63 protein-coding genes (2 of these 63 cut by a window edge) are annotated in these 55,131 nt (G+C 61.0%); 14 read left to right on the top strand and 49 right to left on the bottom strand.

Annotated elements, in window-relative coordinates; genetic code table 11:
* Window positions 1-273, bottom strand: partial view of a glycoside hydrolase family 19 protein gene (locus tag N4Q37_RS08010; protein ID WP_260956737.1) — the 5' portion only. 261 nt of this gene lie to the left of the window's left edge; 273 of the gene's 534 nt are visible here — the first part of the coding sequence; its start codon is at window positions 271-273; its stop codon lies off the left edge, out of view.
* Between the two features lie 145 nt (window positions 274-418).
* Here N4Q37_RS08010 and N4Q37_RS08005 point away from each other — a divergent pair, with 145 nt between their 5' ends.
* Window positions 419-1,528 carry an acyltransferase family protein gene (locus tag N4Q37_RS08005; RefSeq protein WP_260956735.1) on the top strand — a complete coding sequence of 370 codons (1,110 nt, stop codon included), beginning with the start codon at window positions 419-421 and terminating at the stop codon, window positions 1,526-1,528.
* Entirely contained in the window at window positions 1,525-2,349 is an 825-nt protein-coding gene (locus tag N4Q37_RS08000) for an alpha/beta hydrolase family protein (protein ID WP_260956734.1), read from the top strand. Before N4Q37_RS08005 ends, N4Q37_RS08000 begins: the two co-directional genes overlap by 4 nt.
* A 125-nt stretch (window positions 2,350-2,474) precedes the next feature.
* On the opposite strand, the gene N4Q37_RS07995 is transcribed toward N4Q37_RS08000, so the two are convergent.
* The 34 genes from N4Q37_RS07995 to N4Q37_RS07830 all read right to left on the bottom strand — a co-directional run bounded on the left by N4Q37_RS07995 (window position 2,475) and on the right by N4Q37_RS07830 (window position 29,007).
* Window positions 2,475-2,666: a hypothetical protein gene (locus tag N4Q37_RS07995; protein ID WP_260956732.1), complete on the bottom strand. Its 192-nt coding sequence runs from the start codon at window positions 2,664-2,666 to the stop codon at window positions 2,475-2,477.
* A complete protein-coding gene (locus tag N4Q37_RS27845) occupies window positions 2,663-3,454 on the bottom strand; it encodes a hypothetical protein (protein ID WP_390897911.1) in 792 nt (263 codons plus the stop codon). Before N4Q37_RS27845 ends, N4Q37_RS07995 begins: the two co-directional genes overlap by 4 nt.
* A gap of 10 nt (window positions 3,455-3,464) precedes the next feature.
* Complete coding sequence (locus N4Q37_RS07985) at window positions 3,465-4,064, bottom strand: YmfQ family protein (RefSeq protein WP_260956730.1); 600 nt, start codon at window positions 4,062-4,064, stop codon at window positions 3,465-3,467.
* Complete coding sequence (locus N4Q37_RS07980) at window positions 4,052-5,092, bottom strand: baseplate J/gp47 family protein (RefSeq protein WP_260956728.1); 1,041 nt, start codon at window positions 5,090-5,092, stop codon at window positions 4,052-4,054. The genes N4Q37_RS07985 and N4Q37_RS07980 overlap by 13 nt, the downstream gene beginning before the upstream one ends.
* A complete protein-coding gene (locus tag N4Q37_RS07975; protein WP_260957041.1) occupies window positions 5,082-5,480 on the bottom strand; it encodes a phage GP46 family protein in 399 nt (132 codons plus the stop codon). The genes N4Q37_RS07980 and N4Q37_RS07975 overlap by 11 nt, the downstream gene beginning before the upstream one ends.
* Window positions 5,480-5,989 (bottom strand): phage baseplate assembly protein V, encoded by a 510-nt coding sequence (locus N4Q37_RS07970; protein ID WP_260956726.1) that lies wholly within the window; start codon window positions 5,987-5,989, stop codon window positions 5,480-5,482. The genes N4Q37_RS07975 and N4Q37_RS07970 overlap by 1 nt, the downstream gene beginning before the upstream one ends.
* Before the next feature lie 113 nt (window positions 5,990-6,102).
* Window positions 6,103-7,143 carry a phage baseplate assembly protein gene (locus N4Q37_RS07965; RefSeq protein WP_260956724.1) on the bottom strand — a complete coding sequence of 347 codons (1,041 nt, stop codon included), beginning with the start codon at window positions 7,141-7,143 and terminating at the stop codon, window positions 6,103-6,105.
* Between the two features lie 3 nt (window positions 7,144-7,146).
* The gene (locus N4Q37_RS07960; RefSeq protein WP_260956722.1) at window positions 7,147-8,385 is read right to left on the bottom strand and encodes a DNA circularization protein; all 1,239 of its coding nucleotides are present in this window, start codon (window positions 8,383-8,385) and stop codon (window positions 7,147-7,149) included.
* Window positions 8,372-9,868, bottom strand: a complete 1,497-nt coding sequence (locus N4Q37_RS07955) for a phage tail protein (protein WP_260956720.1) — start codon at window positions 9,866-9,868, stop codon at window positions 8,372-8,374. Before N4Q37_RS07955 ends, N4Q37_RS07960 begins: the two co-directional genes overlap by 14 nt.
* A 130-nt stretch (window positions 9,869-9,998) precedes the next feature.
* The gene (locus N4Q37_RS07950) at window positions 9,999-10,295 is read right to left on the bottom strand and encodes a phage tail assembly protein (protein ID WP_260956718.1); all 297 of its coding nucleotides are present in this window, start codon (window positions 10,293-10,295) and stop codon (window positions 9,999-10,001) included.
* On the bottom strand, window positions 10,292-10,639 hold the full coding sequence (locus N4Q37_RS07945; protein WP_260956716.1) for a phage tail tube protein: 348 nt from the start codon (window positions 10,637-10,639) through the stop codon (window positions 10,292-10,294). Before N4Q37_RS07945 ends, N4Q37_RS07950 begins: the two co-directional genes overlap by 4 nt.
* Before the next feature lie 66 nt (window positions 10,640-10,705).
* The gene (locus tag N4Q37_RS07940) at window positions 10,706-12,202 is read right to left on the bottom strand and encodes a phage tail sheath subtilisin-like domain-containing protein (RefSeq protein ID WP_260956714.1); all 1,497 of its coding nucleotides are present in this window, start codon (window positions 12,200-12,202) and stop codon (window positions 10,706-10,708) included.
* Window positions 12,202-12,384, bottom strand: coding sequence for a DUF2635 domain-containing protein (locus N4Q37_RS07935; RefSeq protein WP_260956712.1), 183 nt, complete (start codon window positions 12,382-12,384; stop codon window positions 12,202-12,204). Before N4Q37_RS07935 ends, N4Q37_RS07940 begins: the two co-directional genes overlap by 1 nt.
* Window positions 12,381-12,965, bottom strand: coding sequence for a phage tail terminator protein (locus N4Q37_RS07930; protein ID WP_260956711.1), 585 nt, complete (start codon window positions 12,963-12,965; stop codon window positions 12,381-12,383). The genes N4Q37_RS07935 and N4Q37_RS07930 overlap by 4 nt, the downstream gene beginning before the upstream one ends.
* A 125-nt stretch (window positions 12,966-13,090) precedes the next feature.
* Window positions 13,091-14,107, bottom strand: coding sequence for a contractile injection system protein, VgrG/Pvc8 family (locus tag N4Q37_RS07925; RefSeq protein WP_260956709.1), 1,017 nt, complete (start codon window positions 14,105-14,107; stop codon window positions 13,091-13,093).
* A 9-nt stretch (window positions 14,108-14,116) separates the two neighbouring features.
* Window positions 14,117-14,329, bottom strand: coding sequence for a tail protein X (locus N4Q37_RS07920; RefSeq protein ID WP_260956707.1), 213 nt, complete (start codon window positions 14,327-14,329; stop codon window positions 14,117-14,119).
* Window positions 14,322-14,705 carry a phage tail protein gene (locus N4Q37_RS07915; RefSeq protein ID WP_260956705.1) on the bottom strand — a complete coding sequence of 128 codons (384 nt, stop codon included), beginning with the start codon at window positions 14,703-14,705 and terminating at the stop codon, window positions 14,322-14,324. Before N4Q37_RS07915 ends, N4Q37_RS07920 begins: the two co-directional genes overlap by 8 nt.
* Window positions 14,705-16,759, bottom strand: coding sequence for a phage tail tape measure protein (locus tag N4Q37_RS07910; RefSeq protein WP_260956703.1), 2,055 nt, complete (start codon window positions 16,757-16,759; stop codon window positions 14,705-14,707). The genes N4Q37_RS07915 and N4Q37_RS07910 overlap by 1 nt, the downstream gene beginning before the upstream one ends.
* Window positions 16,760-16,887: 128 nt before the next feature.
* Window positions 16,888-17,454, bottom strand: coding sequence for a phage tail assembly protein (locus N4Q37_RS07905; protein ID WP_260956701.1), 567 nt, complete (start codon window positions 17,452-17,454; stop codon window positions 16,888-16,890).
* A gap of 80 nt (window positions 17,455-17,534) precedes the next feature.
* Window positions 17,535-18,041: a phage major tail tube protein gene (locus N4Q37_RS07900; RefSeq protein ID WP_260956699.1), complete on the bottom strand. Its 507-nt coding sequence runs from the start codon at window positions 18,039-18,041 to the stop codon at window positions 17,535-17,537.
* Complete coding sequence (locus N4Q37_RS07895) at window positions 18,041-19,207, bottom strand: phage tail protein (protein WP_260956697.1); 1,167 nt, start codon at window positions 19,205-19,207, stop codon at window positions 18,041-18,043. Before N4Q37_RS07895 ends, N4Q37_RS07900 begins: the two co-directional genes overlap by 1 nt.
* A gap of 2 nt (window positions 19,208-19,209) precedes the next feature.
* On the bottom strand, window positions 19,210-19,419 hold the full coding sequence (locus N4Q37_RS07890; protein ID WP_260956695.1) for a hypothetical protein: 210 nt from the start codon (window positions 19,417-19,419) through the stop codon (window positions 19,210-19,212).
* Window positions 19,420-19,507: 88 nt separating this feature from the next.
* Window positions 19,508-19,930 (bottom strand): phage tail assembly chaperone, encoded by a 423-nt coding sequence (locus tag N4Q37_RS07885; protein WP_260956693.1) that lies wholly within the window; start codon window positions 19,928-19,930, stop codon window positions 19,508-19,510.
* Between the two features lie 2 nt (window positions 19,931-19,932).
* Window positions 19,933-21,825: a phage tail-collar fiber domain-containing protein gene (locus tag N4Q37_RS07880; protein WP_260956691.1), complete on the bottom strand. Its 1,893-nt coding sequence runs from the start codon at window positions 21,823-21,825 to the stop codon at window positions 19,933-19,935.
* A complete protein-coding gene (locus N4Q37_RS07875) occupies window positions 21,826-22,461 on the bottom strand; it encodes a phage tail protein I (protein ID WP_260956689.1) in 636 nt (211 codons plus the stop codon). It lies immediately after the preceding gene.
* On the bottom strand, window positions 22,458-23,453 hold the full coding sequence (locus N4Q37_RS07870) for a baseplate J/gp47 family protein (protein ID WP_260956687.1): 996 nt from the start codon (window positions 23,451-23,453) through the stop codon (window positions 22,458-22,460). Before N4Q37_RS07870 ends, N4Q37_RS07875 begins: the two co-directional genes overlap by 4 nt.
* Window positions 23,450-23,782: a phage baseplate protein gene (locus N4Q37_RS07865; protein WP_260956685.1), complete on the bottom strand. Its 333-nt coding sequence runs from the start codon at window positions 23,780-23,782 to the stop codon at window positions 23,450-23,452. Before N4Q37_RS07865 ends, N4Q37_RS07870 begins: the two co-directional genes overlap by 4 nt.
* Before the next feature lie 10 nt (window positions 23,783-23,792).
* Complete coding sequence (locus N4Q37_RS07860) at window positions 23,793-24,404, bottom strand: phage baseplate assembly protein V (protein ID WP_260956682.1); 612 nt, start codon at window positions 24,402-24,404, stop codon at window positions 23,793-23,795.
* Between the two features lie 3 nt (window positions 24,405-24,407).
* Complete coding sequence (locus N4Q37_RS07855; RefSeq protein WP_260956681.1) at window positions 24,408-24,920, bottom strand: hypothetical protein; 513 nt, start codon at window positions 24,918-24,920, stop codon at window positions 24,408-24,410.
* 37 nt (window positions 24,921-24,957) lie between these two features.
* A complete protein-coding gene (locus N4Q37_RS07850) occupies window positions 24,958-25,308 on the bottom strand; it encodes a phage holin family protein (protein WP_260956679.1) in 351 nt (116 codons plus the stop codon).
* Between the two features lie 41 nt (window positions 25,309-25,349).
* The gene (locus N4Q37_RS07845) at window positions 25,350-25,778 is read right to left on the bottom strand and encodes a hypothetical protein (RefSeq protein ID WP_260956677.1); all 429 of its coding nucleotides are present in this window, start codon (window positions 25,776-25,778) and stop codon (window positions 25,350-25,352) included.
* Between the two features lie 527 nt (window positions 25,779-26,305).
* Window positions 26,306-27,040 (bottom strand): LexA family transcriptional regulator, encoded by a 735-nt coding sequence (locus N4Q37_RS07840; protein ID WP_260957038.1) that lies wholly within the window; start codon window positions 27,038-27,040, stop codon window positions 26,306-26,308.
* Window positions 27,041-27,250: 210 nt separating this feature from the next.
* Window positions 27,251-28,150: a proline iminopeptidase-family hydrolase gene (locus N4Q37_RS07835; RefSeq protein ID WP_390897910.1), complete on the bottom strand. Its 900-nt coding sequence runs from the start codon at window positions 28,148-28,150 to the stop codon at window positions 27,251-27,253.
* Between the two features lie 95 nt (window positions 28,151-28,245).
* Window positions 28,246-29,007, bottom strand: a complete 762-nt coding sequence (locus tag N4Q37_RS07830) for a LuxR family transcriptional regulator (RefSeq protein WP_260956675.1) — start codon at window positions 29,005-29,007, stop codon at window positions 28,246-28,248.
* Between the two features lie 184 nt (window positions 29,008-29,191).
* Here N4Q37_RS07830 and N4Q37_RS07825 point away from each other — a divergent pair, with 184 nt between their 5' ends.
* The 11 genes from N4Q37_RS07825 to N4Q37_RS07775 all read left to right on the top strand — a co-directional run bounded on the left by N4Q37_RS07825 (window position 29,192) and on the right by N4Q37_RS07775 (window position 40,653).
* Window positions 29,192-30,082, top strand: a complete 891-nt coding sequence (locus N4Q37_RS07825; protein WP_260956673.1) for a proline iminopeptidase-family hydrolase — start codon at window positions 29,192-29,194, stop codon at window positions 30,080-30,082.
* Window positions 30,083-30,085: 3 nt separating this feature from the next.
* On the top strand, window positions 30,086-31,033 hold the full coding sequence (locus N4Q37_RS07820) for an ABC transporter permease (protein ID WP_260956671.1): 948 nt from the start codon (window positions 30,086-30,088) through the stop codon (window positions 31,031-31,033).
* The gene (locus N4Q37_RS07815; RefSeq protein WP_260956668.1) at window positions 31,030-31,884 is read left to right on the top strand and encodes an ABC transporter permease; all 855 of its coding nucleotides are present in this window, start codon (window positions 31,030-31,032) and stop codon (window positions 31,882-31,884) included. Before N4Q37_RS07820 ends, N4Q37_RS07815 begins: the two co-directional genes overlap by 4 nt.
* Window positions 31,881-32,867, top strand: a complete 987-nt coding sequence (locus N4Q37_RS07810; protein WP_260956666.1) for an ABC transporter ATP-binding protein — start codon at window positions 31,881-31,883, stop codon at window positions 32,865-32,867. The genes N4Q37_RS07815 and N4Q37_RS07810 overlap by 4 nt, the downstream gene beginning before the upstream one ends.
* The gene (locus N4Q37_RS07805; RefSeq protein WP_260956664.1) at window positions 32,864-33,838 is read left to right on the top strand and encodes an ABC transporter ATP-binding protein; all 975 of its coding nucleotides are present in this window, start codon (window positions 32,864-32,866) and stop codon (window positions 33,836-33,838) included. The genes N4Q37_RS07810 and N4Q37_RS07805 overlap by 4 nt, the downstream gene beginning before the upstream one ends.
* 35 nt (window positions 33,839-33,873) lie before the next feature.
* Entirely contained in the window at window positions 33,874-35,415 is a 1,542-nt protein-coding gene (locus N4Q37_RS07800) for an ABC transporter substrate-binding protein (protein WP_260956662.1), read from the top strand.
* 434 nt (window positions 35,416-35,849) lie between these two features.
* Window positions 35,850-36,203 (top strand): DUF6124 family protein, encoded by a 354-nt coding sequence (locus N4Q37_RS07795; RefSeq protein WP_260956661.1) that lies wholly within the window; start codon window positions 35,850-35,852, stop codon window positions 36,201-36,203.
* A 180-nt stretch (window positions 36,204-36,383) separates the two neighbouring features.
* Window positions 36,384-36,560, top strand: coding sequence for a hypothetical protein (locus tag N4Q37_RS07790; RefSeq protein ID WP_260956659.1), 177 nt, complete (start codon window positions 36,384-36,386; stop codon window positions 36,558-36,560).
* 194 nt (window positions 36,561-36,754) lie between these two features.
* Window positions 36,755-39,322, top strand: coding sequence for a DNA mismatch repair protein MutS (mutS, locus tag N4Q37_RS07785; RefSeq protein WP_260956657.1), 2,568 nt, complete (start codon window positions 36,755-36,757; stop codon window positions 39,320-39,322).
* A 142-nt stretch (window positions 39,323-39,464) separates the two neighbouring features.
* The gene (gene fdxA, locus N4Q37_RS07780; protein ID WP_003184854.1) at window positions 39,465-39,788 is read left to right on the top strand and encodes a ferredoxin FdxA; all 324 of its coding nucleotides are present in this window, start codon (window positions 39,465-39,467) and stop codon (window positions 39,786-39,788) included.
* 571 nt (window positions 39,789-40,359) lie between these two features.
* Entirely contained in the window at window positions 40,360-40,653 is a 294-nt protein-coding gene (locus N4Q37_RS07775) for a hypothetical protein (RefSeq protein WP_260956654.1), read from the top strand.
* Between the two features lie 68 nt (window positions 40,654-40,721).
* Here the strand turns inward: N4Q37_RS07775 and rpoS are convergent, their stop codons facing one another.
* The 8 genes from rpoS to N4Q37_RS07735 form a co-directional block, all read right to left on the bottom strand.
* Complete coding sequence (rpoS, locus tag N4Q37_RS07770) at window positions 40,722-41,729, bottom strand: RNA polymerase sigma factor RpoS (protein WP_260956652.1); 1,008 nt, start codon at window positions 41,727-41,729, stop codon at window positions 40,722-40,724.
* A gap of 106 nt (window positions 41,730-41,835) precedes the next feature.
* A complete protein-coding gene (locus tag N4Q37_RS07765) occupies window positions 41,836-42,681 on the bottom strand; it encodes a peptidoglycan DD-metalloendopeptidase family protein (RefSeq protein WP_260956650.1) in 846 nt (281 codons plus the stop codon).
* Between the two features lie 211 nt (window positions 42,682-42,892).
* On the bottom strand, window positions 42,893-43,528 hold the full coding sequence (locus N4Q37_RS07760) for a protein-L-isoaspartate(D-aspartate) O-methyltransferase (RefSeq protein ID WP_161796107.1): 636 nt from the start codon (window positions 43,526-43,528) through the stop codon (window positions 42,893-42,895).
* A 41-nt stretch (window positions 43,529-43,569) separates the two neighbouring features.
* The gene (surE, locus tag N4Q37_RS07755; RefSeq protein ID WP_260956648.1) at window positions 43,570-44,319 is read right to left on the bottom strand and encodes a 5'/3'-nucleotidase SurE; all 750 of its coding nucleotides are present in this window, start codon (window positions 44,317-44,319) and stop codon (window positions 43,570-43,572) included.
* Window positions 44,307-45,365 (bottom strand): tRNA pseudouridine(13) synthase TruD, encoded by a 1,059-nt coding sequence (gene truD, locus N4Q37_RS07750; RefSeq protein ID WP_260956646.1) that lies wholly within the window; start codon window positions 45,363-45,365, stop codon window positions 44,307-44,309. Before truD ends, surE begins: the two co-directional genes overlap by 13 nt.
* Entirely contained in the window at window positions 45,362-45,835 is a 474-nt protein-coding gene (ispF, locus tag N4Q37_RS07745; RefSeq protein WP_260956644.1) for a 2-C-methyl-D-erythritol 2,4-cyclodiphosphate synthase, read from the bottom strand. Before ispF ends, truD begins: the two co-directional genes overlap by 4 nt.
* A gap of 43 nt (window positions 45,836-45,878) precedes the next feature.
* Entirely contained in the window at window positions 45,879-46,724 is an 846-nt protein-coding gene (gene fghA / locus N4Q37_RS07740; RefSeq protein WP_260956642.1) for an S-formylglutathione hydrolase, read from the bottom strand.
* A gap of 93 nt (window positions 46,725-46,817) precedes the next feature.
* Complete coding sequence (locus N4Q37_RS07735; protein WP_260956640.1) at window positions 46,818-47,930, bottom strand: S-(hydroxymethyl)glutathione dehydrogenase/class III alcohol dehydrogenase; 1,113 nt, start codon at window positions 47,928-47,930, stop codon at window positions 46,818-46,820.
* A gap of 108 nt (window positions 47,931-48,038) precedes the next feature.
* Here N4Q37_RS07735 and N4Q37_RS07730 point away from each other — a divergent pair, with 108 nt between their 5' ends.
* Window positions 48,039-48,935, top strand: a complete 897-nt coding sequence (locus N4Q37_RS07730; protein WP_260956639.1) for a LysR substrate-binding domain-containing protein — start codon at window positions 48,039-48,041, stop codon at window positions 48,933-48,935.
* 77 nt (window positions 48,936-49,012) lie between these two features.
* Here the strand turns inward: N4Q37_RS07730 and ispD are convergent, their stop codons facing one another.
* From ispD to tilS, 6 genes are all read right to left on the bottom strand, one after another.
* Window positions 49,013-49,720 (bottom strand): 2-C-methyl-D-erythritol 4-phosphate cytidylyltransferase, encoded by a 708-nt coding sequence (ispD, locus tag N4Q37_RS07725; protein WP_260956636.1) that lies wholly within the window; start codon window positions 49,718-49,720, stop codon window positions 49,013-49,015.
* Entirely contained in the window at window positions 49,717-49,995 is a 279-nt protein-coding gene (ftsB, locus tag N4Q37_RS07720) for a cell division protein FtsB (RefSeq protein WP_003184873.1), read from the bottom strand. Before ftsB ends, ispD begins: the two co-directional genes overlap by 4 nt.
* Before the next feature lie 171 nt (window positions 49,996-50,166).
* A complete protein-coding gene (gene eno, locus N4Q37_RS07715; RefSeq protein WP_260956629.1) occupies window positions 50,167-51,456 on the bottom strand; it encodes a phosphopyruvate hydratase in 1,290 nt (429 codons plus the stop codon).
* A gap of 167 nt (window positions 51,457-51,623) precedes the next feature.
* Entirely contained in the window at window positions 51,624-52,469 is an 846-nt protein-coding gene (kdsA, locus tag N4Q37_RS07710; protein WP_260956627.1) for a 3-deoxy-8-phosphooctulonate synthase, read from the bottom strand.
* 4 nt (window positions 52,470-52,473) lie between these two features.
* The gene (locus N4Q37_RS07705) at window positions 52,474-54,105 is read right to left on the bottom strand and encodes a CTP synthase (RefSeq protein ID WP_260956624.1); all 1,632 of its coding nucleotides are present in this window, start codon (window positions 54,103-54,105) and stop codon (window positions 52,474-52,476) included.
* 274 nt (window positions 54,106-54,379) lie between these two features.
* A protein-coding gene (gene tilS, locus N4Q37_RS07700; RefSeq protein ID WP_260956622.1) for a tRNA lysidine(34) synthetase TilS crosses the window boundary here: on the bottom strand, window positions 54,380-55,131 show its 3' portion. The gene runs 574 nt beyond the window's last position; only the last 752 of its 1,326 coding nucleotides appear in the window; its start codon lies off the right edge, out of view — the gene reads right to left on this strand; its stop codon occupies window positions 54,380-54,382.

Genomic DNA, 55,131 nt, shown 5'->3' with positions numbered 1-55,131 from the left:
GCGGCCACGAAACCGAGATCCGTCGCCCGGCTCGGTGTTGCCTAGGTCTGCCCGGCCCTCGTACCGAGACTGCACTGGCGTAGGGCCCCACAGCTCTCGAACGTAGCGCAGTTGCCCGGACTCGTGGCCAACCTGAGCGATAAATGCTGCAACCCGTCGAACTCCCAGAATCTGGTATCGCCCCATGGCGGTGTTAAGAGCTGGTGTAAAAACGCCAGCATTGGCACCGGCGTTCGGAAGGATCCGCAGCAACTGTTGTGCCGAGATACGCATAACTTCTCTCCTATCGATAAAATCCTCGGAGGTCCGAGGTTCAAGCTTACTCAGCCTCATGCAGCACCGCAGTGGATACATCGATGTGCCATTACCTGCGTATGTTGTGAGACAATCCCGATACACCAAACGAACCGAGGTTCCCTTGTCTGCAATTACGCCCCACCAGGCCCGCCAGCTTGACTCTGTTCGTGGCCTTTCATCTTTAATCGTCCTAGTCGGTCATGCAAATCAGACATTTATCACTCCAATTGAAAGTGAGCACTCTGTCTTCGTGGGCTTTTTCACCCAATTTGCAGTGATGGTATTTTTTGCGTTAAGTGGCTTTTTAGTCGGAACGTCAATCTTCAGAAACATTGAAAGAAACCAACACTTCCTTATAGGCAAGTACGCATACGATAGAGCATTGAGGATCTACCCACCTCTTATCGCTGCAACTTTTCTGATGGTTTTAATATGGAAAATTTCCCCACATATATTCCCTTCCGGCACTTATTTATTCGCAGAAACCTCTAACCAACTTGCACGAACAGGCATAACTACCAATACAAAGGAAATATTTGGCTCACTGTTGTTTTTGAACGGCTTCAAAACAACAACTCCTGGACCTAACGGTCCTCTCTGGAGTCTTTCCTATGAAGTCTGGTACTACATTTTTGCGGGATTGTTATTCATGCTTCCCCGTCGGAAGCTCCTAGCCATCATTCTTTTGCTCACGGCCATATATCTGACGCGCAAGAACCAGCAGTTCATAATGTTCTCTACAGTGTGGGCCGCCGGTTTGGTTCTTGCAAAATACCACCACTCTGGGCGCCTTCCATCTGCGAAGAGAATGCAGATGGCGGCGACGAGCCTCACTGTCGCAACGATCCTAACGATGGTGTGTGTGCTGAAACTGAACCCGGGACATTCGGCCTGGCTCACTCCGTGGAACTATTTCATGGTTGTATCAGGCATTTGGTTTACAGTGATATTGGCGATGGTGATGCAGGGCGCAATCTCCTTGCCTACATGTTTTCACAAGTCTGCCACCTACTCGTACACCTTATATATTGTGCACTTTCCTATAATGCTGCTGGTTCTTGGAACATTCCAGACAACCATCCTTGACTCCATAGAAAACGCCGTCCTTGTTGCGACCACCACTGTATTATTCTGCGTGATTATTGCTGCAATAATGGCGAAATACGTTGAGAATAAAAAACTGCTCGAAACGCACTTCAAAACATTAAGCCTTCAGATGACTGACAAATGATAAACAAATTCTTCTGGACTCTGGCAGTAAGCGCTATCCTCACACAGCCTGCCTATGCCGCTGACTTCCAAACCTTATCAACCACCGACGGCGTCGAGTATGGCTATCAGCAAGGTCTCAAGGGCAAGCCCATCCTCGTTGTAATCACCACTGATATTGCCGAGTCTTTAAGCGACAAATATTCCGACACGAGCATTACGCTTCGAAACGCGGGCTACACACTAATTGCAATAGATGCAACTTGTCATGGAAAGGATACAAAAAATAAAGAACCTAGTGGTCTAGCGTGCTGGAACAAACGAGCTAACGATAGCGGAACGGATATTTTCTTACCTTACATTGCCAAGTTGCGAAGCGTGATAACCACCGTAAAGGATAAAGGGATCGCTGACGCTTCGACAATCGGCGTACTTGGCGTATCTCGCGGCGGCTATCTTGCAATGAGAGTCGCCTCTGAAATACCAGAGGTTACCACCGTAATTGCTTTGGCACCTGTCACGGACATATTCCGCTTAAGCGAATTTAGAGAATCGAAAGCGCCGAGAGAGCTGTACTCTCTCAAAGCCAATTACTCGACTCTGGCTAAGAAACATATCTTTATCCAGATAAACAATGATGACGACCGTGTCGGTACAGCGGAGGCCCTATCTCTTATCACTGGGGTAACAAAATCCGAAAACTCGGAATCTGTCGATCTAATGGCGGTATTGACACCAAGGAAAGGACACTCGACGAGCGAGCATCAAATGGCTGCGGCCTGGGCCTTGGATCGACAACGAGAGGCTGCTGGTGTAGGCACACAGATGTCCGCCCCCAAATAACAGCTATCGCGACCAAAAAGTGTTGGTCCGATAGCAAAGTCGCTTTTTGTTATTATCAAGAGACTGAACTCTCGCTAAAATCTTTTCGAGAACAACAGCAGAAATTTATATATTCTCTTAGCCGTTCATTCTATGCCACCGCCTGACTGCATCCATACTTCAAGAACAAAGTCCCAGTGATCACTCATGCTATTCGGAGCGGATTTGACCTCTACTCCCTCGGGAAAAGGATGCGGAGAACCCGGCAACAACTCGCCCCCCATAGCGCCCAAATAGGTGCCGTTAATATCTGAGAAAAATTTCAGCTGTTTGTTCATCCTATAACCCTCACAGTAAATCTCCAATTCGCCGCCGTGGCAGTAAATCTAAAGCCGTTGGTTTTAGTAGGCAGTAACATGACTACGGATCCGAGCCCTAGCGTAACTTGTGTGGAGGTCTCTCCGTACCAGTAGGTTCCGACCGAGATATCAGTGCCTGAGGAGTTCTGATACCAGTTACCGCGGTGAACAACATCGCCGACTGACCATCCACCTTCTGCCGCGATACACACAAAATTGAACTCGACCAAGAACGGTACTACACCCAGATTGTGATTAAATACGGCCTGAGCGCCAGGGGTAATTGGATATTGTCCCGATACCACCCCTGAAATTTTATTTTGAAGTCCGGCAGGGTGAACCGCGCGGACAGTATCTGATCCTGCTTGAGTTTCTACGCTCGTAGCCAGCTCAACGATACCAGCACGGGTTTCCGTAGCTGTGCGAGAAGCAAGTCCGGCCGGGGTGACCGCACGCAGGGCATCTATTCCTGTTTGGGTCTCAAAGTTCGTTGCCAACTCAACGAGGCCTTTCTCGGTCATCGAAGCATCTGGCGGAGATGCCGGGATCGCGCCAACAATTTTGGCATTGATCGCTGCAAGAAGCTGAGCATCATTATTTTCGTCAGGCGTGAGACCTGCAGAGATAATTACATTCAACAGCTCGTCTGTGACGGAGTTGCCCCATTGCGCCGGAATCAACGAACCGGGAGTACCTGCAATCTCATCCTCGTCCAAAAATTTCCCATCGACCAAACCAACGCTTGGTACGCTTTTCGGAAAGTCCATGTTTCATCCCTCATTTATAATTGATTTGCACAAAAGTGTTCGCGGGCGCAGCGCGCCGAATCTGACATTCGAGCGGATTTCCGGGATTCACTCCGAACCGCTCCCCCCAATAGCTTGCGCCGAAGCGCCTGCCCTGCCGCTGCCGGCTGCCCGTATTGACAGTCCACATAAACTGCGCATTCCAAGTACCGAAACGCGCCGCACCAAAACGAGAGCGCCCCATACGAGGCGCTCTGTGCTCGGAAATGAATGCATCGGGGTAGCCCTGACTAACCGCGATGTCGATGAAACGCGACATACTCAGGCCACCGACCTCAATCAACCGTCGACGTACCGCCAATCGCCTGTCTTCAAAGACAGGATTCAGGCCGAGACAAGGATCAGGCAGGCTCATGACCGCCTCCCAATCCGGCACCAGTTCACTCACCCCCGCCGGATCCATTTCATTGAGTAAATCAGCAGCACGCGCATCAACACGCGCCAGTTCCTGAGCGATGCCTTCCAGCACCTGTTCCAGTTCCGGTACCCGCTCCGGGTTCCACGCCAGGCCGCTAGGCAGCAGGCTGCGCAGTTGGGCCTGGTACTGCTCGGCGGTTCTTATTCCAGCCATACGCAGCCTCCAAACGTCAGCAACTGATTGCTCGCTGCTACCACGTTGGCGCTCGGCGCGGCGAGGGTGTGATCGGTTTCGCCGGTGGCGCTGCTGATGGCTTCGGCGATGTGAGTCAACAACAGGGGTTCGCCGAGGCCGGCTTCACGGTTGTGCAGGTCACGCAACTGGGCCTCGATGGCGGCGCGCACGGCGCTGGTGTCCGGGGTGATGTGCAGCCTGTAGGTCACAGGAACCTGCACCGGCGCCAGCACATGCACTTCGGCGGTAACCGGGCGCAGGGGCTCGATGTAGGCCCGGACCTCCTCCAGTTGCTCGGCACTGGGAATCGGTTGCGGATCGTCGTCACGCATGACGAACAGGCCGACGGTGCCGGGTCCCAGGTAGCTACCGCGGCACCAGGCGCGGGTAATGCCGGCGCATTCCAGAGCCCAGGTTTCATAGTCCTGGGCCGAGCCGCCATGGGGAACAATGCGGTAAGAACGGATCACCCTGGTCCGCAGGGACTCGAGGCTTTCCCGGGCGACGCCACCGGTCAACCCCGGTGCCAGCACGGTGAAGCTGCTGGAGATGCCAAGGATCGGCTGTATCGGCGTAAGGACCAGGCCAGCATCGGCGTTGCCCAGGCTGCCGGCCTCCAGCGCGGCGACGGTGGTGGTGTTGAGGCCGTTGCCGGTGGTGCGGGCGGTGGTCACTTTATAGGCGCGGCCGTCAGCGGATTGCAGCAGCGTGTCGACATCCAGCACCGCACCGGCGGTAGCGGTGAAACTGACTGTGCCGTTGGCCGCCTGGGCGGCTTTGCGCGCCTGGTTCAGCCGCAGGGCGGCGATGCGCTCCAGGGTCGATTCATCGGCCTTGTCCGGCAGGATCTGTTCGGCGATCCAGTCCAGGTAGCCGTACAGGCCATAGGCTGCGCCACCCAGGGTGCGGGCCAACACTTGAGCATCGGACTGGCGCAACGAATCGCTGGCCAGGTCGCTTTGGGCGCGCTTGATCAGCACCGGCAGCGAAGGGGTTTCAAACGGCATAGGTCACCTGCCAACTGTTATCGGGATTGATGTCCAGGCGCTGGCCGTCGGCCAGGGTCAGGACGGTGCGCAGGTTCAGGCGCTGGGCGTCGAGGCGTTCGCTGATGATGTCGATGGCGCTGCAATGACCGTCGTCGATCAACCACTGCAAGGCTTCGCGGGCATAGAACTCGGCGTCGAGCTGGGTCTGGCGGGTCAGCTTGACCCGGCGCAGCAGCCACAGCCGCGAGCCGATGCGGTCATCGGCGACCGTAGGAAAGGTGTCGCCCCACCAGCCGAAACGCTCCTCGTCATCGACGGCGTCATCGTCAGCGGCGCGGCGCCAGGTGAACAGGCTGATCAACACCGAGCGGATCAACGCGGCGTGCAGGTTCTGGCTGATGAACATCATTGCCCCCCCGCCGGCGCACCGGTCTGGCCGTTGCCGGCTTGTACGCCGACATGTACATGCTTGATCTGGCTGACGCCACCGGCGATCTGGTCGCCTTGGGAAACGATCTTGCCGGTGTGATTGATCACGGGGCTGTCGATGTTCACCGCGCTGCTGGCGCGGATGTTCAGGGTGGCGGTGTCGATGTCGATCACACGGCCGCGCTTGAAATGGATCCGGTCGCCTTCGTCGGTGTAGATCGCCACTTCGCCGGGGGCCAGGGCCTTGAGGCGGAAACGGCGGTCGGCGACCACCAGGACCACGGCGTGGGAGCGGTCACCGCCCAGGAACGTGGCAATGCCCTCCGCGCCAGCGAGGGGGTTGCTGGTGAAGCCGTAGGGTTCGAAGTGCTCCATGTCGTCGTTCACTTCACCGGCAGTGAGGCGCATCTGCAGCGACTGCAGTTTGGAAGCGGAATTGGCGAGCACGACAGTGCCGCGCGCCAGGAGGCGGGTCAGTAGGCTCATTTTGGTTCCTTCGGAAATCGGATTGTGGCCAGGCGGGGTGCCAGTCGAAGTTGGCGGTGGCTGTACCGCCGCTATTGCGAGCGAGCCCGCTCCCCAAGGCTTCGGCGCCCGGCTCAGGACTTGGGCTTGACCGGGCTTGCGTCGAACGTATGGGGCGGGGAGACTTGCAAGGTGGTGATCGAGCCTTGCGCGGACAGCGAATAGGTGACTTTGGAAATCAGCATGTCGCCATCGAAACCCAACACCGGGTCGATCACCCGCACCAGGGTGTTGTGCCGCCACAAGTCGCCATTAGCCTGGCGCCAGCCCTGTACACGGTAGGTCGTGGTGAGGGCACGGCCGGTGCGGATGGCGCTTTCCCAGTCGGCCCGTTGCTGGGCCAGTTCGAACGTCAACTGGGCGCTCTCGCTGATGACCGTCACCCGCTTGCGCTTGAAACTCAGGTCGGTGGCGGTGCCGGAGACTTCACTCACCGCCGCCCCGCTCTGCTGGTCGCTGCCCTTGTGCTGACCGATGACGCGGTATTCGGAGAACACCTGGCTGTAATCCATCGGCGCGTTGCCCGAAAGAATGTTCTTGCCCAGCTCCAGCACATCACTGGCCCGCCCACCGCTGCCGGGTTTGGCCAGCAGTACGCGACCTTCGGCGTCGTCGGTGGAAAACACCCGGAACAACGTCAACAGGCGGTCAATGGACTGGAAGACCGTTTCCCCCGGCACGATGCTGTGCTGACTCAACCGAGCGGTTTCCGGGATCTCGCTGAGCACCCCGACGCCGTATTGCGACGCCAGGGCCTGGACGATGCTCAGTACCGTCTGCCCGCGCCATTGGCTCGGACGATTGATCGCTGCGCAATCCACCAGGTCCTGGGTCCTGGAACCGCCTTCGATGCTCAGCGTGATCTGGCGCCCGTCATAGCTGACCGGGGCCTTGAACACGTAGCCGCTGAGCACCAGGTCGGCACCGATGCGCACCTGGCATTCATCACCGGGACGGATCGGCACTGCCTGGGTCTGCCCCGGCCATTGCCAGGTGATGTCGAGTTTGAAAGTGCGGAACTGACGCTCCAGGTCCGCACTGATTTCCACGCTTTTCCAGCCGCCGTAGTCCAGCCCGCCGACGGTGAGCGTGACGGTATTGTCGAGCTCGCTCATGGCTTACTCCCCCGAGACTTTCAGGTCATTGGGCGGCAGGAAACCCGGGTGGGCTACGCCGTTGCGCTGGATCACTTCGGTCACCCGGGTGGCATCGGCAAATTGCTGATAAGCCACCACCAGCGCCGGCAGGCTTTGCTTGAACGACAGGTTGATCAACCTGACACCCGACGACGCCACCGCCGTCAGGTGCGCAGCCATTTGCTGACGCAGGTGGTTCAACGCCTGATAGTGATCCGGATCGGCCTTGAGGGAGGCCTGCCAGATCGCTTCGTTGAGGGCATCGCGCAGGGCCAGCACATCGTCGGCCACCGGCACGTCCCGACGCCGGATCGGCTGCACGGCCTGCTGCGCCACTGAAGGCGTAGCGCCGAGCTTGACCACCGGCGCCGCCACGGGCATCGCCGCAATCCATTGCGCAGCCTGTACCAGCAGCGTGTCCTGGACCAGATCGGCCACGGCCTGGGCCGCCGCCGTGGTGTCCTTGCCGGTGGTGAGTTTGGGTGCGTCCGACCGGCGAATGGCTTCGACCTGTTGCGACACGCTGGCAATCACGCCGCGATAGCCGTCACGGGCAAAGTCCTTCAACTCCCGGATGTCCCCCACCAACCCCTTGAACTCGGCCGCCACTTCCTTGGGCAGCTCCTTTACCGCCTTGACCAGATCGCTGAGTTGCCCATAGACCTCGATCAACGGCTTCAGCTCCTGCTCGATAACGCCGTATACCTCCTTGAGACTGTTGCGCAAGTCAGCGATGCCGATCCGCGCGGCCTTGATCAAGGTCATCGCGTCTTCAAAACGCCGCACCGCCGCCCCCAGGAAGCTGTCAGCCGACACCAGCAACAGTTTCTGGCTATTGATCGCGGCCGAGGGGAATTGCAGCGGCTGGTCGGGATAGAACTTCAGGGCAAACGTGACCAGCCCGCCATCCTGGCGGGTCTGGGTCATGTCACACTCGCCGACCTTGACCTGCATCCGTCCCAGCCAAGGGTGCACCAGTTCGCCGCTGCCTTGCTCCAGCGCCTTGAGCAGCTTGTCGCGCTGCTCCAGGCAATCGGGGCCGACGATAAACGCGGTCAGTTCATGGATCTTCGCCTGCTGGCCCAGCCCTTCGAAAAACGGCTGGTCGCGCTGTGGGTACTCATGCAACTGGCCCTTGTGCCCCACCGGGGTTTTCGCCTGGTCGACCCAGAACCCGACGCCGCGAAACGACGCCGGCAACAAACGGTCACGCCAGCTCATTGGAACCTCCTGCGGACAGAGAGCGATAACCGATGCGCGAACTCACCGCCAGACCGGGTTGATTGGTTTGCGGAGGCTCGGCGCGCAAACCGGCCGGCGCGTTTTCGAAGCGCACGGTCAGGCCGCCTTCGAGTTGTGTGCGGTTGTTCGCAGCGCTTTGTTGCACCAACGCACTGGAGGTCTGCGGCAACGCACCGGCGCTACCAAAAAACGCCGGCGCCAGTTCACCCTTGCCTTCGGCATTGGTCTTCTGCTGCGCTTCGGCCAGTCCTTGGACCTCGCCGGTGAACGTGGTGATGACCTCGCCAAAACCACCGTTGAAGAACGCCTTGATCGGCGCGATCACACCCTGCAGCTGGTCCCACCACTGACTGAACCACTCACCCACCGGCCCCCACTGCTTTGTGAGGCCTTCGATGGGCGACCAGTCGAACAGCCCGCCAAACACCGCCAGCATGATTGACACCTGACTGCGCAGGCCTTCCCAGATCCCGGCGAATACCTCCACGAGGGAGCCCCAGTTGGCGATGATCAGGCCCAACGGCGTCCAGTTGAAAAGCCCTTGAAGCACGTCCATCACCGGCACGGTCAACGCCTTGAGCAGATCCCAGATGGCCGAGAACAACCCCGTCAGGGGGCCCCAGTTGTTGATGATCAAACCCAGGGGCGACCAGGCGAACAGCGTCTGCATGAAACCGATGACAGGCGTCGCTGCCGCCACGAGCACGTTCCACAACGCGCCAAAGAAACTGCTGATCGGCCCCCAGTTACTGATTACCTGCCCCATCGGGGTAAAGGCGAACACCGTCTTGAAGAACTCGGCCATCGGCAAAACGATGGGCGCAAGCCGTTGCCAGAGCCCGGCGAAGAACGCGGAGATCGGTTCCCAGTAGGCGATGATCATCCCTGCCGCCAAGGCGATGCCCATGGCGATCAGGCCAATGGGGTTCATCTTCAACGCCAGGCTGACCACTTCGAGGGCCTGGCTTGCACCGCTGACGGCGCTCTGGATCGCGCTGAATGCCACGGCACCCGCCGCCAGGCCCTGCACCAGTTGCGGATTGTCCTGCAGCACCTGGGCCACACCGCCGATCATCGGCTGTAGACCGACCGTGAGCGCATTGACCGCGGGCATCAGCGCCGAGCCGAACTGCAACGACACATTGCCGATGGAAGTCTTCAATCCATCCAGGTTCTGTGCCGCCACCAACGGCGCTGCCGGTGCCTGTACGGCGCCGGCCACCGCGTTCACCTCAGCGACTTCACCCTTGAACGCCACCGCCGACTTGAGCCCTTCCATGAACGGCTTGGCGATCCCCCCGTCCGGCAGCAGTCCGGAAATATCCAGATTGCCGAGACCGATCGCATCGAGGTTCTGCTTGAAGCCCTGGACCTTCGCCCGAAGGCCGGCGAGCTTGGGCGACAGCTCATCGATGCCGGTCAGCAGCACCGCTTTTTTCTCTACCTGTTGTGTATCTGCCATCACTGCACCTGCTGCATCGCATTGATCCGTTGCGCGTGCTCCAGGGATTCGCGGAGCACATCCAATGGCCTGGCCATCATCTGTTCGGGGTCAACCTTCCAGAACCAGGCCAGGTCATAGGCGGCTGCGATCAGGTCGCCGATGGCTGCGACGCCGCACTCATGAAAAAACTCGCGACCGCCCAGCTCAGCGCGTTGAGGTCGGCCAGGTCCAGCTGGTTGACCGACGATGGCGGGATGCCGGCGCAGACCGCGATGTATTTGGCCGCGACATCCATGTCCAGGCTCACCTCCTCGCTCTTGTCGATCTTGTACGGCAGCGCCTTGATCGCCCGGACTTCCTGCACCGTCGGACGGCGCAGGGTCAGTTCGTTCAACGGCTCGCCGTGGGCCTCGATGGACACGCGCAACGTCACCACATCGCTCATTGCCAGGTCCCCTTGATGCCTTCGAATTTCAGCTCGATGGTGGCGTCGTCACCCTTGGACACCGGCTCTTCCACCAGGTAGGCGCCGGCCAGCACGTAGACCTTGCCGTTGCTGAACTCGCAGGTGATGGTCATGTCGGTGCCGGAAACCAGCTGCTTGAGCGGGAAGTCCGCGGTATGCAGCGCCGTCACCTTGAAGGATGGGGCGATGTCCGTTTCCTTGTAGAAGCCCGGTACGACGGTTTCGCGTTTGGTGAACATCAATGGCGCTTCGCAGCCACCATTGATGGTCAGTTGGGCACCGTCCACTTTGACGTAGCAGGTACCTGCAATCAGTTGACCCATGGTGTTTCTCCTTCAAATAAAAAGCCCACGCACGGTGGGCTGCAATCATCCATTCAAACCAGACACTCAAGCGGCAGCGTCGTACTGCAGACGGAACTGATTGAGCAGCGCGAACACCCGCAGGCCATTGATGTAATCCGGCGGGAACAGCACATTGACCCGGCTCGGATCCTGGCTGTCGCGCTCGACGATCAGGTGCTCGGCGAACAGCTCGGCGTTTTCCACATGGCCTTCCAGCTCCAGCTTGGCGTACTGGGCGATCAGCTCGCCGCGAATGGTGCTCGGGGTCACGATGGGCTGGCCGGCGCCGAAACGGGTGCCATCGGAGGCCAGCTTGTGGCGGCCGTACTTGCTGGTGATCACGCTTTGCAGGCGACGCACGATGAACGCCGACTGGTGCAGGGTTTCGCTGTCCAGATAGGAGTTATCAGCCTGGCCGAAGGTATTTTTCTGATACGTGGTGATGGAGCGCTGGATACGCACGTAGCCGCCTTCGTAGTAGGCGGTCGCGATGCCGTAGTTGAGCAGCGACTGACGCTCGGTCAGGGTGAAACGTTCGCTGGCCGGTGCCGGGTCCAGACCTGGCAAACTGCCGCTCTGGGTCGGACGGCTGGCGTCGGCCGAGATGAACACGGCGGTACGGGCTGCCAGTGCGGCGGCCTGGACCCACGACGGTTGCGGCACGCCCGGTTCCAGGGCCTGGATGGTCATGTGCTGGTCGTTGCGCGCCTGGCCGGCCGCCACCAAGGTGCCGATGGTGCCGCGCTTGGCACTGTAGACATGGCCGAACAACTGCTTGGCCCAGGACCAGCGGCCGGTGCTGTCGTCCATGACCGCTTGCCAGGTGTTCAGGCTCGACAGGTCGGACCACGGCATGGCGATGAATTCGAATGGCTCGTCACCCAGTGCCGCGAGGGCGGCGGTCTGGTCCGGCACGCCAGCGCCGCCGGTCATGACGGCGACAGCGGTGGTCAGGCCAGCCGGGGTGTCTTCGCCGTTGCTCTTGCCCAGGCGATTGAACTGCAGGCTGATGTCGTTGCCACTGTCGCCGGTCCATTTGGCGCTGAGGGTCACGACACCCTCGACGGCCGCGGCACTCACCGGCAGGTCGGCCGTCGCGTTGACTTTCAAGGCCAGCGCCGTCGCAGCCTGGGCGGCGGTGGCACCGTTGACGATGGCCGCCTGGACACGCACACCGCCGACGTACAGGTTGAGCACACCGCTCTCGGTAGCGGTGCCGGTGAGGGTCAGCACGCCCTTGGCAATGGCGCCGTCGACGTTGTGCAGCGGCAGGCACCAGATTTCACCGAGCGGGTCGGTCTTACGCCAGGTCTCGTACATCGAGGCGAGCATCGAGCCCTGCCCGCCGATGCTTTTGGCCAGGGCGACGCTGGAGACCAGCACCAGCTTGCCGACTTCTGCCGGGGCAATGTTGTCGTTGACCTGGGCAACGATCAACCGGCGCATGGCCGACGACGCGCTATTGGCGGCCGAGTTGTCCATTTCGGCGTAGAACAGCGGAACACGAATGTCCGCGGGGATGTTGCTGAATCCGATCGCCATTATTTGGCTCCCTGTGGTTTGGCCGCTTTCACGGCTTTGGTAGTGATATCGCCATCGGCCAGACGTCGACGCCACCAGGCGTTGTCCGGCACTTCACGGCCCTCGGCGGGCAGCAGATCGCCCGCTTCCGGATCCGGTACGACACGGCCCGGGACCGGCAGTACGGTGATGCGTTTGCTCATGGGGTTACGTCTCCAGAGAAAGTCAGTTCCAGGCGCCCGTCGGGGCCAGGACGTTTCAGGTTGGGATCCGCCGGGTCGATTGCATCGACCCGCACGGTGACCCCGGTAAAGGACGACAAGCCGTCCAGTTCACGTTCGTGCCAGCTTTCGGCAGGCTGACTCGGCAGATTGCGACCCAGCTGGAACTCGGCGAAAAAGCGCAGCCGATACGACACATGGCTGTTATTGCTGGAAACCAATTCGCCGCCGTCGTACTCGATGCCGCTGTAGTCACCACCGGGCCTGAAGCCCACCAATGCCCGCCACAGTTCGGCGCGCAGGTCGTGCAACAGATCCAGTGCTTTTGTCGCGTCCGTGGCGTCGAGCACCAGCACGACATCGAAGCGGTCACGCACCGTTTGCAGCGTGACGTTTTGCGCGGTGTTCCTGCTGGTCATGTCGGTGGCCGGCAGCACGTAGGCGCAGGGGCTTGGTAACGAGGTGTTGGCCTGCAGGGCGGCAAGGTCAAACCCCGCAACCACCCGATTGGCGAGCGCGGGGCATTGCTCACGCAATTGCGTGAGGATCGAGGTGATCTTCATGGATGCTCCAATTATTGAAGGCCCTGCATGGAACGGGCGGACTTGCGATAGCAGAGGGTCAGGCGATGTGGATGGCTGTCCCGGCCCTATCGGGAACAGGCCCGATCACACAAAGGGTGTGGTATTCAGGTCCGAGCATCCAGGCAGGTTGCGTCGATTTCGCAGCGGTAGCTTTTTTCCCGGTCGCCGCTGGCGGTGACTTTGTCGATCGACCAGCGTCCGCGCATGAAGTCCGGCCAGGACGGGTCCAGCAGCACCACGCCTTCGGCGGCCAGCGCTGGGTTGCCGGGGCAGGCGATTTTCACCTTGAGGGCTTCGCGCAGCATTCGCCGCACCTCGCCCTCGCCGGCGGCGCGGGCGTCGTCTGCGCTTTGGAAACGCTGGCGCAAGGTCTTGAATGGCGCAATACCCGACTCTTCGACACGCAGTTGCCCAGCCGCCGCATCCCACCAACCAGTCTTGCAACCCTGGTATTTCGCCCGGGCGTTTTCATCGAGGACGGCGGAGATGAAGGCCTGGTCGCCCGGTCGATTGTTGGTGGTCACCGACAGTTTCATCTCGGGCAGGACCTTGCCCGACAGTGATTTCACCTGACCACGCCGCGCCAGCACATATAACTCGTTGACCGGTTTGGCGACGGCGTCATACCGATGGGCCAGGCGCGTCAGGAAGCCCATATCGGTTTCGTTGGACTGGTCGATGTGCTCGATTTTTATCAACGACAGGTCCGGCGCCACCCGAGGGGAAAACCCGTGCCGGGAGGTCAGTTGGCGAAACAGCGCCCCCAGGGTCGTCGGGCCATGGCTGACGGATCGACGCTGTTTGAAACCGGTCTGGTCCGCCGCACTGAACGGCGCCGCCGTGGCCACCAGGGTCAGGCGCAAAGGAAACAACGTTGGCGTGCGCCGGGTGACGACGAATTCGCCCTTATCCACCAACCCGGACTCCAGGTAACCGACCCGCAGACCGATTTTCCCACCCAGGCTGGGCAACCCTTCCAGCCCGTCCAGGCTGATGGTCAGCGTCAGTTGATCGGACTCGATCCCCGCCGCGTCGATGTGCGTCCAGCTGAGCAACCGTTGGTTGAGCAGTGCGGCGTTCGCGCCATAAATTTCCACCGCTGGCGTGAAACCCAATGACATGTCGCCTCCTTAATCCCAGGCCGAGACCGGCGTGACTGCCGCGGGTTTGGAGTCCACTTCCGGCAAGACCACCCAAACCCCCGCCGGCAATACCGGGCCCCATTCCGCCAGCGTCGGATTGAGCAGCCAGAGCGCTTGCTCAACGGCATCGTCACAACGCCCAAGTTCGCGGTACAACAACAGATTCACCGAATCACCGGCGATGCTTCGAACCCTACGCATTGGCGAACTCCGTCAATTCGATCACCCAGCCGACCACCATCGCGGTGCCGTCGTCGATGACTTCGGTCTGGGTTTCCGAGACCTTGTTGATCTGCCACAGGCCCCAGTTGCGACCAATTCCATCGACCAACGGCACGGGGACGCGTTGCGCCTGCAGCGCCCGCAATTCGTCGAGCCGATCCATGGCGGTCGCGTACATCGACTTGCCGGTGATGGTCAGCCCTTGCAGGCCTTGGCCGACCTGGCTGGACTTGGGTTTGCTGGTGAGAATGTCGATGCTCTTCCAGCCACCGTCAGAGGTGCGTATCAGCGAGTGATACGCGAAGTTTCGCGACAGTCCGAAGATGAAACTGCCGAGTGCCATTTGCTGACGCATCACGTCACTCCGTCGGTCAGGGCCGCGTCACTGCGCATAGCCAGTGCGTTGGGCGGGGTGGTCAGTCCGAATTGGACCGAGATCTGCTGCACGACCAGGTTAGCCAGTTGACTGGCACTGGCCTGGTCCTGGCCGTTGATGTAAATGTTGGCGGTCATGGTGTTCTGCTGGCCGGTAGTCTGGATGTGGGTCAGGTCTTTGCTGACCTGCTCTGGCGCTGCGAGCTTGTCGGCGGGCGCGGCGAGTTTTTCGCCGAGCCAGGAACCCGATTCCCCACCCAGCCAGCTTCCAGCCAGCCCGCCCACGACCGCTCCGAGCGCGCCGCCAATGGCCGTACCGAGCGGACCGAAAAAAGTACCGACAGTGGCTCCGGCGGTAGCACCTACCGAAGCACCGGCCCAGCCACCGCCAGCCGCGCCCAGGCCAGCTCCGACCTTGCGGGCGTCATCGCTCAGCGCGCCGTCAACCACCTCGGGTACAGCGCTCAACGCGAATGCGCCGGGGGTGAAACGGGTCATCGAGCGCAATGAAGCACTCATGCCAGGCAGGGATCGGCTGGAACTCAGCCCGACCTCGGCTTTCACAGCGCCGACAGGTTCCAAGACTCGCTTGGCCGCTCGAGTGCCAAGTTCATCCACGATGGCTTTGAGCAGTGCACTGGCCAGCGGTTTGATCGCGGCGGCAACCAGCACAATCGCAGCGGTGGTTTTAGGCGAGGACTCAGCCAACTCGCTCATGCCATCGACCAACGAACCCAGCGCCTGAAGCGAGCTGTCCGTCACGGGAGCCAGGGCATTGCCCGTGGATACCGACAGACGCTCATTGCGCGCATTCAGGATGTTCCACTGGCCTTGCCGGGTTTGCGACAGCGCCCATGCGTCTTGCCTCACCGAACCCTGGTTGCCCAACTGCGACGTGGCGTACTGGGTAGGGTCCTTCACCTGCAAGAAGGCTTCATTCACATCGGACAGTTTCTGCGCCATGCGCAGCACCGCCTCATCTCCGGCGCTGAATAGCGTGGTGGCAAGGGCCGGGCGTTTGTCCGCCGGTTGCGCGTTCAAGGCCGCGAGCACCGACATCACCGTGCCAGGCGCGGTGTCCTTGTCGCGCAGGCCGCTCGCCACCGTTTTGGGCTCCAGCCCCAATTGCTTCCATGCCGCTTGCTCGGTTGCGGAGACCTGATCCCCCTTGCCGATGGCCGTCGCGAAGCTGTCCAGCGCTACGCCGGCCTCAGCTTGTTTCGTACCGGTATTGAGCAATGCCGCCGTCAGCGCTGCGGCTTGCGCCGGGGCCAGGCCTGCGGTCGTCGCAGCCGCACCGTCACGTTGCAACACCGCGCCAATCTCAGCGGGTTTCGCACCGTTGGCTAGCTTGCCCAACTGGTGGGTGGCGTCCGCCAAGTCGAAGGCTTGAGCGCCGTTGAGCTTCATGGAGGTGCGCCAGCCAGCCATCATCTCGGCGACTTCCAGCGCCGGCCTCTTGAACGCCGATGCGGCGACGCCGACATCACTGGCAAAGCGCAGCAACTCGAACTGTCGGTCCGAGGCATTGGGCAGCTCACTGCCGATGCCTGCCCGGGCCGCCAGGCTTTCAATCCTCACCAGATCAACCGCCCCGGTGCCCCCGGCCGCCACCAGCGGCGCGATGGCGATCCGCTGGGTGGGTTCGGCCATCTGCTCGATCTGGCGCGGGGTAAATCGAGTAGCCAGCTTCAGATCGGCCATGGCCGAATCCATCGCTATCGCGGGCTTAAGCAACGCGGGCGGCTCGATACCGCCACTCGACTGGCCTTTCGACTCACTGCCCAAATCCCCCTTGGCCCCGGCGTTCATCGTTTGAAACGACAACCGTTGCGACGAGAACTTTGCCGTCAGCGCTTCAATCGCCGTCGTCAGCAGCCCGAGCTTGAGTCCGAGGGTTTCCATCGCCAGACCGAGCCCCGAGAACGTGGCCGTGCCTTGTGTTGAAACACCGCTTGCGATGCTGCTACCACCGAACGCCAGCCCGCTCTCATTGACGGCTGCGTATTTGAGCGAATATTTATCGTCCGCCATCCCGCTCTACTCCTGTTTCACGCCAAGGCGAGTGATCGCAATGTCGTAGCGGCGCAAGGCCTTGCCGGCGTCCCACTCGAGGATTTCCGCCTCACTTACCGGGTAAATGAGCGGCACCACATCGAGGATCACTTCGATGTCGCGCTCCGAAAGAAGTCCGCCGGTTTGTTTAAAAAATCGTCGATGCGTACCTGAAGCTGAGTCCAGTCGGGCACGGTCAACAGGTCCAGGTCGGGAATCATCAACCCGGTGCAATGGGCGGTGATGAACTCGGCGCGCTCCTTGGCCGTCTTCAGTTTCTTCATCGCCTTGGTCGCCCGCAGCACGGGCATCTCCAGGGTCAGCGAGGTCCGGCTGCGGCCCGCCACATCGAGGGGTTGCAGCAGTTGCACCTGGTCGGGATCGACTGGTGGCTCATCCAGGAAGTACGCCGCCGGACGGGTCGACATGTCGTGCACGTATTGGGCGATGCTCACGTAGTCCGGGCGCTTGAGTTGGTCGAGTTCCTTGACCGACAGGCCGGTGGCCAGCCTGGCGAGTTCGAAGAACTGATCGTCCTCGTCATCACCAGCACGGGCCAGGGCCTCTTTTTGTGCGGCATAGCGCAATGGTTTGAGTTGGATCTGCTCGATCTGCGACTCGTCATCACCGGTGATCGGCGACAGCAAGACGTGAACAGGAGGTGTCCAGGACATGAAATGGAATCCTTGGTGAATCGGGGGACGACCTGTGGGAGCAAGCAGGCGTGCTCCCACAGGGGCTGGCATCAGCCTTATTAAGGCAACAACACCGCACGGCGCGCATCGCCGAGGATATCGACGCCGTTGAGCACGAACTTCTGGGTGCGCACGTCGATGTCGATCACCGGGATGCCGTTCTCCAGGCGGTTGTAGGTACGGCAGGACAGCTCAAGGGTGGTGGTGGGTTTGTCGCCCATCTTCAACTTGGCCTCGCTCAGGGATTTGAGCTTGCCGCCAACGGTGTGGTAGGTGAACCAGGTGTTGCCATCCTGATCCTGTCCAGCCTCGCGGACGTTCAGCAGGATGTCGTCACCCAGTTGCACGCCCAGGGCCAGCAGCACTTCCGGCCCGGCGCCCTGGAGGATAAGGCTGGCATTCAGCACCTTGCCGCTCTTGGCCATTTCCTCGGCGATAAAGCGCCCGCCCGCCATCGTCTCCATGTCGAACTCGATCTTCGGCGGGGTGAACTCTTCCACGGTCGCCGACAACGGCAGGCCTTGCAGGGTAGCCGCGATGGCCTGTCTTACGCGGTTGGTAAACATTAGAGAACATCCTCCAGGAACTGCTCGATGATTTCATCGCGGGCGTTGAGTTGATAAACCATGTGTTCGTTGGGTGCGTAGCGGCCGTAGTCGATCACCACGTACCAGGTGCCGTTCTTGTACTTCTCGACGCTGTTGAGTTCCGGGTGCAGGTACACGCTGCCACCGGGGATGGTTTCGTCGGCCACCAGGGTTTGCAGCCAGTCGTTGATGCGCTTGACCTCCTGGTCCATGAACGACTTGGTCAGGTTCTTCGCCATGGCCTTCTGGCCGGCTTTTACCAGCTTGCGGCTGATGGCATCTTCCAGGCCGACGTAGCTGATGAACTTGCCGGTGATGGAGCGGTTGCCCAGCAGCGAGATGCCGCCGAGGATAGTCCGGGCGTAGTAGCTGACGCCGTAGCGGTTGAGCAGATCGCCTTCGGTGGAGGTGTCGAGGATGTTGTATTCGACGGTGCGCGAGACGTCTTCGGCGTAGGTCACCTGGTTACCCGGGCTTTCCCATTGCTTGACCTTTGCCAGCGCGGCAATCGCCAGGCTGGAAGGCGCCAGGAAGACGTTTTTCTTCGCCGCTTTCGAATAAACGGCCGGCATGTTGTGCACCACCAGGCAACGGTCGAAACCGAGATCGGCGCCGCCCAGTTCCTGGCTGTAGGTCACCTGATCGGCGACCGCGGCGTCCTTGCCGTCGAGCACCACGCGAGCCTTGATGCGTTTGCCGAACGAGGCGAACTCGCTGGCCACGGCCTTGGTGCCGGTGAAGCCCGGCGCGCCGATGATGGTCAGGTCCTCGGCCACGCCACTCAAGGCCGCTAGGCCCAGCTTGCGACCGGTCTGCGCTTCGATGCCGCCAATGACGTTGTTCTGCGTATCGGCGGGGGTGGCGCCCTCTTCGACGATCACCACGTATACCGGCACCTTGACCACTTTGAGGATCTGGAACACCGCGTGATACAGCGTACCGGCTTCGGTGCCGGTCGGATCGAGCAATGCCTGGGTGGTGAAGCTGTTGATGCGAAACGGCGCATTGCGCGGAATCAGCGGATCGGCCTTCGGCGCGGTGCCGACCAGCCCGATGACGTTGTCTCCCAGGCCACCCATGGCCTCGGGAGATTCAGTGGCATTGACGGTGATGCCGTTGTGTTCGAAGTTCAGAACTTCAGCCATGGTTATTCAGCCTTTTTGGCAGCGGCCTTCTGGGCCTTGGTGGGTGTGGAAGCCGGTTCAACGGCCTCGGTTTTTTTCAGCTCCAGGCGACCGGCGCTGCGTAGGGCGCTGGCTTCGACGTCGAGTAGATCGAGCTCCTGGCCGACGCTCGACCAATGGCCGCCGCCGGTGGGGAATGGAACGAGTACGGTGTAGGTTTGGCGTAGTGCCATTGGGTTTCTCCAGATACGAAAAAGCCCCTTCGGGAAGGGGCTTTCAGGGTTTTGACGGGAAAGAAAACGCCCCGTCGGTGCGGGGCGTTTATTGGGGTTGTTGGTTGATCCATTCTGGCTTCGCCGGCCGATAATCTATGGCCGGAAATCTCCCAGCGGCAGGCCAGTCGCGCAGCAACTGACGCCAGGTCAGCAGCTCGCTGTATTGCTCGGCAATCAAACTAGTAGGCAGTCCAATGTCAATCTCATCACGATGGCGGGAGATCAGCCATTCCGTTCGGCTCAGCTCACTATCACGCCAGGCCCGCTCGCTGGCCTCCAATTGCTCCAGAGTAAGCGGCACGACAGAGGCCAATACAGGCCGCCCATCGCTCTCTACTGCCAAGGCATGACCAGCAAGTGCACGATATTCGCTTTCGCTCAACTCAATGCAAGTTTTCCCAATGGCGTTGCCATAAAGGGCACCCGGGTAAAGCCCTAGTGTTTCAGGGCAAAAGAAAAATTTACTCATAGTCAATTTCCCAATGCGAAATAGAAGACGTCACGGGTACCGGAGCCTTCATTGCCGGATGCCGAGTCAATACTGATAACGGCTTGGGCCAGTCCAGACGGTACCGCTTGATAGGTTTCTCCTCCATTGAGAAAGACCGTATTGCGCCTGATTGCCAGAACACCGAAAGATGCATTTGGGAAAGCCATCGGCAGCGTAACTGTGGCGGTCCCACCACCGGTACCGTTTGTGGTTATTTGGGTAGTAGCCCATTGGATGATCAGACCGCCAAGCCAGGAAGGGAGGGCTAGATAACCGTTCGGCCCGACGAGGAACGAAACGCCCCAGCGAAGTTTTTTCGGCGTCACAATGGTGGTGTCATCGACACCCGCATTGGTAAGCATCTGTGTTGCAATCTTCGCGGTGCCTCGATTAGTTTCAGTCGCCTGCGCCGCCAGTGCCTGTAGCGCAGCGATATCGATGTTTCCCTGATTAATCGGTGCATTCCAAGCCTTGATGCACCACATGACCGATAAGTTGCGAGGCCGAGCCTCCCCCCCTCCAGAGCTGTTGAATCCTGGACCAAAGTTGAGGGTTACGGCCGTGTTGCCGTTGTCCACGACCACCGCGCTCGGATTACTCCCTGACGCACTACCGAAGGCCTGCATCCGAGTAACAGTATGGGAATGAGCCTTGTTGTCGTCGGCCTGCCAACTGCCGATTGCACGACCAGCATCAACACCGCGCCCATGATCCCAACCTCGCAGGAATTCGCCTCGCGATTCAGGCAAGCGGAAGTTACCAGCCCCCTCATCCCCTTTGTTGAAAGTCGTGCCGAGGAACGCAGCGAGATCCGGATAGACCGCAATGCTCTTCACACTGCCATCTATTTCAAGAAACCCCGGCGGGTTCTTATCCAAAGGAAACGCGACCATCGCACCGACCGGTAGCGCCGAAGCTTGAGCAATCATCGACTCGATTTCTGGCTTCGTGTAGGTGTCCTTGATACCGAAACCTGCCAACGTTTCAGGGTTAGACCCGCCCGTCGCACGACCATATTTATCGACTGTCAGACTTCTATAAGTGCCTGCCAAAATGCCTGTTCGACCAGCGAGCATTTCAAAACTCAGCGCGGTCGTGCCCAGCGTAATCGGACCATTAGTAACCAGATGCCATAGCGAATCGCCGTTCGCGATGCCCTCCTCGACCATCACCATCAGACCTGGTGTTACCTTCGCGCTGGTGTTGGAATCAACCGAGCGGGCCCACACCCCACTGGCCGCAACATAAATGCCGTTTTCCTTAGCAGTTGTTTGGGCCGTCACCAGCACCCGCTGACCGGCTACTACGGCAATACCATCGATTTGCTGCACACCGCTCAAAACGATATTTCCCGTGGTGGCCACGCGAACAGATTGCTTACCATCGAGTTTCGCCAACTCGTCAGCGAGATACCCCATTACCCAAGCCCGCGTCGCCTTAACCACCGTATCGTCAATCAGCAACGTCACCAACGCCGCATTACTGGTCTCGAAAATCGAACGAATATAAAACTCTTTCCCCGACCCTGAAGTCGCCAACACCGGCTTGAACGACTCCGGATATTTGACGATTGCGTACAGGACGCCCGTGTCAGTCCAGATCCCCGCCTCACGCACATACCAGCCGCCCACTTCAGACGGGATGGTCACTTCAGCCAGCAACCAGCTCGGATTTTGCTCATCCTGGAACAACGCATTGAGTGGCCCGCGCCAGACTTCGCGCTTGAGCGCGGTAGCGGTTGCCGCCGGGTTGTAGACCGCGCCACCGCCGTCACCAACGGAAATCTGCGACAGCTTGATCGGTGTGCCCGCCGCCTTGCAGGCGGTTTCGTAGGCGATGCCTGCATCGGTGAGCAGGGTGTAATAGTCAGCCATTCAGGCCCCCTGTGGATAAATGGTGGAAGTTTCGACGGCGTAGAGCCCGGCAGCCATGAAGGCCTGGCCCGAGGCTTCAAGCCCTTCGATGACAATTGGATAAACCGTGGTCAGTTCGCCGCACAAGGTGGCGGCACCGATGACGTGGCGGCCGGATGCGCTCAAACCGACCGAAACCATCAAGGTGTCTCGTTCGCTTTTGGCATCGGCCAGGCGGCGGTCGAGACGGGCGTCGATTTCTTCGCTGTAAGGCTGTTCGGTAAAAGCCCTGACGGAAAAGCTGTAGGGCGCACCAATGGGTGTTTGCTCATGCCAGGCGCGAACCTCGGGCATCAATTGCAACCCCTTGGCTGCGTTTTCCAGTGCCTTGCGTGTTCCGGCCTGGCGTGCAGTGGGCCATGCGAGCCCAACGGTCAGACGCTTTTCAGCCTCGGGCGCCACGGAGCTCCACTCGTTGACCCCACGATCCGCCGCGAGATACGGCAGGAATGCCGTAGGCGTGGCAGCCGGGTTCATCAACTCGGGGAACGGTGGATCGATACGTTCGAGCAGCCGTGCAAAGCCGAGATCCAGGGCCCTTTCCAGCGCTGAGCTGTTGACCGGCTGCAGGCTTGGGGCCGGGGTGACATCACTCATAACGTATCCACCTCAACCTCGACACCCGTGCAATACGGCGCCTGGAAAGCCGTGGTCACGATCGGCGCCAACGGCTCGAGAATCTCGAGCCGAACCGCACCGGCGCTGTGCAAGGTGTAGTCGATCCAGCTTGGGTCCACCCGGCCCTCCAGGCGATGGCACGCCTCGGCGTATTCCTGCAATTGCCGTTGCGCAGCCGCTTGGGTCAAGCCCGAGTCAGGACCGGGATTGATCTTCGCCACGACGCGGATCTTGTAGGGTTTGATCTGCGCGGCCTGGACGATGACCAGGTCCGTTTCCGGGCGCACATCGGGCCTGGCGAAATGCTCGCGGACCCTGTCGAGCAACGCCTGGGATGGCGTGCCGTCGCCCTCACGGGACAGCACCGTCACCGTGACTTCACCCGGCGCTGTCCGGCGTCCATTGCCGTCCTTGACCTGGGCTGCGAGCCCATCCGGGTCGAAGGTGTACGTCACCGTCACGACACCCGCCGCACTGCTGTCCACCTTCACTGCGGGCCGTTCACCGAGGGTGAAAATCTCCCGCCGATACTGCATGCGCGAACCGGCTGCCGGGGCGTGGGGTGCCAGGTAGTAGCGCAACCGGGCGTCATCGTCGCTCTCGTAGACCGGGGCGATGGGTGGGAAAGCCGCCGGATCGCCCGGATCGAGCAACTGGCGTTCAAGCCCCATGTCCGCCAGGCGTGCATCGAGGTTGGTTCCCGTGGCCCACCACGCCAGCATCTGCTTGATGCGGGCGTTGTACTTGCGTTCGTGGGTTTGCAGCCGCACGCAAAAGGCCTCGAGGGCCAGGGTCAGCAGTTCGCTTTCGTTTTCCAGGCTGACCAACAGCTTGGCCGCACTCTCGGGGGAACGCGCACCGACGTACTCGACCACGAAAGTCTTGAATTCGGCGAGCAAGTCCTCGAACGCCTCGACCGTGACGATGGCCGGTTCGGCCAATTGGTTCTGGCCGGGTATCAACATGCTCATGTCACCACCTCGAAGGTTTGTTTGCGGTTTTTCCAGGTGCCGGCAAAGCGCAACAACAGTCCGGCACCGTGTCGGTTGGCGACGATGACCTCCGGTTCGAAGTCGCCGATGCCGTTGTGGGGGTTGTAGAACGCTTGGGCCGCGTGGCTCTGGGCCAGGATCAGCAGGTCGTCACCGAGGTTTTGCCCCAGCAGTTCGGTGATCGCGCAGCCGTAGAGCGGACGTTTCTGGCGGGTGCCCAAGGGCGTAGTGAGGGCGCGGGTGGCGCGTTGCACGAACTGCAACCAGTCGTCGACCGTCGCCCCGGTGTTTCGATCGATTCCAATCATGGGAAATCTCTTATGCGGTACTGATGACGCGGCCCTGGTGATCCACCACCGGGCCGCTCAGGTGCACGCCGGAAGCGTCGAGCCGAATGCCGACGGCGCCCAGTTGCAACTCGATGATTTCAGGCGTCATCGCCAGCCGCGCCGGGCCGATGTTCAACGCCAGGGTTTCGCGGGAACCGCTGAACGCGGCCGGGCCGTTTTTCCAATGCAGGACATGGCTGGCATCGTCGTAGCCGTGTTCCGTGCCATCCCGATAGAGCCGACGCGTCAGCGAGGCCTGGGTCGAGACGGGCGGAAACTGACCACCATTGAGGCCGAACAACGCCACCGATTGCCCACCGCCGTCACCGCCACCGTGGTTCAGCAGCAGGCATTGCTCGCCCACGGAAGGAATCCGCGACTCGCTCTGCGCACCGGCGCTGGGGTTGAAAAAGCGGATGGCCGGCGTCAGCAGCCCACCATGACTGACCTTGCAGGTGTTGCTGGCTGCATCGACTTCCTGGCACACACCGATGCGACAGAAACTCTCCGCACGCCGATGCAGGTCTTCGAGCTCGGTTTCCATTTGCGCCAGACGCTCGATGATCGGCCCCAAATGCAGGCGTAAAAGCGCATCGAACATGGTTCAGCCCTCGAGTGCGGTGTATTGGTCTGGGTCGTCGATGTTCGACACTTCCCAGGTACGGGCGAATTTCGGGATACCCAGCGGGTCTTCCAGCAGCGTCGGACCGAGGTACAGGGTCTGGGCAAATGAAACGGTCCAGGCGCTGTACGGCCTGGTGCCGCCGTTGAACACGGACGCAACGCCCTCGATATCCGTGGGCCGGCTGCATTGCTCTGCCGACAGATGCCAGCGGTTATCGACGATCACGCGCTTCAACTCACAGGCCAGATCGCAGGTCGCCAAACCCGTGCCGGGCGAGACGACCTGCATGGAAAGCGTCAAAACGTGAGCGATACGCCCGTCGTTGGCACGGTTGCCTGACGCATCACGCTCAATGGCAACCAACACCCAAGGCTGATCGCCCGTGTCGTCAAAGTCCTGGTAACTCCCAACTCTCAGGCCGGGAAGGGTGGTACGCAGCATCTCGGCAATGGCGGAAAACAGCTGCGAGGGTTTTTCTATGAGTGTGGGCATTGGATTGCCTCTTTCCTGTGGATCGGCGGCATCGGGCTCACTGTTGGTCGGAACGGGAATCCGGCGGTGACACTTCGTAGAGACCAATCCGCTTGGCGACCCAGCGTTCGTAGAGACCGATGGCCACATCGGCCCCGGCCATGGCGGTCAGGCAACCCAGGGCACAGGCACTCCAGATCGACATGCCGAGGGCATACAGCAGCATCGTCGCCGAGACGCCGCAGACCACGCAGGCGCCGGAGCGCAAGGCCAGACGCCGCAACAGCGACCAGCCTCGGGCGCCCTCCTTGTCGGCGCGCCACATCTCGCCGGACACCCCGCCCACCAGGGCGAGCACGATGACCAGCCAGATCGGCATGTCCAGCAACGCTTGTTGCTCGTTTGTCATTCACGCCTCCTGGGGGTGATGGGGATTGGGCTGGATTAGGCTTACTTCGGAGCAGCGCAGGTCGCGCCTTTGTAAGTCATGGTGTAGGTGTAGTGCCGGTCCCACGACAGCGGTAGCGTGCTGGGGGCAGCCCATTCCGCGTAGTTGCCCGACATCGAGCCAACAGCAATGAACTTACCCATTGCAATGGTCGCAAGGTTGTTGGCGCTCCCTGCCCCGCTCATCGGCACACTTCCGTTCCATTGGAGATCGTCCCCGTTCTGGAACCACGCACCCTTCCAGCCCGCCTGTGAACTGGAATACCAGGTGTTGTCCGCTTTGAAACAGATCGTTTGGTTGGCATAAAAACCACCGCCCGGAACATGGTAGGAAGCGAATTGCCAAGAACCGACCGGCGAGTTTTCAGCAAACGCATGGAGGGTGTGGGTAGCCAGGACTGCTGCAATCAGCACGCTGAACATTTTTTTCATTAGTTAAATCCCTCTAAATAAATAGGTTTTTCGGTAAACGTTGATGCCACTTTTTAATCTGGACACCTCCTTAACTTTCAAACGGATTATTTGAAGCACCTCACGGCGCAGGCATTCCAAAAAGCCCGGTCGCCCAGGCTTTTCAGTAATGCGCTTGATCTTTCGGCGCGACTGGCGCGGTACGGATCCATTCAAATTGTTCCTCCGACCGCGGCCCCTGCCCGCCGGATAACTGTTTCTGGTGCTTTACGCTGCACACCCGGGCCAGTTGCCAACCCTCTGAACCGTTGAGGCCGGTTCATCGCTGCCTGTTGGTGAAACTAAAGAGCGGTTGTTGCCAGCCACTTTGTCGAGCGGCTTGGACACAGAATATGCATGCATGCATATCCAGTCAATGCGCAAATGCATTTATTTATGCGCAACGAATGCACTGATGCATCAAGACTCAGTAAATACGGGGGGTTGATAGCTTTTTGAGGGCGAAAAAAAACCCACGCGAGGGTGGGTTTTATCTGACAGCGGAGGGGCTAGCGGGCGTACATGCCCCACCAGAAGACATGGCCGAGGATGACGATCTGCTCATCCTGCATTTCCTGGAAGCTGTAGTCTTCGTCCGGATGTTCATCGCGGTTGAAGCTGCGCAAGCGAATGCCGGTGGGCAGGCGGTAGAGCTGCTTCACCCGCAGTTGGCCGTTGTGATTGATGGCATAGAGGTCGCCATCAATGATGTCACCGATCCCGCATTTACCGGCATTCACCCCGACCGTGGCCCCATCGCGCAGCACCGGCAACATACTGTTGCCGCGTACCGTCACGCATTTGGCCTGGTCGAATTGCACGCCGTTGTGACGCAGGCTGCGCTTGCCAAAGCGCAGGCTGGAGCGCTCGCTCTCTTCGATGACGAATCTTCCTGATCCAGCAGCCAATTCAACCTCACGCAGAAAAGGGACCGACACCTCGTCTTCTTCGACAGGCGTATCGTCGTCCCACAGGCTAATGTCCTTGAGTTCGGAATGCGGCTCGTCGCGGCGGGCATTGGCAGCGGGGGCAATGTCCGCGCGCCCGCGCAACTGGTCAGTGCTCACGGCAAAGTATTCGGCGAGCTTCGAGATGTGTTTATCCGAAGGATCGACGATCTTGCCGCTGAGAATCCGCGAGAGGGTGGATTGAGGCACGCCGGTACGCCGGTGAAGCTCCGTGGGGGAGATTCCGTGCTGATTGAGCAATGCTCTTAATACGGTAGAAACGTTGCGTTTTTGCATAACGCGCATAGTGCTTGTTCTTTGCGCAGAAGACAAATGCTGTTTTGCATAAATATGCATGAGCGGTGGCGCATTCGATATCACTGCACGCTGCACCACCGCCATCGCGAGACCGAACACAGCAAGCCCCATGACGAAGGGGCCTGCTTCGCCCGAGACGTCGGACCGGGCCAGCGGGAGCAAGCTCCCTCGCCACGGGGATTGGGAGCGCTACAGGTTCTCGTCGAGGAATTGGACCACCGTCCCCATGCAGGCCACCCGCTCCTCCACATGGGGCATGTGGCTGGAGTTCTCGAACAATGCCCAGCGGATGCCCGGAATCAGGTCCAGGTACGGCTTGACCACCAGCGGCGTGGCTTCGTCGTAACGGCCAGAGATCAACAGGCTAGGCACGTTGATCTGCGGCAGGCGGTCGACGATGGTCCAGTCTTTGGTGCTGCCAACGATATGAAACTCGTTGGGTCCGGTCATGGCGTGGTACACGGTCGGGTCGGCATCGACCTGGGCAAAGGTACGGGCCACCTCGTCCGGCCAGGGATTGAGGCGACACACGTGACGATCGTAGAACACCCGGGTGGCGGCAATGTAGTCGGCGGCGGTGTAGTCGCCCACGGCTTCATGGCGCAGCAAGGTGGCCTGCACGTCCTTGGGCAGTTCCTCGCGCAGGCGGTTGGCCTCCCTGACCCAGGTGCGCATGTCGGCCGGCGAGTTGGCGATCACCAGGCAACGCAGGCCCGCCGGACGCAGCACCGCGTGCTCGCTGGCCAGCATGCCGCCCCAGGACTGGCCCAGCAGGGCGTAGCGGTCGCTGATACCCAGATGTTCGAGCAGGTTGTCGAGTTCTTCCAGGAACAGCTTCACCGTCCAGAACGAGGAAGGCATCTGTGGCAGATGGGTCGAACGGCCATTACCCAGTTGGTCATAGTGGATGACCGGGTAGCCACCGGCCGCGACATCCTTGTAGGCATCGACATAATCGTAAGTGCAGCCCGGCCCGCCATGCAGGATAACCAGCGGAGTGCGACCCGAATCCAGGTCACCCGTGACGCGATACCAGGTCAGGTAGTCGCCGAACGGGGCAAAACCTTCATGCGATTTGATGAGTTCCATTCCATCCGGCTCCGTGCGAATCATGGAGCACACCATAGCCCGACGCGCGACGGGGCATAACTAGAGAGTTCTCTAGGTTTTCGGACTATTTACGTTCAATTGTCGAGCAAACGGTAATGCACCGCCCGGGCGACCGCCTGCACACGGTTCTTCGCCCCCAACTTGTGCATGGCCGAGGTCAGGTGCAGGGAAACCGTGGCCAGCGAGCGGTTCAGTCGCTCGGCGATCTGCGCCGCAGTCAGGCCCTCGGCCGCCCAGCGCAGGCACTCGAGCTCGCGGGGGGTCAGGCGAATGGCGCGATTGGCAGCCTCTTTGCCCAGCAAGGGATAGGCCACCTCCTGCAAGGCATGGGCGATCAGGCTGAAGCCGGCGAGGTTGGCCCGGGCATCGTCCAGGTCTCGCTGGCTGGCCTGGGAACGCAGGCCGGTCAGGGTCGCCAGCCCACCGCGGGGCAGATGGAGGGGCACGGTGACGCCGCAGGCCAACTGCGCATCGAGCAGGTAGCCGACCACCGGCGCATGGCGGTGATCGATCAGGCGCTGCAGGACGGTCTCGCCCTTGGGTACGTACGACCAGGCGAACGCCGCGACGGAGGAAACGGCCAATTGCTGCACCGGGTCGATCTGGTAGAAGCCTTCGGTGCACCACAAGTCCTGCCAATCCCCCGGCGTCTGGCGCAACTTGAGCACGGAAGGGGTGATCAGTTCGCCGAGGTGATCCAGCGGCACCGGACTGTAGTCGTACACCAGGGCATCGAAGCCCAATTGCGCCACCAGGTCGGCGGCGCTGTCCATTTGTTCGTCCAGGCTGCCGCCCGACGACAGACGGCCATGGAGTTCCGCCAGCTTGGCCTGCATTCCTTGCGCTCCCTTGTATGTCCCCTGTATCCCCTGGCGGATTTCCATCTTGAAATCCGGCGCGTAGAATGCCATGGCTCGGCGCGGGACTGCCAGACAAAACCTATAGGAAATACTAGCTTGTAGGCAGCTCACTCTCCTGTGCACGGTATAGCGCTAAGCCATGGCCAACAGGAGAGTAGCAATGTGGCGTGAGATACAACCTGACCAGCAGTTCAACGTATCGGTCGATGGCCACAATCTCGTGGTGTACAGCTTTGGCGAAGGGGACGAGGTGCTGCTGTGCCTCAACGGCGGGCCAGGCCTGCCCTGCGACTACCTTCGCGACGCCCATGGCTGGCTCAAGGACAAGGGCCTGCGCGTGGTCGCCTTCGACCAGTTGGGCACCGGCGCCTCCGACCGTCCCGACGACGACAGCCTGTGGAACATCACCCGCTATGTGGCCGAAGTCGAGCAGGTCCGCCAGGCCCTGGACCTCGGCCGTGTGCACATGCTCGGACACTCCTGGGGCGGCTGGCTGGCGATCGAATACGCCATCCACCATCCGCAGTCGCTCAAGAGCCTCATCCTGGAAAACACCGTCGGCGACATCCCGCACCTGAGCGGCGAGCTGGAGCGTTTGCGCGGTGCCCTGGGCAGCGAAACCGTGGCGATGATGCAGCGCTACGAGGCCCAGGGAAACTTCGACCATCCCCAGTACCAGGCCGCCATCACCTTGCTCAACTACCGCCACGTGTGCCGCCTCGACGAATGGCCGGCGCCAGTCAAACGCTCGCTGGACGACTGGAACATGGGTCCCTATGCCACCATGCAGGGCCCCAACGAGTTCCTCTATATCGGCAACCTCAAGGACTGGAACCGCCTGGAGCAGATGAGCGACTTCCGCATGCCGGTCCTGATCACCACCGGCCAGCACGACGAACTGACCCCCGCCTGCGCCCTGCGCATGAAACGGGCACTGCGTGACCGGGCCGAGCTGCACGTGTTCCCCAACAGCAGCCACATGCCGTTCTATGAGGAGCCGCAGGCGTACTTCCCGGTATTGCTGGACTTCCTGCAACGCAACCGGGACTGATCGATGAACCTGGCTCGCTACCGGTTCGTCCTGATCCGTCCGTTGCAACTGCTGCCGGTGCTGCTGGGGATCAGCCTCATCACCTTCGTACTGATCCGTTCGATCCCGGGCGATCCGGCGCGGGTGCTGCTGGGGACACGCAGTACGCCGGATGCGATCCAGAAGATCCGCGCCCAGTTCGGCCTGGACGAGCCGATCTGGGTGCAATACCTGTACTTCCTGAAGAACCTGCTCAACGGCGACCTGGGCAAATCGCTGCTGTACAAGATCGACGCCCTGCCCCTGATCGCCAGCCGCATCGAGCCCACCCTGATGCTGGTGCTAGGCAGCGTGCTGCTGGCGCTGCTCATCGCCGTGCCGCTGGCCGTGCTGGCCGCGCGCCACAAGGGCGGCTGGACCGACAACCTGATCCGCCTGTTCACCACCGCTGGCCTGGGCCTGCCGGCCTTCTGGCTGGGCCTGATGCTGATCCTGCTGTTCAGCGTCTACTGGGGACTGTTCCCGGTGTCCGGTTATGGCCAGACCTGGCCCGACAAGTTGCATCACCTGGTGCTGCCCTGCCTGACCATCGCCCTGGCGCTCTCGGCGGTGCTGGTGCGCAACCTGCGCGCCAGCATCCTCTTGGAAATGCAGGCCGACCACGTCACTGCCGCCCGTGCCCGTGGCCTGGGCGAAGGCGCGCTGCTGCGGCGTCATATTCTGCCCAACTCCATGGTACCGACCATCAACCTGCTGGCGGTCAACATCGGCTGGCTGATCAGCGGCACCGTGGTCATCGAAAGCCTGTTCTCCCTACCCGGCATCGGCCAGTTACTGGTGCGCGGCATCTTCACCCGCGACTACATGGTGGTCCAGGGCGTGGCCATGGTGCTGGCCTGTGCCACGGTGGCGGTGAACTTCCTGGCCGACGTGCTGACCACCGCCCTCGATCCCCGGGTGAAGATCCAATGAGCCACAGCCCTGCTCTTGCCGTGCGCTGGCGCCTGGGCTGGAACCTGGGCAACGGTCGCCTGACCTTGTATTGCGGCGCGGCCATCGTCCTCGGTTGGTGCCTGCTGGCATTGTTCGCGCCGTGGATCGCCCCATTCGACCCGCTGTTGCAGAACGGCGAACTGCGCCTGGTCGCCCCCAGCCTCGCGCACCCCTTCGGCACCGACAATTTCGGCCGCGACGTGCTGTCGCGGGTGATCTGGGGCGCGCGCATCGACTTGCAGATGGCCCTGATCGGGGTGATCTTCCCATTCCTGCTGGGCACCTGCCTCGGCGCCATTTCCGGCTACGTCGGTGGAGTGCTGGACAACACCTGCATGCGCCTGATCGACATTGTCCTGGCGTTCCCCTTCCTGGTGCTGATGCTGGCGATCATGGCCATTCTCGGCCCGGGCCTTGGCAGTTTCTATATCGCCATGGCATTGGTCGGCTGGGTGTCCTATGCACGGCTGATCCGCTCGCAGATCCTCGTGCTCAAGGAAAGCGACTTCGCCCTGGCCGCCAGGAGCCTGGGCTTCAGCCACCGACGCACGCTGTTCGGCCACCTGTTGCCCAATGCCTTGTTCGGCTCGGTTGTATTCTGCATGTCGGACGCAGTGCTGGTGCTGCTCAATGGCGCCGCCGTCAGCTACCTGGGCCTGGGCGTGCAGCCACCGACCCCGGAGTGGGGCTCGATGGCGGCCGAGGGCCAGAGTTTCATCACCAGCGCCTGGTGGATCTGCACCTTCCCCGGCCTGGCCGTGGTGACCCTGGCCATGGGCTTCAGCCTGCTGGCCGATGGCGTCGCCGAACGCCTGGGAGAGCGCTCATGAGTACCCCGCTGCTGCAAGTCCGGGAGCTGAGCGTGATCGCCCGCAACGATCGGCGCGAGATCACCCTGGTCGAGCGCCTGTCGTTCGACCTTGGCGAGGGCGAGATCCTTGGCCTGGTGGGCGAAAGCGGTTCGGGCAAGACCCTGGCCTGCCGCGCCCTCATGCGCCTGCTGCCGGCGCCGAACCTGCGCATCGAGGGCAAGGCCGTGCACCTGGCGGGCCACGACCTGCTGCAACTGGACGAAGCCGGCATGCGCCGCCTGCGCGGACGTGAGCTGGGCATGATCTTCCAGAATCCCAGCAGCCACCTGGACCCGCTGATGCGCATCGGTGAACAGATCGCCGAAGGCATCCGCCTGCACCAGGGCACCTCGCGTCGCGAGGCCCGCGCCGAGGCCATCGAAGTGCTGCGCCAGGTCGGTATTCCCGATCCGAAATCCCGGGTGGACAACTACCCCCACGAGTTCTCCGGCGGCATGCGCCAGCGGGCGATGATCGCCGTGGCGTTGGGCTGCAACCCGAAAGTGCTGATCGCCGACGAGCCGACCACAGCCCTGGACGTCACCGTGCAGGCACAGATCCTGCGCCTGCTGCTGGAACTGCGCGACCGTCGCGGCTTGTCGATGATCCTGATCAGCCACGACCTCGGGGTGGTGGCGCAGACCTGCGACAGCATCGCCGTGATGTACGCCGGACGCCTCTGCGAGCACGGCGACAAGCACCAATTGCTGGCCCATCCACGCCATCCGTACAGTGCCGGGCTGCTGGCCTGCCACCCCGCGGCGCAACGCCAGGCGCCGCTGATGAACACTATTGCCGGCCAACCGCCCCTGCTCGATACCCTGCCCATGGGCTGTCGCTTCGAACCGCGCTGCACCCAGGCCCTGCCGCTGTGCCGGGAGCAACTGCCGGAGCTGCTTGAAAGCCGCCCCGGGCACCGCCTGGCCTGCCACACGCCGTTGCTGGCCGGAGACCTGTCATGACCCCGCTGTTGCAAGTCAAAGACCTGCATGTGCAATTTTCCGCCGCCGGAAGCGGCTTGTTCGGCCTGCGCCCGCGCAAGGTCAACGCGGTCAACGGGGCCTCGCTGACCCTCGCCGCCGGCCAGACCCTCGGCCTGGTGGGCGAATCGGGCTGCGGCAAGAGCACCCTGGCCCGGGCCATCCTGCAACTGAACCCGGTCACCGCCGGACAGGTGATGTTCGACGGCATCGACATGACCCAGGGCCGCAAGATCGATATCGCCCGCCTGCGCCGCGAGACCGCGATGATCTTCCAGGACCCGTACAGCGCGCTCAATCCCGGCCAGCGCATCGGCCAGATCCTCGCCGAAGTCCTCCAGGTGCAGCGCAAGGTGCCCACCGAGCGGATCCCGGCGCGGGTCGACGAACTGCTCGAACTGGTGGGCCTGCGCGCCGAGCTGGCCGACCGCAAGCCCGGCTCGCTCAGCGGCGGGCAGTGCCAACGGGTCGGCATCGCCCGGGCCCTGGCCGTCGAACCCCGGCTGATCGTCGCCGACGAATGCGTCGCCGCCCTCGACGTGTCGATCCAAGGCCAGATCATCAACCTGCTGCTGACGCTGCGCGAGCGCATGGGCCTGGCGCTGCTGTTCATCACCCACGACCTGGGCGTGGTGCGCCGGTTGTGCGACCGGGTGGCGGTGATGTACCTGGGACAGATCGTCGAGGAAGGCCCCGTGGACGAGGTGTTCGACACGCCCCGCCACCCCTACACCGCCGCGCTGATTCAGTCGATCGCCGACATCGACCCGGCCCGCCGCCTGCCAGAACACCCCCTGGACGGCGAACCCCCAAGCCCGCTGCACCTGCCGTCGGGTTGCGCCTTCCACCCACGCTGCCCGCAGGCGCTGCCCACCTGCCGCGAAACCGCGCCGCCCAGCCACACACAGGGTGCCCGGCGCCATGCCTGCATCCATCCGCAACCGCCTTACTGACACAACACCCCATGACCATCAAACGGAGCTTGAGCATGAAACCCGCAACATTGAAATTACTCACCGCCGCCCTCCTGGCCGCCAGCACCCTGGCCACCGGCGCCGCCCAGGCCGCCGGCGTGCTCACCATCGGCTGCCGTGAGGAGAGCACCACCTTCGACCCGATCAAGAGCGCGCAGAACCGCGACAGTTGGGTCTTCGCCAACGTCTACGACGTGCTGGTCCGGGTCGACAACAGCGGCACCCGGCTGGTCCCGGGCCTGGCCGAAAGCTGGAAGGTCTCCGAGGACGGCCTGACCTATACCTTCAAGATCCGCGCGGCCAAGTTCTCCGACGGCACGCCACTGAGCGCCAGCGATGCGGCGTTCTCCCTGCTGCGCATCCGCGACAACCCCGGCTCGCTGTGGGCCGACTCCTACAAGATCATCGACACTGCCAAAGCCCCGGACGACCGCACGCTGGTGGTGACCCTCAAGAACAAATCGGTGCCGTTCCTCGCGCAACTGGCCACCGCCAACGTCGCGGTCCTGTCGAAGAAGGCCATGGACAAGATCGGCGAGGACGCCTACGCCCAGGAGCCGGTGACTTCCGGGGCCTTCAAGGTCAAGCAATGGCTGCGCGGTGACCGGGTGATCCTGGAAAAGAACCCCTACTTCTGGGAGGCCGACAAGGTCAGCCTGGATGGCGTGGAATGGATCTCCATCCCCGACGACAACACCCGCATGCTCAAGGTCCAGGCCGGTGAGCTGGACTCGGCGATCTTCGTGCCCTTCTCCCGCGTCGATACCCTGAGCAAAGACCCGAACCTGGCCATTCACATCGACCCTTCGACCCGTGAAGACCACCTGCTCATCAACCATGACAAAGGCTTGCTGGGCAAGGTCGAAGTGCGCGAGGCGATCGACCTGGCGATCGACAAGAAGGCGCTGGTAGACACCGTGACCTTCGGCCACGGCGAAGTCGCCTACTCCTACATTCCCAAGGGCGCGCTCTACCACAACGCCAACAACCTGCAACGTCCCTTCGACCCGGCCAAGGCCCGCGAACTGCTGAAAAAGGCCGGCGCCGAAGGGCTGAAGGTCAACTACGTGGTCAACGCCGGCAACGAGGCCGACGAACAGATCGCCGTGCTGGTGCAAAAGCAGTTGGCCGATGTCGGCATCACCGCCAACCTGCAGAAAGTCGACCCGACCCAGAGCTGGCAGATGCTGGTCGATGGCGACTACGACCTGTCGGTGATGTACTGGACCAACGACGTGCTGGACCCGGACCAGAAGACCACCTTCGTACTCGGTCACGACACCAACATGAACTACATGACCCGCTACCGTAACGACAAGGTCAAGGAAATGGTGGCCGCGGCCCGAGTCGAGATCGACCCGACCAAACGCAAGCAGATTTACGAAGAACTGCAGAAACAGGCCAAACAGGACGTCAACTGGGTAGACCTGTACTACAGCCCCTACATCAATATTTCACGCAGCAATATCCAGAACTTCCAGCAAAACCCGCTGGGACGCTTCACCCTGGAAGAGACGGTGAAACTGGAAGCCGGTGAAAAAACCGCGAAGAACTGAAGCGTGTGGGAGCGGGCTTGCTCGCTCCCATTTCATCCAGCCCCCCCCGTTCCCCCTCCAGCACTTTGGAAATTTCCCCTACAACCTCGTGGGAAAAAGCCCGTGCCGCGTCCCACAAATTTGCTACGCAAGGCTACATCGCCTTGCGCCGATGCCTACACCTACGCCAGAATCCGCCGGCTTGTGCGTCTTGGACCTCATCGGTACTTTTGATCCTGTCACTGCCCATCAGTGATCGGGTTTAGTCGCTCGGTACTCCAAGGTGCTCACAGCTCCATCAGTCAGGCATTCCCATTCCTGCACTTGACGGCGGCTGTGCGCAGGGCGCCCTCGGGCGCGCCGGTTCCTTGGATCCCCGGTCGACTAACCTGCGTACAGCTGCCACCCTCGTTTAGTCGCGAGTGAGTGGTGGCTCAACCTCAAGGATCCATAAAATGCCGAAGAACACACCCAATCCCCCAGACGATCACGTCTCCCGCAGCCAATCGGCCAACGCCAGGAAACTCGACGACGCGGCCAACCGCGCCTTGGACTACTACCTCAAGCCGAAAGCCGACAAAGAAACAGCCGAAACACTCGACACCCTCTACCTCATCGCCCCCAACATCGACGCCGAATGCCTGCTCGCCAACCTCAGCGAAACCCTGGCCTCGGCCAACGCCATGGTCAGCGACCTGGCGTTCGACCTGGAAGGCTCGCGACGACACATCGCAATGGGCGTCCAGCAAATGATCGAACTGGGTCAGTTGCTGGCGAATCGGGCGTTGGATGTGGTTGAGCCGAGATAACCCAAAGCCCAGCCCGCCGCCCCCCCCTGTGCAAGCTTGCTCGTGATGGCGGTCTATCGTTCACCTCGACACTCAAGCCTCACCCCCACTGTGGCGAGGAAGCTTGCTCCCACTGGCCTGCCGGTCTTTTTTTGAGCGTTTCGCAATGAAGCGCCTATGAACAATCATTAGGAGCGCGCTGTGATCACGAAGACAGGTTTGTCCAAAGGAGCCAAAAGCACCTTTGCCGATTTTATTCGTAGCGCAAAATCGAAGGAAAAAAAGCGCGTTTATCGCAAGATTCTGGCAGAGGCTACTAAGCAGCAAAGTCTGGTAATGATGCAAGCCGAGGTAAACGCACCTAGCGTTCAGCTTTAAAAAGAAGCCCGACCAAGTGTCGGGCTTTTATTGCCTAGCCCATGCTTCGCAAAACAGTTTCAACACACACTCACGCCTGGGTCCCCCCGCCCGCCCATGTTAACCTTGCGCCCATCGCGAAAAACCCGGGCCACCGCCCCTCCTTTTGCCCAAACCTTTCAACGAGCTTGCCTGACACCCCAATGAATACAGCCGTGAACGACCTGTCCTCCCACACGCCGATGATGCAGCAATACTGGCGCCTGAAGAACCAGCACCCCGATCAGCTGATGTTCTACCGCATGGGCGACTTCTACGAGATCTTCTACGAAGACGCGAAAAAGGCCGCCAAGTTACTGGACATCACCCTGACGGCGCGTGGGCAATCGGCGGGCATGGCGATTCCGATGTGTGGGATTCCTTACCACGCGGCGGAAGGTTACCTGGCGAAACTGGTCAAGCTCGGCGAGTCGGTGGTGATCTGCGAGCAGGTCGGCGACCCGGCCACCAGCAAGGGCCCGGTGGAACGCCAGGTGGTGCGGATCATCACCCCCGGCACGGTCAGTGACGAAGCGTTGCTGGATGAGCGCCGGGACAACCTGATCGCCGCCGTGCTGGGCGATGAACGGCTGTTCGGCATGGCGGTGCTGGACATCACCAGCGGCAACTTCTCGGTCCAGGAAATCAAGGGCTGGGAAAACCTGCTGGCGGAACTGGAGCGGGTCAACCCGGTGGAATTGCTGATCCCCGACGACTGGCCGAAAGACCTGCCGGCGGAAAAGCGCCGTGGCGTACGTCGTAGGGCGCCGTGGGATTTTGAGCGTGACTCGGCGTTGAAAAGTCTCTGCCAACAATTCTCCACCCAGGACCTCAAAGGCTTCGGTTGCGAAAACCTGACCCTGGCCATTGGTGCCGCCGGTTGCCTCTTGGCCTATGCCAAGGAAACCCAGCGCACCGCCCTGCCCCATTTGCGCAGCCTGCGTCACGAGCGCCTGGACGACACGGTGGTGCTGGACGGTGCGAGCCGTCGCAACCTGGAACTGGACACCAACCTGGCCGGCGGGCGCGACAATACCCTGCAATCGGTGGTCGACCGCTGCCAAACCGCCATGGGCAGCCGCCTGCTGACCCGTTGGCTGAATCGCCCGCTGCGCGACCTGACCGTGCTGCTGGCGCGCCAGTCGTCCATCAGCTGTCTGCTGGACCGTTACCGCTTCGAACAATTGCAACCGCAGCTCAAGGAAATCGGGGACATCGAGCGGATCCTCGCGCGGATCGGCCTGCGCAATGCCCGTCCTCGGGACCTGGCGCGCCTGCGTGACGCCCTCGGCGCCCTACCCGAACTGCAAATCGCGATGAGCGACCTCGAAGCGCCGCACCTGCAACAACTGGCGCGCACCACCAGCACCTACCCGAACCTGGCCGCGCTGCTGGAAAAAGCCATCATCGACAACCCACCAGCGGTGATCCGTGACGGCGGCGTGCTGAAGACCGGCTACGACGCCGAACTCGACGAGTTGCAATCGCTGAGCGAAAACGCCGGCCAGTTCCTGATCGACCTCGAAGCCCGGGAAAAAGCCCGCACCGGCCTGGCCAACCTCAAGGTCGGCTACAACCGCATCCACGGTTACTTCATCGAGTTGCCGAGCAAGCAGGCCGAGCAGGCCCCGGCCGACTACATCCGCCGCCAGACCCTCAAGGGCGCCGAGCGTTTCATCACCCCGGAACTCAAGGCATTCGAAGACAAGGCGCTGTCGGCCAAGAGCCGCGCCCTGGCCCGGGAAAAAATGCTCTACGAAGCGCTGCTCGAAGATTTGATCAGCCAACTGCCGCCGTTGCAGGACACCGCCGCCGCCCTGGCGGAACTGGACGTATTGAGCAACCTGGCCGAACGCGCCCTGAACCTGGACCTCAACTGCCCGCGTTTCGTCAGCGAGCCGTGCATGCGCATCAGTCAGGGCCGTCACCCAGTGGTCGAGCAAGTGCTGACCACACCGTTCGTGGCCAACGACCTGAGCCTGGACGACAACACCCGCATGCTGGTGATCACCGGTCCGAACATGGGCGGTAAATCCACCTACATGCGCCAGACCGCACTGATCGTGCTGCTGGCCCACATCGGCAGTTTCGTGCCGGCGGCCAGTTGCGAATTGTCCCTGGTGGACCGGATCTTCACCCGGATCGGCTCCAGCGATGACCTGGCCGGTGGCCGCTCGACCTTCATGGTGGAAATGAGCGAAACCGCGAATATCCTGCACAACGCCACCGAACGCAGCCTGGTGCTGATGGACGAAGTCGGTCGCGGCACCAGTACCTTCGACGGTTTGTCGCTGGCCTGGGCAGCGGCCGAACGCCTGGCGCACCTGCGGGCGTACACGCTGTTCGCCACCCATTATTTCGAACTGACGGTATTGCCGGAAAGCCAACCGCTGGTGGCTAACGTTCACCTCAACGCCACCGAACACAACGAACGCATCGTGTTCCTGCACCATGTGCTGCCCGGTCCGGCCAGCCAGAGCTACGGCCTGGCAGTGGCGCAACTGGCCGGTGTGCCAAGCGAAGTGATCAGCCGTGCCCGCGAGCATCTGAGCCGCCTGGAAACCACCAGCCTGCCCCACGAAACGCCACGCCCGAGCAAAGGCAAAGCGGTCGCGCCACAGCAAAGCGACCTGTTCGCCAGCCTGCCACATCCGGTACTCGATGAACTGGCCAAGCTCGACCTGGACGACCTGACCCCTCGTCGGGCACTGGATTTACTCTATACATTGAAGACACGGATCTAACGCACAGGCTTTCAAGCTGGTAGAATCTCGCGCGGTTTGGGATGCTGCGGACTATTAGCCTGGTTCGCAGACTATCGCTCCTGAACCTGGCGACCCCATCGTGAAGGGGCATCGCTGCCGCCGCCTGAGGAGAAAATTAGAAATGACCTTCGTCGTCACCGACAACTGCATCAAGTGCAAGTACACCGACTGCGTAGAAGTGTGTCCGGTGGACTGCTTTTACGAAGGGCCAAACTTCCTGGTCATTCACCCGGATGAGTGCATCGACTGCGCCCTGTGTGAACCGGAATGCCCGGCAAACGCCATTTTTTCGGAAGACGAAGTGCCAGCCGGCATGGAGAACTTCATCGAGCTGAACGCCGAACTGGCGGACATCTGGCCGAACATCACCGAGAAGAAAGACGCCCTGCCGGACGCCGAAGAATGGGACGGCAAGCCAGGCAAGATCGCAGACCTGGAACGCTGATTTCCTCTGCATTCATCGAAAAGGCCCTTTGCGGGCCTTTTTGCTTTCCTGGGATTCTAAAAATCGCAGGCAAAAAAAAGGGGCGGTTTGACCCGCCCACATTTTTTCCATAATCCCTTTAATCCTTTTCATCATCCTGATGAATCGCTTCCTGCGATGTCCTTCCTTCCCCATCGTCCATGACGGGTGTGTCTGTCCGTCGACACAGGACTGATATTAGTGTTTTCCTAAATGAGTGCAATTCGCCGAACATCGCCGCCAAGCTCTGTCACAGCACTTTCACAAAGAAAATTATCTTTAAAAATCAATAGTATAAAAAAAGCATGACAGCCTTTATAGGCATCTACCCTCGCAGTGGAAACCGAACGCTTACACAACACTAGGCAAAAGCTTACAAACCGAACCAGCGAATAGAGCAGGACTGGAACAAGATACCTGCGCAGACATCCCTCGCCATGGGATTTGCGGTGTCTGGGCTGGCGTGATCGCGAGCAAGCTTTGCTCCCACAGCATCTGCAGTGATTGAGAGTTTCGTGTGCCCCCCACAGGCCATTTGTTGCACGCAACATTCATGAACAACCGAGGTCCCCTGTGGGAGCAAAGCTTGCTCGCGATGGCGGTACTTCAGTTAGATCACTGCGCTTCGGCGTCAGCTTTGGCTTTTGATCTTGATCTCAACGCCCCATCAACCACGCTGGCCGAACGCAGGCAGCGTTCTTTGCTTACTTTCTTCTGGGCCGGCATTCCGGGGCGTCTGAAAGACAGTAAGTCGCCGTCAGGGCGAAACCGCCAGCCGCCGTTACCGCAGCAACGGATATACATGCCCCCAGAAACAAAACCAAAAAAAGGCGCCTTTCATCTCTGAAAAAGCGCCTTTTCTCAAGCAAACAGCACTAAGAACCCATCAGGGCTTTTCCTCTAGCGTGCGCAGCCCTATTGAAACAACGACTCGCTCGACAAGCCGTTCTTCTCCAGGATCTCTCGCAGGCGCTTGAGACCTTCAACCTGAATCTGCCTGACCCGCTCTCGCGTCAAGCCAATTTCCAGGCCTACGTCCTCCAGGGTGCTGCTTTCATGACCGCGCAGGCCGAAGCGTCGGATCACCACTTCCCGTTGCTTGTCAGTCAGCTCGGAGAGCCACTGGTCGATGCTCTGGGACAAGTCGTCATCCTGGAGCAACTCGCACGGGTCGCTGGGGCGCTCATCGGTCAGGGTGTCCAGCAAGGTCTTGTCCGAGTCCGGGCCCAACGAAACATCCACCGAGGAAACCCGCTCATTGAGCCCAAGCATGCGCTTGACCTCGCCCACCGGTTTTTCCAGCAGGTTGGCAATTTCTTCCGGTGAAGGTTCGTGATCGAGCTTCTGGGTCAACTCACGAGCGGCCCGCAGGTAGACGTTCAGTTCCTTGACCACGTGAATCGGCAACCGGATGGTCCGGGTCTGATTCATGATCGCCCGTTCGATGGTCTGGCGAATCCACCACGTGGCGTAGGTCGAGAAGCGGAAGCCGCGCTCAGGGTCGAACTTCTCGACGGCGCGAATCAGGCCCAGGTTGCCCTCCTCGATCAGGTCCAGCAGCGAAAGCCCACGATTGACGTAGCGTCGGGCGATCTTCACCACCAAGCGCAAGTTGCTTTCAATCATGCGTTTTCGACCGGCCGGATCGCCACTTTGCGACAGCCGCGCAAAATGAACTTCTTCCTCGGGGGAGAGCAGTGGCGAGAAACCGATTTCGTTGAGGTACAGCTGAGTGGCGTCCAGCGCCCGGGTGTAATCGATGTACTTATGTTGTTTAAGTGAAGCGGAGTGTCTGGATTTGGCACGAACGGAAGGTGATGCTGCCCCTTCATCATTCGACATCGAATCCATAGCGATGCCGGTCTCCATCAGGAGAACCTCATCGTCGATGTCAAACTCCGGCACTTCTTTACTGAGAGCCATTGTTATAGTCCTTTGGTGAGTTCGACCTCAAGCTCAAGCGACGCCTTTATCCTTGGCAACGCTGGAGCCTGTTCCCTCTACGTGACGGAACAGGCTGACGAGCAAATCAACGGCGTGGCAGGAATTGCAGCGGATCCACAGGTTTACCTTGTCGGCGAATCTCAAAATGCAGTTTCACCCGGTCTGTACCCGTTGACCCCATTTCGGCAATTGTCTGTCCGACCTTGACCTGCTGCCCCTCCCGAACCAACAGCCTGCGGTTGTGACCGTAGGCACTGACGTAGGTTTCGCTGTGTTTGATGATCACAAGTTCGCCGTAGCCCCTCAAACCACTCCCGGCGTACACAACGGTGCCATCAGACGCGGCTAAAACAGGCTGTCCCAAATCTCCGGCGATATCAATTCCTTTATTCAAACTACCGTTTGAAGAGAATTTTCCAATTAAAACGCCATTAGAAGGCCATCCCCAGCCTGTCGGGGCGGGGCCTGCGGGAGGCATCGGGACGGGGGCGGGCTTGCCCGCGACAGACGGTACTGCCGCGCTTTCCCCTCCCACCGGCCGGCGAATGACCGTGGTTTTACTCGACGATGAAGGCGTCGAACCCGATTGCGTCACGACTGCGGTAGGCGTTGAACCGCTACGGCCGTCAAAGCGAATGGTCTGACCCGGATGAATCGTATAAGGCGCAGGAATGTTGTTACGCGCCGCGAGGGCCTTATAGTCCCAGCCGTAGCGAAAAGCGATGGAAAACAGCGTATCGCCGCGACGGACTACATACTGTCCAGTCGTTACTGTAGGACGCTGGGGCGCCGCCTCGTTGCGATCGACGACCCGGACGTTATTCGACGACGTGCTGGAACAACCGACCAGCAAGGTACTCAAGACAAGGCCAGTCACCAGGCGCTGAAAGCTCGTGATACCCATACGCTGCGCAATGACTGTGAGACTCACCCGCCGCTCCCTTTGTGGTGGCTGAAAATTGGAAACTGCCTGTACAGGCAGACGTCATGTCAATGTAGCTGGCGACCAGTGCGCTTCTATTAATGAAGCGCGAAACGCTTTCGCACACGTTTGCTGGCCGCTGTTGAACGCCGTTCAATCCATTCGATGCCGCTGTAGGACATAGCCGGCATCGAGGAATTCAGCGGCTGTTTATTAATGCTCAGGCCAACGGCCCATTAAGCAGCGGTACGAAACGCACCGCCCCCAGGACGTGTCGCGAAAAGCCATGCTCTTCACGCACGATCAGCATCAACTGCTGAACCTCTCCGGCCCCCACTGGGATCACCAAGCGCCCGCCGGGGGCGAGCTGATCGAGCAGTGCCTGGGGTACGTCGGTGGCCACGGCAGTCACAATGATGCCGTTATACGGCGCCAGCGCCGGCCAGCCTTCCCAACCGTCCCCCCAACGAAACACCACGTTGCGCAGGTTCAGCTCCACCAGGCGTTCCTTGGCGCGATCCTGCAGGACCTTGATCCGCTCAACGGAAAACACTCGCTCCACCAGCTGCGACAACACCGCCGTCTGGTAGCCCGAACCGGTACCGATCTCCAGCACCTTGTCCAACGGCCCCGCCTCCAGCAGCAACTCGCTCATGCGGGCCACCATATAAGGCTGGGAGATGGTCTGGTTGTGGCCGATTGGCAGCGCGGTGTCTTCATAAGCGCGATGAGCCAGGGCTTCATCGACGAACAGATGCCGTGGCGTGCGGCGAATCACTTCCAGCACCTGGGCGTTGGACAGGCCCTCTTCATACAGCCGCTGGATCAAACGCTCACGGGTACGCTGGGACGTCATCCCGATCCCGCGGCGCAGCATATCGTCTTGTTCACGCCCCATCAGCGCAGTCCCTCCAGCCAGCCATCGAGAGGCCGAAAGGCATCGTTGAAGGTGCGATCGAGCTGCAACGGGGTGATCGAGACATAACCTTGCATGACCGCATGGAAATCGGTGCCTGGCCCACCGTCCTCGGCATCGCCGGCGGCGGCGATCCAGTAGCCGGCCTTGCCCCGTGGGTCGACCACCTGCATGGGGCTGGCGGCACGGGCGCGATGGCCCAGGCGCGTGAGCTGGATCCCGCGCACGTGATCGAGCGGCAGGTTCGGGATGTTGACGTTCAGCACGGTACGGGGCGGCAGCTCCAGTTCACCGTGGGCCTCGACCAGTTTGCGGACGAAGTAGGCGGCGGTCGGCAGGTTATCCACCTGGCGCGAAACGAACGAAAAGGCAAACGATGGTTTTTCCAGGAAGCGACCTTCCACGGCCGCGGCGACCGTGCCGGAATACAGCACGTCGTCCCCGAGGTTGGCACCGAGGTTGATGCCCGACACCACCATGTCCGGCGCGCGCTCCAGCAACCCATTGATACCCAGGTGCACGCAATCGGTCGGCGTCCCGTTGAGGCTGATGAAGCCGTTATCCAGATAGCTGGGGTGCAACGGACGGTCGAGCGTCAACGAGCTGCTGGCGCCACTTTTGTCCTGGTCCGGCGCGATCACCACGCACTCGGCATAATCGGCCAGCGCAGCATAAAGCGCGGCAAGACCGGGTGCTGCCACCCCGTCGTCGTTAGAAATCAGAATACGCATGGGCTGTCCGTCTGCCCCACCGGCACCAGATCGACGAGTTCGCGCACCAAGACAGTGGCGAAACATCCGGCCGGCAGGACGAATTCCAGTTGCAGAATGTCAGGCGAAGGATAATGCCACGACAGCCCGCTAATGGGCAGTCGCAGGATGCGACGTTCGTGATTCATTCCCGCGCTTATCAACCAGTCCCGCAGGTCGGCTTCGCGTGCGGCGATGGCCTGTTCCAGGTCATGGCTCGCCCCGCTGGCGGGCGAGGGTCCCTCGCCCCACTGCGGCCCGGTCGGGTGAAGATCGAGGATCGCCAAGCGCGGATCGCTGCATTCAGCCTCGCCGGCGGGGAAAAAACTGCGGCTGTCGGTGAAAGCCAGCAAGTCGCCAACCTGGGCTTGTTGCCAGGTGCCATCGGCCACCCGAGCGGCCAGCACCTGGTTGAACAGAAAACTGCGCGCCGCCGAGAGCAACCGCGAGCGCACATTGCGCTGTTCCGGCAAGGCCTTGCGCGCCGCCCAGCCACGGGCATCGACGACATTGCCGCCGTCATGGCCAAACCGCTGGGCGCCAAAATAGTTGGGGATGCCCTGGCGGCTGATTTGTTGCAGGCGCGCATCGATGGCCGCCGCGTCGCCCTCGAACTGAGTCAGGCGCAGGGTGAAGCCATTGGCCGAATGCGCGCCGCGTTGCAGCTTGCGGCGGTGGCGTGCAGTCTTGAGGATTTTCAGCGTGTCGTTTTCTGCCGCCGACAGGTCCGGGTCGGCCTTGCCAGGCAACTGGACGCTGAACCACTGGCGGGTCAGGGCCTGACGGTCCTTGAGGCCGGCATAGCTGACGGTGCGCAACGGCACGCCGGCAGCCTTGGCGATGCGCCGGGCAGCTTCTTCGGTGTTCAAGCCGCGTTTTTCAACCCAGATCCACAGATGCTCGCCATCGCCGCTCAAGGGGATGTCGAGCACTTCGTCGACCTGGAAGTCTTCAGCAGTGGCCTTGAGCACCGCGCGGCCCAGCGACTCGCCATAGGCCCGCGGGCCCAACAGTTCCAGTTCGGTCATGGGCGCAGCAACAAGGCAACGGAATGGACGGCAATGCCTTCTTCACGACCGACAAAGCCCAGCTTCTCGGTGGTGGTGGCTTTCACGTTCACCTGGTCGAGCTCAACTTGAAGGTCCTCGGCGATCAACTGGCGCATCGCTTCGATGTGCGGCGCCATTTTCGGCGCCTGGGCGACGATGGTGTTATCGACGTTGCCGACTCTCCAACCCTTGGCATGGATCAGCGAAACCACGTGGCGCAACAGCGCGCGGCTGTCGGCGCCCTTGAATTGCGGGTCAGTGTCGGGGAAGTGCTTGCCGATGTCACCCAGGGCTGCCGCGCCAAGCAAGGCATCGCTCAAGGCATGGAGCAGGACATCACCGTCGGAATGCGCCAACAGCCCGAAGCCGTGTGCGATACGCACGCCGCCCAGAGTAATGAAATCGCCTTCAGCGAAACGGTGAACATCGTAGCCGTGGCCAATACGCATAAAAAAACGCCCCGATTTTTGTCAGGGCGTGATTCTACCTGCATTAGGCGTTCAGAGCGCGTGCATGATGCTGCAAGTGATCATCGACGAAGCTGGCGATGAAGTAATAGCTGTGGTCATAGCCCGGTTGCAGGCGCAGGGCCAATGGATGGTCGACGGCCTTGGCGGCCTGTTGCAGGGCTTCGGGCTTGAGCTGGTTGGCCAGGAAATCATCGCGGTCGCCCTGGTCCACCAACAGCGGCAGCTTCTCGGTCGCCTCGGCGATCAACGCGCAGGTGTCCCATTCGCGCCATTTCGAGCGATCTTCCCCCAGGTAGCGGGAGAATGCCTTCTGCCCCCACGGGCAATCCATCGGATTGGTGATCGGCGAAAAGGCCGACACCGAACGGTAACGCCCCGGGTTGCGCAAGGCGCAGACCAGCGCGCCGTGGCCGCCCATGGAGTGACCGCTGATGCCACGTTTATCGGAAGCGGGAAAATGCGCCTCGACCAATGCGGGCAATTCCTGCACCACGTAGTCATGCATCCGATAGTGCCGGGCCCACGGATCCTGCGTGGCGTTCAGGTAAAAACCCGCCCCCAGGCCGAAGTCCCAGGCACCGTCCGGATCGCCCGGCACATCGGCGCCGCGCGGGCTGGTGTCGGGCGCCACGATGATCAGTCCCAACTCGGCGGCCATGCGCTGGGCACCGGCCTTCTGCATGAAGTTTTCATCGGTGCAGGTCAGGCCGGACAACCAATACAACACCGGCAACTTGCCGCCCTGCTCGGCTTGTGGCGGCAGGTACACGGCAAACACCATGTCACAGCCGAGCACTTCGGAGCGGTGCCGGTAACGCTTGTGCCAGCCGCCGAAGCTTTTCTGGCAGGAGAGATTTTCGAGGTTCATAGCTTCACCTCAGCTACAAGCAACCAGCTTCAAGCTGCAAGAAAACGCACGCGCTTCACTTGCAGCTTGCCGCTTGAAACTTGCCGCTGCTCCTTAGAAATGAATGACGGTGCGGATGCTCTTGCCTTCATGCATCAGGTCGAATGCCTTGTTGATGTCTTCCAGGCCCATGGTGTGGGTGATGAAAGTATCCAGCGGGATCTCGCCCTTCTCGGCCATTTCCACGTAGCTTGGCAGCTCGCTGCGACCGCGCACGCCACCAAACGCCGACCCGCGCCAGACGCGACCGGTCACCAGTTGGAACGGACGGGTGGCGATTTCCTGGCCGGCACCGGCCACGCCGATGATCACCGACTCACCCCAGCCCTTGTGGCAGCATTCCAGCGCGGCACGCATCAGTTGGACATTGCCGATGCACTCGAAGGAAAAGTCCACGCCGCCGTCGGTCATGTCCACGATGACTTCCTGGATCGGACGGTCGAAGTCTTTCGGATTGACGCAATCGGTAGCGCCCAGCTGCTTGGCGATTTCGAACTTGGCCGGGTTGATGTCGATGGCGATGATTCGCGAGGCTTTGGCCTTCACCGCGCCGATCACGGCCGACAGGCCGATACCGCCGAGGCCGAAGATCGCCACGGTATCACCCGGCTTGACCTTGGCGGTGTTGATGACCGCGCCGATACCGGTGGTGACGCCGCAACCCAACAGGCAGACTTTTTCCAGCGGGGCGGCTTTCGGGATCTTGGCGACGGAGATTTCCGGCAGCACCGTGTACTCGGAGAAAGTCGAGGTGCCCATGTAGTGGAAAATCGTCTCGCCCTTGTAGGAAAAGCGCGAAGTGCCGTCCGGCATCAGGCCTTTGCCCTGGGTGGCGCGAATCGCCTGGCAGAGGTTGGTCTTGCCCGACTTACAGAATTTGCACTGGCCGCACTCCGGGGTGTACAGCGGAATCACGTGGTCACCTACCGCAACCGAGGTCACGCCCTCGCCGATGGCCTCGACAATCGCACCGCCTTCATGACCCAGGATCGACGGAAAAATCCCTTCCGGGTCGGCACCCGAGAGGGTGTAGGCGTCGGTGTGGCAGACACCGGAAGCCACCACGCGCAACAGCACTTCGCCCGCCTTGGGCATGGCGACGTCGACTTCAACGATTTCCAGGGGTTTCTTGGCCTCGAAGGCAACGGCCGCGCGTGACTTGATCATCCGGGATTCTCCAGCAAATAAAAACGAGACCGAGAGTGTAATCCTCAACAGAACGATGAATAATCCAGCCAAAAGCAAAACATTATTGCCATTCAGGGATAATCGCTCATGTCCGATAACCGCTGGGAAGGGATCGACGAGTTCGTCGCTGTGGCTGAATGCAGCCAATTCACGGCGGCGGCCGAACGTCTCGGGGTTTCTTCCTCCCATATCAGTCGACAAATCGTACGGCTTGAAGAGCGTCTGCAGACGCGGTTGTTGTACCGCAGCACCCGTCGCGTAACCCTGACCGAGGCCGGCCAGACCTTTTTGCAACATTGCCAACGTCTACAGGACGGCCGCGAGGAAGCACTACGGGCGGTGGGCGACCTCACCAGCGAACCCAAGGGCATGTTGCGCATGACCTGCGCCGTGGCCTACGGCGAACGTTTCATCGTGCCGCTCGTGACACGGTTCATGGGGCTTTATCCCCAACTGCGGGTAGACATCGAACTGAGCAACCACCCCCTCGATCTGGTCCATGAAGGCCTGGACCTGGCGATTCGCCTGGGTCGCTTGCAGGATTCCCGCCTGGTGGCCACGCGCCTGGCGCCACGGCGCATGTACCTGTGCGCTTCACCGTCGTACCTGGAACGCTACGGTCGCCCCCACAGCTTGTCGGAGTTGAGCCGCCACAACTGCCTGGTCGGCAGCTCCGACCTCTGGCAACTGGAACAGAACGGGCGGGAATTTTCCCAGCGTGTGCAGGGAAACTGGCGCTGCAACAGTGGGCAAGCGGTGCTGGATGCCGCGCTACAAGGCGTGGGGTTGTGTCAGCTACCGGATTACTACGTGCTGGAACATCTGCACAGCGGCGCATTGATCTCATTGCTGGAGGCACATCAGCCACCCAACACGGCGGTGTGGGCGTTGTACCCGCAGCAGCGGCATTTGTCGCCAAAGGTACGCAAGTTGGTGGACTACTTGAAGGAAGGGTTGGCGGGGCGGCCGGAATATCGGGGGTGACAGTCGCTGTTCAAGCTGCCTGAAAGATCGTTATCGCGAACTACCTCGGGGCGGCGATCCGACGATGGCGACGCCACTCAACGGCGATTCGCCCACCGCTGGCGCAACCACTCCAGATCCTCCGGTCGAGTCACCTTGATGTTATCGGCCCGGCCTTCGATCAACCGAGGCGCCTGCCCTGCCCATTCCATAGCCGAGGCTTCATCGGTAATGACGGCATCCGCCACCAGGCTGTCGGCCAGGGCTCGATGCAAGGCGCCGAGGCGAAACATCTGGGGCGTGTAGGCTTGCCAGATCACGCTGCGATCGACGGTTTCCACTACCCGACCGTGTTTGTCCACACGCTTGAGGGTGTCGCGCGCCGGGACCGCCAGCAGGCCGCCGACCGGGTCGTTGGTCAACTCACTGAGCAAAGTATCCAGGTCATCCCGGGCCAGATTGGGTCGGGCGGCGTCGTGCACCAACACCCAGTCGTGATCATCGGCACCCTGGCTGTGCAGGTGCAGCAAGGCGTTGAGCACCGAGTCCGAACGCTGGGCGCCGCCGTCCACGCGCTGGATGCGCGCATCATTGGCACACGCCAGGGTCGGCCAGTAGGGATCATCGTGCGCAACGCTGACCACCACGCCCTTGACGGTAGGGTGGTCGAGGAAACAGCCGAGGCTGTGTTCGAGAATTGTGCGTCCGCCCAGTAGCAGGTATTGCTTGGGACGGTCCGCGGCCATTCGGGCACCGATGCCCGCGGCAGGAATCACGGCCCAGAAGGCCGGTAAACGGATACTCATTGGGCCAACTGGTAGAGGGTTTCACCCTCCTTGACCATGCCCAGTTCATGGCGAGCCCGCTCTTCGACGGTCTCCATGCCTTTCTTCAGCTCTGTCACTTCGGCGTCCATCACTCGGTTGCGCTCCAGCAGTGCCTCGTTTTCGGCGTGCTGGTCGGCTATTTGCTGAGTCAGGTCGGCCACTTGCGCCAAACTGCCGTTACCCACCCAAAGGCGGTACTGCAGGCCGGCCAGCAACAAGAGCAAGACAAGAAACAACCAATTGGGACTGCGCATCGAATATCAGGTATCCAGTGAAAAAAGACCGCCATGCCACACTTTGAAGCGTCTGATAGCACGAAGCCTGGAATAACCAGGCTTGTGCTTGATAAGGCATCAGATTAGTGGCAAAACCGCCGTCATGGCGATTTTTCCCACGAAATCCGCTGTCTTTTTACCATCTACCGCTTAGCCGCGAAACTCGCCACGACCGTTGTACTTGGCCTTGCCGTTCAACTGCTCTTCGATACGCAGCAGTTGGTTGTACTTGGAAACGCGGTCGGAACGGCACAGCGAACCGGTCTTGATCTGGCCAGCGGCCGTGCCCACGGCGAGGTCGGCGATGGTCGAATCTTCGGTTTCGCCGGAACGGTGGGAGATCACGGCGGTGTAGCCGGCGGCCTTGGCCATCTGGATGGCTTCCAGGGTTTCGGTCAGGGTGCCGATCTGGTTGAACTTGATCAGGATCGAGTTGGCGATCTGCTTGTCGATGCCTTCTTTCAGGATCTTGGTGTTGGTCACGAACAGGTCGTCACCTACCAGTTGGGTTTTCGCGCCGATCTTGTCGGTGAGGATTTTCCAGCCAGCCCAATCGGACTCGTCCAGGCCGTCTTCGATGGAGATGATCGGGTAGCGCTCGGTCAGGCCCTTGAGGTAATCGGCGAAACCTTCGGCGGTGAACACCTGGCCTTCGCCGGACAGGTTGTACTTGCCGTCTTCGAAGAATTCACTGGCGGCGCAGTCCAGGGCCAGGGTCACGTCGGTGCCCAGCTTGTAGCCAGCGTTGGCCACGGCTTCGGAGATCACTTTCAGCGCGTCTTCGTTGGACGCCAGGTTCGGTGCGAAACCGCCTTCGTCGCCAACCGCGGTGCTCAGGCCACGGGCCTTCAGCACGGCCTTGAGGTGATGGAAAATCTCGGTGCCCATGCGCAGGCCTTCGGAGAAGGACTTGGCGCCTACCGGCTGGACCATGAATTCCTGGATGTCGACGTTGTTGTCGGCATGCTCGCCACCATTGATGATGTTCATCATCGGTACCGGCATCGAGTACACGCCCGGGGTGCCGTTGAGGTTGGCAATGTGCGCGTACAGCGGCAGGTCCTGGTCCTGGGCAGCGGCCTTGGCGGCGGCCAGGGACACGGCGAGGATCGCGTTGGCGCCCAGGCTGGCTTTGTTTTCAGTACCGTCGAGCTTGATCATCGCGTGATCAAGGGCTTTCTGGTCGGCAGGGTCTTTGCCCAGCAACAGGTCACGGATCGGACCGTTGATGTTGGCGACGGCTTTCAGCACGCCCTTGCCCAGGTAACGGCTCTTGTCGCCATCACGCAGCTCCAACGCTTCGCGCGAGCCAGTGGAAGCACCGGACGGCGCGCAGGCGCTGCCGATGATGCCGTTGTCGAGAAGCACGTCCGCTTCAACAGTGGGGTTGCCACGGGAGTCGAGAACTTCACGACCTTTGATGTCGACGATTTTTGCCATTGTTGTAAACACTCCAAAGATGACTAGAACATTGCAGAAAGCTTGCTGCGACACGGCTTGAGATTCAGCGGGAGCAAGCTCCCTCGCCACAGGCATGCTCCCTCAAGAACAGTGCGGCCCGCGGGCCAGAGCGATAATCGAGCGGTACTTTACCGGAGAAAACCGCGTTACGCGGTTTCTATCGTCGGAAAACTCTTGACCAGTTCGTCCAACGCCTTGAGCTGAGACAGGAAAGGCTCCAGCTTGTTCAAACGCAGGGCACAAGGACCGTCGCACTTGGCGTTGTCCGGGTCCGGGTGGGCCTCGAGGAACAGCCCTGCCAGCGACTGGCTCATGCCAGCCTTGGCCAGGTCGGTCACCTGGGCGCGACGACCGCCGGCGGAGTCGGACCGACCGCCAGGCATCTGCAACGCGTGGGTCACGTCGAAGAACACCGGGTATTGGAACTGCTTCATGATGCCGAAGCCGAGCATGTCCACCACCAGGTTGTTGTAGCCGAAGCTCGAACCACGCTCGCAAAGGATCAGCTGGTCGTTCCCGGCCTCTTCGCACTTGCTCAGGATGTGTTTCATTTCCTGGGGTGCGAGGAACTGGGCCTTCTTGATGTTGATCACCGCGCCGGTCTTGGCCATCGCGACCACCAGGTCGGTCTGGCGCGAGAGGAAGGCCGGCAACTGGATGATGTCGCAGACTTCAGCGACGACCGCGGCCTGGGCAGGCTCGTGGACGTCGGTGATGATCGGCACGCCAAAGGCTTGCTTGATGTCCTGGAAGATCCGCATGCCCTCTTCCAGGCCTGGGCCACGGTAGGAGGTCACCGAGGAACGGTTGGCCTTGTCGAAACTGGCCTTGAAGACGTAGGGGATACCCAGTTTCTGGGTGACCTTGACGTACTCTTCGCAGACCTGCATCGCCATGTCACGGCTTTCCAGCACGTTCATGCCACCGAACAGCACCATGGGCTTGTCGTTGGCAATCTCGATGTCGCCAACGCGAATGATCTTCTGGGCCATCGTCTTATGCCTTTTTCTCGTGTTGAGCCAAAGCCGCCTTCACGAAACCGCTGAACAGCGGATGACCGTCCCGTGGCGTGGAGGTGAACTCAGGGTGGAACTGGCAGGCGACGAACCATGGGTGATCCGGGGACTCGACCACTTCCACCAGCGCGCCGTCACCGGAACGGCCGGAAATTTTCAGGCCGGCTTCGATCAGTTGCGGCAGCAGGTTGTTGTTCACTTCATAGCGGTGGCGGTGACGCTCGACGATCACGTCCTTGCCGTAGCACTCATGCACCTTGGAGCCGGCTTCGAGCAGGCATTCCTGTGCGCCGAGGCGCATGGTGCCGCCCAGGTCGGACGTTTCGGTACGGGTTTCGACGGCACCGGTGGCATCCGCCCATTCGGTGATCAGGCCGACGACCAGGTGGCCGCTGGCACGGTCGAACTCGGTGGAGTTGGCGTCTTTCCAGCCCAGCACGTTACGGGCGAACTCGATGACCGCCACTTGCATGCCCAGGCAGATACCCAGGTAAGGCACCTTGTTCTCACGGGCGTATTGCACCGCGGTGATCTTGCCTTCCACGCCCCGCAGGCCGAAGCCGCCCGGCACGAGGATCGCATCGGCACCTTCGAGCAGGCCGGTGCCCTGGTTCTCGATGTCTTCGGAGTCGATGTAGCGCAGATTGACCTTGGTGCGGTTGCTGATGCCGGCGTGGCTCATCGCTTCGATCAGCGACTTGTAGGCGTCCAGCAGCTCCATGTACTTGCCGACCATGGCGATGGTGACTTCGTGCTCCGGGTTGAGCTTGGCGTCGACCACGGCGTCCCATTCGGACAGGTCGGCGCTGGCGCATTGCAGGCCGAAGCGCTCGACGACGAAATCGTCCAGGCCCTGGGAGTGCAGGATGCCCGGGATCTTGTAGATGGTGTCGGCATCTTCCAGGCCGATCACCGCACGCTCTTCAACGTTGGTGAACTGGGCGATCTTGCGGCGCGAAGAGATGTCGATCGGGTGATCGGAGCGGCAGACCAGCACGTCAGGTTGCAGGCCAATGGAACGCAGTTCCTTGACCGAGTGCTGGGTTGGCTTGGTCTTGGTTTCGCCGGCGGTGGCGATGTACGGCACCAGGGTCAGGTGCATCAGCATCGCGCGCTTGGCGCCGACTTCGAAACGCAACTGGCGGATGGCTTCGAGGAACGGCTGGGATTCGATATCGCCCACGGTGCCGCCGATCTCGACCATCGCGACGTCGGCATCGCCGGCGCCCTTGATGATGCGACGCTTGATTTCGTCGGTGATGTGCGGGATGACCTGGATGGTCGCGCCCAGGTAATCACCACGGCGCTCTTTGCGCAGCACGTGTTCGTAGACACGACCGGTGGTGAAGTTGTTGTTCTGGGTCATGGTCGTGCGGATGAACCGCTCGTAGTGGCCCAGGTCCAGGTCGGTCTCGGCGCCGTCGTGGGTGACGAACACTTCACCGTGCTGGAACGGGCTCATGGTGCCCGGGTCGACGTTGATGTACGGGTCCAGCTTGAGCATGGTGACCTTAAGTCCCCGCGCCTCCAGGATGGCCGCCAATGAAGCCGAGGCAATGCCTTTCCCCAATGAAGAAACAACACCGCCCGTGACGAATATGTAGCGCGTCATGAAAAACCCTAGAAGTCTGCGTTAAAGCGGTCCGAGCCGCCGGGGAAAGCGAAGGAAGGCCGAAGGCCCCGATCACCTGCATTAATCACAGTGCACCTTTCAAAAAAACCGCCGCGTTGGGACAGACCGGAAGTGAAATCACCGGTACGTTGCTCGCTACACATTTTTTGGAATCGCCCAGCAAAGACTGCTTGGTAATCGGCAACTCCTGCAATTCAGGCGAATCCACAGAAGTTGTATCAAGAAGGGAGCGTAGTCTACCGGAAAGCCCCTTTCAGCTCAAACCCCGATCTTGGTTTCCTGGCGTCCAGGTCAGTTGCCAAGTGCCATCAGCCCCATTGTCCAACCCCGGCAGGTTGGCCACCGCCCGCAACTGATCCCCCACGTATAACAGCGGCAATCGGCCGCGTACGAACGCCGGCACGCCGTTTTCGTTGAGTAAACGCTTGAGGTCACGGTGACCGCGCCCGGGCAATTGCATCACTTCACCGCCCTCACGGTAGCGCACGCAAAGGAGGCCGGCGGGGATCTGGCCACTGAGCGCGACCCGGCCATTGTCCGGCAAGATCAACGAGCGGCTTGGCAGCGACCAGTCGACGGGGCCTGCGACCGGTCGCAACCAGTGGTCGGATAACCACCAGAGCCGTCCGCCGGCCCGGTGCAGCTCACCGCCGGCCAGGCGCCAGACCGGCCGGGCGTCCTCCTGGGCATCGCGCAGTGAATCCCAGCCGGCCCAGTGATCGCTGTCGGGCAGCGTCGTCATCGGCGCCAGCCAGAAGCTCAGCGCATTGCGCTGACGAGCCGGCGACAACACGCGCAAAGGCTCCAGCTCCAGCGACGGCAATCCGAGCCAGTCGAACTTTCCAGCGATGGCCGCGCGAGCCAGATCGATCCGAGCCAGGTCATCGAGCAAGCCCCGGGCCTCACTCATGTGTGCGGCGCTACGTGCGAGCACCCTCGCCGCCTGGGGCCAGCGCCCGGTCAATACGGGAAAAACCCGTTGGCGCAGGTAATTGCGGGCATGAC

Origin of the sequence: Pseudomonas citri (assembly GCF_025336485.1) — a bacterium.
GTDB classification, from domain to species: Bacteria; Pseudomonadota; Gammaproteobacteria; order Pseudomonadales; family Pseudomonadaceae; genus Aquipseudomonas; species Aquipseudomonas citri.
The sequence above is the reverse complement of the archived record's forward strand: the minus strand, read 5'-3'. Positions and strand labels throughout refer to the sequence as shown.

Coding starts and splice junctions, on each gene's coding strand:
- N4Q37_RS08000 (WP_260956734.1), top strand. CDS start 1,525: ATGATAAACAAATTCTTCTGGACTCTGGCAGTAAGCGCTATCCTCACA.
- N4Q37_RS07995 (WP_260956732.1), bottom strand. CDS start 2,666: ATGAACAAACAGCTGAAATTTTTCTCAGATATTAACGGCACCTATTTG.
- N4Q37_RS27845 (WP_390897911.1), bottom strand. CDS start 3,454: ATGGACTTTCCGAAAAGCGTACCAAGCGTTGGTTTGGTCGATGGGAAA.
- N4Q37_RS07985 (WP_260956730.1), bottom strand. CDS start 4,064: ATGGCTGGAATAAGAACCGCCGAGCAGTACCAGGCCCAACTGCGCAGC.
- N4Q37_RS07980 (WP_260956728.1), bottom strand. CDS start 5,092: ATGCCGTTTGAAACCCCTTCGCTGCCGGTGCTGATCAAGCGCGCCCAA.
- N4Q37_RS07975 (WP_260957041.1), bottom strand. CDS start 5,480: ATGTTCATCAGCCAGAACCTGCACGCCGCGTTGATCCGCTCGGTGTTG.
- N4Q37_RS07970 (WP_260956726.1), bottom strand. CDS start 5,989: ATGAGCCTACTGACCCGCCTCCTGGCGCGCGGCACTGTCGTGCTCGCC.
- N4Q37_RS07965 (WP_260956724.1), bottom strand. CDS start 7,143: ATGAGCGAGCTCGACAATACCGTCACGCTCACCGTCGGCGGGCTGGAC.
- N4Q37_RS07960 (WP_260956722.1), bottom strand. CDS start 8,385: ATGAGCTGGCGTGACCGTTTGTTGCCGGCGTCGTTTCGCGGCGTCGGG.
- N4Q37_RS07955 (WP_260956720.1), bottom strand. CDS start 9,868: ATGGCAGATACACAACAGGTAGAGAAAAAAGCGGTGCTGCTGACCGGC.
- N4Q37_RS07950 (WP_260956718.1), bottom strand. CDS start 10,295: ATGAGCGATGTGGTGACGTTGCGCGTGTCCATCGAGGCCCACGGCGAG.
- N4Q37_RS07945 (WP_260956716.1), bottom strand. CDS start 10,639: ATGGGTCAACTGATTGCAGGTACCTGCTACGTCAAAGTGGACGGTGCC.
- N4Q37_RS07940 (WP_260956714.1), bottom strand. CDS start 12,202: ATGGCGATCGGATTCAGCAACATCCCCGCGGACATTCGTGTTCCGCTG.
- N4Q37_RS07935 (WP_260956712.1), bottom strand. CDS start 12,384: ATGAGCAAACGCATCACCGTACTGCCGGTCCCGGGCCGTGTCGTACCG.
- N4Q37_RS07930 (WP_260956711.1), bottom strand. CDS start 12,965: ATGAAGATCACCTCGATCCTCACGCAATTGCGTGAGCAATGCCCCGCG.
- N4Q37_RS07925 (WP_260956709.1), bottom strand. CDS start 14,107: ATGTCATTGGGTTTCACGCCAGCGGTGGAAATTTATGGCGCGAACGCC.
- N4Q37_RS07920 (WP_260956707.1), bottom strand. CDS start 14,329: ATGCGTAGGGTTCGAAGCATCGCCGGTGATTCGGTGAATCTGTTGTTG.
- N4Q37_RS07915 (WP_260956705.1), bottom strand. CDS start 14,705: ATGCGTCAGCAAATGGCACTCGGCAGTTTCATCTTCGGACTGTCGCGA.
- N4Q37_RS07910 (WP_260956703.1), bottom strand. CDS start 16,759: ATGGCGGACGATAAATATTCGCTCAAATACGCAGCCGTCAATGAGAGC.
- N4Q37_RS07905 (WP_260956701.1), bottom strand. CDS start 17,454: ATGTCCTGGACACCTCCTGTTCACGTCTTGCTGTCGCCGATCACCGGT.
- N4Q37_RS07900 (WP_260956699.1), bottom strand. CDS start 18,041: ATGTTTACCAACCGCGTAAGACAGGCCATCGCGGCTACCCTGCAAGGC.
- N4Q37_RS07895 (WP_260956697.1), bottom strand. CDS start 19,207: ATGGCTGAAGTTCTGAACTTCGAACACAACGGCATCACCGTCAATGCC.
- N4Q37_RS07890 (WP_260956695.1), bottom strand. CDS start 19,419: ATGGCACTACGCCAAACCTACACCGTACTCGTTCCATTCCCCACCGGC.
- N4Q37_RS07885 (WP_260956693.1), bottom strand. CDS start 19,930: ATGAGTAAATTTTTCTTTTGCCCTGAAACACTAGGGCTTTACCCGGGT.
- N4Q37_RS07880 (WP_260956691.1), bottom strand. CDS start 21,825: ATGGCTGACTATTACACCCTGCTCACCGATGCAGGCATCGCCTACGAA.
- N4Q37_RS07875 (WP_260956689.1), bottom strand. CDS start 22,461: ATGAGTGATGTCACCCCGGCCCCAAGCCTGCAGCCGGTCAACAGCTCA.
- N4Q37_RS07870 (WP_260956687.1), bottom strand. CDS start 23,453: ATGAGCATGTTGATACCCGGCCAGAACCAATTGGCCGAACCGGCCATC.
- N4Q37_RS07865 (WP_260956685.1), bottom strand. CDS start 23,782: ATGATTGGAATCGATCGAAACACCGGGGCGACGGTCGACGACTGGTTG.
- N4Q37_RS07860 (WP_260956682.1), bottom strand. CDS start 24,404: ATGTTCGATGCGCTTTTACGCCTGCATTTGGGGCCGATCATCGAGCGT.
- N4Q37_RS07855 (WP_260956681.1), bottom strand. CDS start 24,920: ATGCCCACACTCATAGAAAAACCCTCGCAGCTGTTTTCCGCCATTGCC.
- N4Q37_RS07850 (WP_260956679.1), bottom strand. CDS start 25,308: ATGACAAACGAGCAACAAGCGTTGCTGGACATGCCGATCTGGCTGGTC.
- N4Q37_RS07845 (WP_260956677.1), bottom strand. CDS start 25,778: ATGAAAAAAATGTTCAGCGTGCTGATTGCAGCAGTCCTGGCTACCCAC.
- N4Q37_RS07840 (WP_260957038.1), bottom strand. CDS start 27,040: ATGCAAAAACGCAACGTTTCTACCGTATTAAGAGCATTGCTCAATCAG.
- N4Q37_RS07835 (WP_390897910.1), bottom strand. CDS start 28,150: ATGGAACTCATCAAATCGCATGAAGGTTTTGCCCCGTTCGGCGACTAC.
- N4Q37_RS07830 (WP_260956675.1), bottom strand. CDS start 29,007: ATGCAGGCCAAGCTGGCGGAACTCCATGGCCGTCTGTCGTCGGGCGGC.
- N4Q37_RS07825 (WP_260956673.1), top strand. CDS start 29,192: ATGTGGCGTGAGATACAACCTGACCAGCAGTTCAACGTATCGGTCGAT.
- N4Q37_RS07820 (WP_260956671.1), top strand. CDS start 30,086: ATGAACCTGGCTCGCTACCGGTTCGTCCTGATCCGTCCGTTGCAACTG.
- N4Q37_RS07815 (WP_260956668.1), top strand. CDS start 31,030: ATGAGCCACAGCCCTGCTCTTGCCGTGCGCTGGCGCCTGGGCTGGAAC.
- N4Q37_RS07810 (WP_260956666.1), top strand. CDS start 31,881: ATGAGTACCCCGCTGCTGCAAGTCCGGGAGCTGAGCGTGATCGCCCGC.
- N4Q37_RS07805 (WP_260956664.1), top strand. CDS start 32,864: ATGACCCCGCTGTTGCAAGTCAAAGACCTGCATGTGCAATTTTCCGCC.
- N4Q37_RS07800 (WP_260956662.1), top strand. CDS start 33,874: ATGAAACCCGCAACATTGAAATTACTCACCGCCGCCCTCCTGGCCGCC.
- N4Q37_RS07795 (WP_260956661.1), top strand. CDS start 35,850: ATGCCGAAGAACACACCCAATCCCCCAGACGATCACGTCTCCCGCAGC.
- fdxA (WP_003184854.1), top strand. CDS start 39,465: ATGACCTTCGTCGTCACCGACAACTGCATCAAGTGCAAGTACACCGAC.
- N4Q37_RS07775 (WP_260956654.1), top strand. CDS start 40,360: ATGAACAACCGAGGTCCCCTGTGGGAGCAAAGCTTGCTCGCGATGGCG.
- rpoS (WP_260956652.1), bottom strand. CDS start 41,729: ATGGCTCTCAGTAAAGAAGTGCCGGAGTTTGACATCGACGATGAGGTT.
- N4Q37_RS07760 (WP_161796107.1), bottom strand. CDS start 43,528: ATGACGTCCCAGCGTACCCGTGAGCGTTTGATCCAGCGGCTGTATGAA.
- surE (WP_260956648.1), bottom strand. CDS start 44,319: ATGCGTATTCTGATTTCTAACGACGACGGGGTGGCAGCACCCGGTCTT.
- truD (WP_260956646.1), bottom strand. CDS start 45,365: ATGACCGAACTGGAACTGTTGGGCCCGCGGGCCTATGGCGAGTCGCTG.
- ispF (WP_260956644.1), bottom strand. CDS start 45,835: ATGCGTATTGGCCACGGCTACGATGTTCACCGTTTCGCTGAAGGCGAT.
- fghA (WP_260956642.1), bottom strand. CDS start 46,724: ATGAACCTCGAAAATCTCTCCTGCCAGAAAAGCTTCGGCGGCTGGCAC.
- N4Q37_RS07735 (WP_260956640.1), bottom strand. CDS start 47,930: ATGATCAAGTCACGCGCGGCCGTTGCCTTCGAGGCCAAGAAACCCCTG.
- N4Q37_RS07730 (WP_260956639.1), top strand. CDS start 48,039: ATGTCCGATAACCGCTGGGAAGGGATCGACGAGTTCGTCGCTGTGGCT.
- ispD (WP_260956636.1), bottom strand. CDS start 49,720: ATGAGTATCCGTTTACCGGCCTTCTGGGCCGTGATTCCTGCCGCGGGC.
- ftsB (WP_003184873.1), bottom strand. CDS start 49,995: ATGCGCAGTCCCAATTGGTTGTTTCTTGTCTTGCTCTTGTTGCTGGCC.
- eno (WP_260956629.1), bottom strand. CDS start 51,456: ATGGCAAAAATCGTCGACATCAAAGGTCGTGAAGTTCTCGACTCCCGT.
- kdsA (WP_260956627.1), bottom strand. CDS start 52,469: ATGGCCCAGAAGATCATTCGCGTTGGCGACATCGAGATTGCCAACGAC.
- N4Q37_RS07705 (WP_260956624.1), bottom strand. CDS start 54,105: ATGACGCGCTACATATTCGTCACGGGCGGTGTTGTTTCTTCATTGGGG.